47 protein-coding genes and 24 tRNA genes (2 of these 71 cut by a window edge) are annotated in these 57,671 nt (G+C 46.5%); 25 read left to right on the top strand and 46 right to left on the bottom strand.

The window, feature by feature from the left end; all coding sequences use genetic code 11:
• The 6 genes from mrdA to leuS form a co-directional block, all read right to left on the bottom strand.
• Positions 1-1,778 carry the 5' portion of a penicillin-binding protein 2 gene (gene mrdA, locus A3K86_RS07635; RefSeq protein WP_068330009.1) on the bottom strand. 163 nt of this gene lie to the left of the window's left edge, so the window shows 1,778 of its 1,941 coding nt (coding positions 1-1,778); its start codon is at positions 1,776-1,778; its stop codon lies beyond the left edge, outside the window.
• Positions 1,779-1,784: 6 nt separating this feature from the next.
• The gene (rlmH, locus tag A3K86_RS07630; protein ID WP_068330007.1) at positions 1,785-2,255 is read right to left on the bottom strand and encodes a 23S rRNA (pseudouridine(1915)-N(3))-methyltransferase RlmH; all 471 of its coding nucleotides are present in this window, start codon (positions 2,253-2,255) and stop codon (positions 1,785-1,787) included.
• A gap of 6 nt (positions 2,256-2,261) precedes the next feature.
• The gene (gene rsfS / locus A3K86_RS07625) at positions 2,262-2,579 is read right to left on the bottom strand and encodes a ribosome silencing factor (RefSeq protein WP_068330004.1); all 318 of its coding nucleotides are present in this window, start codon (positions 2,577-2,579) and stop codon (positions 2,262-2,264) included.
• 105 nt (positions 2,580-2,684) lie between these two features.
• On the bottom strand, positions 2,685-3,716 hold the full coding sequence (gene holA / locus A3K86_RS07620; RefSeq protein WP_068330001.1) for a DNA polymerase III subunit delta: 1,032 nt from the start codon (positions 3,714-3,716) through the stop codon (positions 2,685-2,687).
• A 2-nt stretch (positions 3,717-3,718) separates the two neighbouring features.
• A complete protein-coding gene (locus A3K86_RS07615; protein ID WP_162844325.1) occupies positions 3,719-4,327 on the bottom strand; it encodes an LPS-assembly lipoprotein LptE in 609 nt (202 codons plus the stop codon).
• Positions 4,328-4,534: 207 nt separating this feature from the next.
• Positions 4,535-7,108 carry a leucine--tRNA ligase gene (gene leuS, locus A3K86_RS07610; protein ID WP_068329995.1) on the bottom strand — a complete coding sequence of 858 codons (2,574 nt, stop codon included), beginning with the start codon at positions 7,106-7,108 and terminating at the stop codon, positions 4,535-4,537.
• A gap of 225 nt (positions 7,109-7,333) precedes the next feature.
• Between leuS and A3K86_RS07605 the strand changes: the two genes are divergently transcribed.
• Positions 7,334-7,816: a zinc ribbon-containing protein gene (locus A3K86_RS07605; RefSeq protein WP_068329992.1), complete on the top strand. Its 483-nt coding sequence runs from the start codon at positions 7,334-7,336 to the stop codon at positions 7,814-7,816.
• A gap of 69 nt (positions 7,817-7,885) precedes the next feature.
• Here the strand turns inward: A3K86_RS07605 and A3K86_RS07600 are convergent, their stop codons facing one another.
• From A3K86_RS07600 to miaB, 7 genes are all read right to left on the bottom strand, one after another.
• Complete coding sequence (locus A3K86_RS07600; protein WP_084406530.1) at positions 7,886-9,436, bottom strand: S8 family serine peptidase; 1,551 nt, start codon at positions 9,434-9,436, stop codon at positions 7,886-7,888.
• Between the two features lie 474 nt (positions 9,437-9,910).
• Positions 9,911-10,627, bottom strand: a complete 717-nt coding sequence (locus A3K86_RS07595; RefSeq protein WP_084406529.1) for a lipid-binding SYLF domain-containing protein — start codon at positions 10,625-10,627, stop codon at positions 9,911-9,913.
• Between the two features lie 189 nt (positions 10,628-10,816).
• Positions 10,817-12,367 carry an apolipoprotein N-acyltransferase gene (gene lnt, locus A3K86_RS07590; RefSeq protein WP_068330298.1) on the bottom strand — a complete coding sequence of 517 codons (1,551 nt, stop codon included), beginning with the start codon at positions 12,365-12,367 and terminating at the stop codon, positions 10,817-10,819.
• Positions 12,368-12,379: 12 nt separating this feature from the next.
• Positions 12,380-13,252 carry a CNNM family magnesium/cobalt transport protein CorC gene (gene corC / locus A3K86_RS07585; RefSeq protein ID WP_068329986.1) on the bottom strand — a complete coding sequence of 291 codons (873 nt, stop codon included), beginning with the start codon at positions 13,250-13,252 and terminating at the stop codon, positions 12,380-12,382.
• Positions 13,253-13,328: 76 nt separating this feature from the next.
• Positions 13,329-13,793: an rRNA maturation RNase YbeY gene (gene ybeY / locus A3K86_RS07580; RefSeq protein ID WP_068329982.1), complete on the bottom strand. Its 465-nt coding sequence runs from the start codon at positions 13,791-13,793 to the stop codon at positions 13,329-13,331.
• On the bottom strand, positions 13,793-14,887 hold the full coding sequence (locus A3K86_RS07575; RefSeq protein ID WP_068329979.1) for a PhoH family protein: 1,095 nt from the start codon (positions 14,885-14,887) through the stop codon (positions 13,793-13,795). The genes ybeY and A3K86_RS07575 overlap by 1 nt, the downstream gene beginning before the upstream one ends.
• Positions 14,888-14,978: 91 nt before the next feature.
• A complete protein-coding gene (gene miaB, locus A3K86_RS07570; protein WP_068329976.1) occupies positions 14,979-16,403 on the bottom strand; it encodes a tRNA (N6-isopentenyl adenosine(37)-C2)-methylthiotransferase MiaB in 1,425 nt (474 codons plus the stop codon).
• A 260-nt stretch (positions 16,404-16,663) separates the two neighbouring features.
• Between miaB and A3K86_RS07565 the strand changes: the two genes are divergently transcribed.
• Entirely contained in the window at positions 16,664-17,824 is a 1,161-nt protein-coding gene (locus A3K86_RS07565) for a 2-octaprenyl-3-methyl-6-methoxy-1,4-benzoquinol hydroxylase (RefSeq protein WP_068329973.1), read from the top strand.
• Positions 17,825-18,236: 412 nt separating this feature from the next.
• Here the strand turns inward: A3K86_RS07565 and A3K86_RS07560 are convergent.
• From A3K86_RS07560 to lolB, 23 genes are all read right to left on the bottom strand, one after another.
• Positions 18,237-18,321: transfer RNA gene (locus A3K86_RS07560), tRNA-Leu, on the bottom strand.
• Between the two features lie 48 nt (positions 18,322-18,369).
• Positions 18,370-18,444, bottom strand: a tRNA-Gln gene (locus A3K86_RS07555).
• Between the two features lie 62 nt (positions 18,445-18,506).
• Positions 18,507-18,591: transfer RNA gene (locus tag A3K86_RS07550), tRNA-Leu, on the bottom strand.
• A gap of 117 nt (positions 18,592-18,708) precedes the next feature.
• Positions 18,709-18,793, bottom strand: a tRNA-Leu gene (locus tag A3K86_RS07545).
• A 48-nt stretch (positions 18,794-18,841) separates the two neighbouring features.
• Positions 18,842-18,916 (bottom strand) — tRNA-Gln (locus A3K86_RS07540).
• Positions 18,917-18,978: 62 nt separating this feature from the next.
• Positions 18,979-19,063 (bottom strand) — tRNA-Leu (locus A3K86_RS07535).
• 55 nt (positions 19,064-19,118) lie between these two features.
• Positions 19,119-19,193: transfer RNA gene (locus A3K86_RS07530), tRNA-Gln, on the bottom strand.
• A 62-nt stretch (positions 19,194-19,255) separates the two neighbouring features.
• A tRNA-Leu gene (locus A3K86_RS07525) sits at positions 19,256-19,340 on the bottom strand.
• Between the two features lie 55 nt (positions 19,341-19,395).
• Positions 19,396-19,470: transfer RNA gene (locus A3K86_RS07520), tRNA-Gln, on the bottom strand.
• 45 nt (positions 19,471-19,515) lie between these two features.
• A tRNA-Leu gene (locus A3K86_RS07515) sits at positions 19,516-19,600 on the bottom strand.
• Positions 19,601-19,655: 55 nt separating this feature from the next.
• A tRNA-Gln gene (locus tag A3K86_RS07510) sits at positions 19,656-19,730 on the bottom strand.
• Positions 19,731-19,775: 45 nt separating this feature from the next.
• Positions 19,776-19,860: transfer RNA gene (locus A3K86_RS07505), tRNA-Leu, on the bottom strand.
• Positions 19,861-19,961: 101 nt separating this feature from the next.
• Positions 19,962-20,046: transfer RNA gene (locus tag A3K86_RS07500), tRNA-Leu, on the bottom strand.
• Between the two features lie 101 nt (positions 20,047-20,147).
• Positions 20,148-20,232, bottom strand: a tRNA-Leu gene (locus tag A3K86_RS07495).
• A gap of 30 nt (positions 20,233-20,262) precedes the next feature.
• A tRNA-Met gene (locus A3K86_RS07490) sits at positions 20,263-20,339 on the bottom strand.
• A 79-nt stretch (positions 20,340-20,418) separates the two neighbouring features.
• Positions 20,419-20,493 (bottom strand) — tRNA-Gln (locus tag A3K86_RS07485).
• 57 nt (positions 20,494-20,550) lie between these two features.
• Positions 20,551-20,635: transfer RNA gene (locus A3K86_RS07480), tRNA-Leu, on the bottom strand.
• A 30-nt stretch (positions 20,636-20,665) separates the two neighbouring features.
• Positions 20,666-20,742, bottom strand: a tRNA-Met gene (locus tag A3K86_RS07475).
• Positions 20,743-21,045: 303 nt separating this feature from the next.
• Positions 21,046-22,137, bottom strand: coding sequence for a redox-regulated ATPase YchF (gene ychF, locus A3K86_RS07470; protein ID WP_068329970.1), 1,092 nt, complete (start codon positions 22,135-22,137; stop codon positions 21,046-21,048).
• 95 nt (positions 22,138-22,232) lie between these two features.
• Entirely contained in the window at positions 22,233-22,823 is a 591-nt protein-coding gene (pth, locus tag A3K86_RS07465) for an aminoacyl-tRNA hydrolase (protein WP_068329967.1), read from the bottom strand.
• 159 nt (positions 22,824-22,982) lie between these two features.
• Complete coding sequence (locus tag A3K86_RS07460; RefSeq protein WP_068329964.1) at positions 22,983-23,930, bottom strand: ribose-phosphate pyrophosphokinase; 948 nt, start codon at positions 23,928-23,930, stop codon at positions 22,983-22,985.
• A gap of 33 nt (positions 23,931-23,963) precedes the next feature.
• Complete coding sequence (gene ispE / locus A3K86_RS07455) at positions 23,964-24,827, bottom strand: 4-(cytidine 5'-diphospho)-2-C-methyl-D-erythritol kinase (RefSeq protein WP_198160414.1); 864 nt, start codon at positions 24,825-24,827, stop codon at positions 23,964-23,966.
• A 15-nt stretch (positions 24,828-24,842) separates the two neighbouring features.
• Positions 24,843-25,466, bottom strand: a complete 624-nt coding sequence (gene lolB, locus A3K86_RS07450) for a lipoprotein insertase outer membrane protein LolB (RefSeq protein ID WP_198160408.1) — start codon at positions 25,464-25,466, stop codon at positions 24,843-24,845.
• A 281-nt stretch (positions 25,467-25,747) separates the two neighbouring features.
• Between lolB and hemA the strand changes: the two genes are divergently transcribed.
• The 7 genes from hemA (at position 25,748) to A3K86_RS07415 (ending at position 32,786) form a co-directional block, all read left to right on the top strand.
• Complete coding sequence (gene hemA, locus A3K86_RS07445; RefSeq protein WP_068329958.1) at positions 25,748-27,025, top strand: glutamyl-tRNA reductase; 1,278 nt, start codon at positions 25,748-25,750, stop codon at positions 27,023-27,025.
• Between the two features lie 115 nt (positions 27,026-27,140).
• Positions 27,141-28,229, top strand: coding sequence for a peptide chain release factor 1 (gene prfA / locus A3K86_RS07440; RefSeq protein WP_068329955.1), 1,089 nt, complete (start codon positions 27,141-27,143; stop codon positions 28,227-28,229).
• On the top strand, positions 28,229-29,077 hold the full coding sequence (prmC, locus tag A3K86_RS07435; RefSeq protein ID WP_068329954.1) for a peptide chain release factor N(5)-glutamine methyltransferase: 849 nt from the start codon (positions 28,229-28,231) through the stop codon (positions 29,075-29,077). The genes prfA and prmC overlap by 1 nt, the downstream gene beginning before the upstream one ends.
• A 9-nt stretch (positions 29,078-29,086) precedes the next feature.
• Positions 29,087-29,473, top strand: a complete 387-nt coding sequence (locus A3K86_RS07430; protein ID WP_068329951.1) for a SirB2 family protein — start codon at positions 29,087-29,089, stop codon at positions 29,471-29,473.
• Positions 29,474-29,508: 35 nt separating this feature from the next.
• Entirely contained in the window at positions 29,509-30,288 is a 780-nt protein-coding gene (locus tag A3K86_RS07425; protein ID WP_068329948.1) for a SirB1 family protein, read from the top strand.
• 12 nt (positions 30,289-30,300) lie between these two features.
• Entirely contained in the window at positions 30,301-31,155 is an 855-nt protein-coding gene (kdsA, locus tag A3K86_RS07420; RefSeq protein ID WP_198160406.1) for a 3-deoxy-8-phosphooctulonate synthase, read from the top strand.
• 377 nt (positions 31,156-31,532) lie between these two features.
• Entirely contained in the window at positions 31,533-32,786 is a 1,254-nt protein-coding gene (locus A3K86_RS07415; RefSeq protein WP_068329946.1) for an aromatic amino acid transport family protein, read from the top strand.
• Between the two features lie 80 nt (positions 32,787-32,866).
• Here A3K86_RS07415 and A3K86_RS07410 read toward each other — a convergent pair whose 3' ends face one another.
• Together A3K86_RS07410 and A3K86_RS07405 are read right to left on the bottom strand one after the other, a co-directional pair.
• Entirely contained in the window at positions 32,867-34,750 is a 1,884-nt protein-coding gene (locus A3K86_RS07410; RefSeq protein ID WP_068329943.1) for a methyl-accepting chemotaxis protein, read from the bottom strand.
• A gap of 391 nt (positions 34,751-35,141) precedes the next feature.
• Entirely contained in the window at positions 35,142-37,022 is a 1,881-nt protein-coding gene (locus A3K86_RS07405) for a methyl-accepting chemotaxis protein (protein ID WP_068329940.1), read from the bottom strand.
• Positions 37,023-37,239: 217 nt separating this feature from the next.
• Here A3K86_RS07405 and A3K86_RS07400 point away from each other — a divergent pair, with 217 nt between their 5' ends.
• From A3K86_RS07400 to A3K86_RS07380, 5 genes are all read left to right on the top strand, one after another.
• Positions 37,240-38,610 (top strand): Na+/H+ antiporter NhaC family protein, encoded by a 1,371-nt coding sequence (locus tag A3K86_RS07400; protein WP_068329936.1) that lies wholly within the window; start codon positions 37,240-37,242, stop codon positions 38,608-38,610.
• Between the two features lie 278 nt (positions 38,611-38,888).
• The gene (gene ushA / locus A3K86_RS07395) at positions 38,889-40,559 is read left to right on the top strand and encodes a bifunctional UDP-sugar hydrolase/5'-nucleotidase UshA (RefSeq protein WP_068329934.1); all 1,671 of its coding nucleotides are present in this window, start codon (positions 38,889-38,891) and stop codon (positions 40,557-40,559) included.
• A 127-nt stretch (positions 40,560-40,686) separates the two neighbouring features.
• A complete protein-coding gene (ybaK, locus tag A3K86_RS07390; RefSeq protein ID WP_068330286.1) occupies positions 40,687-41,163 on the top strand; it encodes a Cys-tRNA(Pro) deacylase in 477 nt (158 codons plus the stop codon).
• 47 nt (positions 41,164-41,210) lie between these two features.
• Positions 41,211-42,128: a LysR family transcriptional regulator gene (locus tag A3K86_RS07385; RefSeq protein ID WP_068329931.1), complete on the top strand. Its 918-nt coding sequence runs from the start codon at positions 41,211-41,213 to the stop codon at positions 42,126-42,128.
• 98 nt (positions 42,129-42,226) lie between these two features.
• The gene (locus tag A3K86_RS07380; protein ID WP_068329928.1) at positions 42,227-42,841 is read left to right on the top strand and encodes a LysE family translocator; all 615 of its coding nucleotides are present in this window, start codon (positions 42,227-42,229) and stop codon (positions 42,839-42,841) included.
• A gap of 68 nt (positions 42,842-42,909) precedes the next feature.
• On the opposite strand, the gene smrA is transcribed toward A3K86_RS07380, so the two are convergent.
• Together smrA and A3K86_RS07370 are read right to left on the bottom strand one after the other, a co-directional pair.
• Positions 42,910-43,491: a DNA endonuclease SmrA gene (smrA, locus tag A3K86_RS07375; RefSeq protein ID WP_068329924.1), complete on the bottom strand. Its 582-nt coding sequence runs from the start codon at positions 43,489-43,491 to the stop codon at positions 42,910-42,912.
• Positions 43,492-43,702: 211 nt separating this feature from the next.
• Positions 43,703-43,843 (bottom strand): DUF3149 domain-containing protein, encoded by a 141-nt coding sequence (locus A3K86_RS07370; protein ID WP_068329921.1) that lies wholly within the window; start codon positions 43,841-43,843, stop codon positions 43,703-43,705.
• A gap of 269 nt (positions 43,844-44,112) precedes the next feature.
• Between A3K86_RS07370 and A3K86_RS07365 the strand changes: the two genes are divergently transcribed.
• From A3K86_RS07365 to A3K86_RS07335, 7 genes are all read left to right on the top strand, one after another.
• A tRNA-Pro gene (locus tag A3K86_RS07365) sits at positions 44,113-44,189 on the top strand.
• 63 nt (positions 44,190-44,252) lie between these two features.
• A tRNA-Pro gene (locus A3K86_RS07360) sits at positions 44,253-44,329 on the top strand.
• A gap of 63 nt (positions 44,330-44,392) precedes the next feature.
• Positions 44,393-44,469 (top strand) — tRNA-Pro (locus tag A3K86_RS07355).
• Between the two features lie 63 nt (positions 44,470-44,532).
• Positions 44,533-44,609 (top strand) — tRNA-Pro (locus tag A3K86_RS07350).
• A 62-nt stretch (positions 44,610-44,671) separates the two neighbouring features.
• A tRNA-Pro gene (locus A3K86_RS07345) sits at positions 44,672-44,748 on the top strand.
• Positions 44,749-44,810: 62 nt separating this feature from the next.
• A tRNA-Pro gene (locus tag A3K86_RS07340) sits at positions 44,811-44,887 on the top strand.
• A gap of 1,307 nt (positions 44,888-46,194) precedes the next feature.
• Entirely contained in the window at positions 46,195-46,788 is a 594-nt protein-coding gene (locus tag A3K86_RS07335; protein WP_068329918.1) for a DUF1471 domain-containing protein, read from the top strand.
• Positions 46,789-46,876: 88 nt separating this feature from the next.
• Here the strand turns inward: A3K86_RS07335 and A3K86_RS07330 are convergent, their stop codons facing one another.
• From A3K86_RS07330 to A3K86_RS07320, 3 genes are all read right to left on the bottom strand, one after another.
• On the bottom strand, positions 46,877-47,416 hold the full coding sequence (locus A3K86_RS07330; RefSeq protein ID WP_068329915.1) for a lipocalin family protein: 540 nt from the start codon (positions 47,414-47,416) through the stop codon (positions 46,877-46,879).
• 58 nt (positions 47,417-47,474) lie between these two features.
• Entirely contained in the window at positions 47,475-48,365 is an 891-nt protein-coding gene (locus A3K86_RS07325) for a TraB/GumN family protein (RefSeq protein WP_068329912.1), read from the bottom strand.
• Positions 48,366-48,532: 167 nt separating this feature from the next.
• The gene (locus A3K86_RS07320; protein WP_068329909.1) at positions 48,533-51,481 is read right to left on the bottom strand and encodes a cation transporter; all 2,949 of its coding nucleotides are present in this window, start codon (positions 51,479-51,481) and stop codon (positions 48,533-48,535) included.
• 177 nt (positions 51,482-51,658) lie between these two features.
• On the opposite strand from A3K86_RS07320, the gene cueR reads away from it, so the two are divergent.
• On the top strand, positions 51,659-52,084 hold the full coding sequence (cueR, locus tag A3K86_RS07315; protein WP_068329906.1) for a Cu(I)-responsive transcriptional regulator: 426 nt from the start codon (positions 51,659-51,661) through the stop codon (positions 52,082-52,084).
• 44 nt (positions 52,085-52,128) lie between these two features.
• On the opposite strand, the gene A3K86_RS07310 is transcribed toward cueR, so the two are convergent.
• The gene (locus A3K86_RS07310) at positions 52,129-52,983 is read right to left on the bottom strand and encodes a co-chaperone YbbN (protein WP_068329903.1); all 855 of its coding nucleotides are present in this window, start codon (positions 52,981-52,983) and stop codon (positions 52,129-52,131) included.
• Between the two features lie 507 nt (positions 52,984-53,490).
• Positions 53,491-54,318 carry an SDR family oxidoreductase gene (locus tag A3K86_RS07305; RefSeq protein ID WP_068329902.1) on the bottom strand — a complete coding sequence of 276 codons (828 nt, stop codon included), beginning with the start codon at positions 54,316-54,318 and terminating at the stop codon, positions 53,491-53,493.
• A gap of 306 nt (positions 54,319-54,624) precedes the next feature.
• Here A3K86_RS07305 and A3K86_RS07300 point away from each other — a divergent pair, with 306 nt between their 5' ends.
• Positions 54,625-55,302 carry a hypothetical protein gene (locus tag A3K86_RS07300; RefSeq protein WP_068329899.1) on the top strand — a complete coding sequence of 226 codons (678 nt, stop codon included), beginning with the start codon at positions 54,625-54,627 and terminating at the stop codon, positions 55,300-55,302.
• Positions 55,303-55,362: 60 nt separating this feature from the next.
• Here A3K86_RS07300 and tesA read toward each other — a convergent pair whose 3' ends face one another.
• Positions 55,363-55,983, bottom strand: a complete 621-nt coding sequence (tesA, locus tag A3K86_RS07295; RefSeq protein ID WP_068329896.1) for a multifunctional acyl-CoA thioesterase I/protease I/lysophospholipase L1 — start codon at positions 55,981-55,983, stop codon at positions 55,363-55,365.
• On the opposite strand from tesA, the gene A3K86_RS07290 reads away from it, so the two are divergent.
• A complete protein-coding gene (locus tag A3K86_RS07290) occupies positions 55,982-56,656 on the top strand; it encodes an ABC transporter ATP-binding protein (RefSeq protein WP_068329894.1) in 675 nt (224 codons plus the stop codon). The two genes, tesA and A3K86_RS07290, sit on opposite strands and share 2 nt — an antisense overlap.
• Positions 56,653-57,671 carry the start of an ABC transporter permease gene (locus tag A3K86_RS07285; RefSeq protein ID WP_068329891.1) on the top strand. Its footprint extends 1,444 nt past the window's final position, so 1,019 of the gene's 2,463 nt are visible here — the first part of the coding sequence; it begins with the start codon at positions 56,653-56,655; its stop codon lies off the right edge, out of view. Before A3K86_RS07290 ends, A3K86_RS07285 begins: the two co-directional genes overlap by 4 nt.

Genomic DNA, 57,671 nt, shown 5'->3' with positions numbered 1-57,671 from the left:
AAAGCGGTAAAGAGGGCGTGGTCACGTAAGTGCTCAGCCAGCTCTTCAGCGTTGTATTTTTCATCTTCTGCCAAGCCAAACACCTGTGCTGAACCGGATTTACCCCCCGCTTTGTATTCTGCGCCATAGAAGGCACGACGAGCGGTACCTCGATGACCAAACAAAACGCGTTTCATGCCGTCACGGGCGATTTGCCAATCTTCAGGATCCACGCCAGTGATCGGTGGGTAGTCATCAAATTTAGCGGGCATTTCCACTTCATCGTTGATCACATCTTTTAGCAGATGAGGCGGATGAACCACGCCATTATTTACGATCACTGAGGTTGCTTTAGCGATCTGTAGCGGGGTGGCTGTCCAGTAACCTTGACCGATACCGACAGGGATGGTGTCACCTTGATACCAAGGCTGGCGGAAACGCGCTTGCTTCCACTCTCGGGTTGGCATATTGGCTTTACTTTCTTCGTGGATATCGATCCCTGTGTATTCACCAAAACCGAATTTGCTCATCCAGCTTGAAAGGCGATCGATCCCCATGTCGTATGCGACTTGATAGAAGTAAGTATCCACTGACTCTTCAATCGCTTTGTAGATATCAACCTTACCGTGGCCCCAGCGTTTCCAGTCGCGGAATGGACGGCTGTTGGAATTCGGAATTTTCCAGTAACCCGGGTCATTACGTGTGGTGCGTGGTGTAACAACGCCTTCGGTTAGTGCCGCCACTGCAATCATAGGTTTGACAGTCGATGCGGGTGGGTAAATACCTAGCGTGACACGGTTTACCAAAGGTCGATTGATATCATTGAGCAAGGCGCGATATTTTGGCCCTGAAATACCGTGAACAAATAGGTTCGGGTCGTAACTCGGGCTAGATACCATCGCTAAAATCGCCGAATCACGAGGATCCATGACCACGATAGAACCGCGCTTGTATTTCACGATCTCTTCGCCAGTTTCTGGGTCTTGGCTACGAGTGGTGAGCTGTTCTTTGACGAACAGTTGCAGTTCAATATCTAGGTTTAGCTTGATGTCTTTACCTGGAATTGGCGGCACGTATTTAAGGGTACGTATGATGCGACCACGGCTGTTGACTTCAACTTCTTGGTAGCCGGAAGTACCGTGCAGTAAGTCTTCGTAGTAGCGTTCAATACCCAGCTTGCCGATGTCGCGGGTTGCTTTGTAATTGGTGATTTTCTCATCGCGCTCAAGGCGTTCGATATCGCGGTCGTTAATTTTCGCCACATAGCCGAGGACGTGAGTCAGTGCTTCACCATAAGGATAGAAGCGCTTGAGGTATGCTTTTACTTCTACCCCTGGGAATTTGTGCTGGTTAACGGTAAACAGTGCGACCTGATGTTCGTTAAGCTGCTCTTTGATTGGGATCGATTTAAAACGTCGGGTATGGCGGCGTTCTTTTTCAAAGCGCGTAATGTCTTCGTTGGTGATCCCCATCAGATCTTTTAGGCGTGCAAAAGTGTCCTCGATATCAGGTACTTTTTCTTTGGTGATTTCTAATGCGTAGACCGGACGGTTTTCTGCAAGCAAGACCCCATTGCGGTCGTAGATCAGACCACGGTTAGGTGCGACAGGGACGATTTTGATCCGGTTATCGTTGGAACGAGTCTGGTAGTCATCATGCTCACTCACCTGAATATGGTACAGGTTAGTGATCAAGACGCCTACCAGCACGATAATGCCGATAAATGAGACAAGAGCACGGCGAAAAAAGAGCGCCGACTCAGCCCGATGGTCGCGGATCTGGGTACGCTTTCGTCTCATTGGCACTTATTCCCTGTGATATGGGTGGTTAGCAGTAATGCTCCACGCGCGGTATAAACTTTCAGCCATCACCACACGTACCAGTGGGTGAGGTAGGGTAAGCGGTGATAGTGACCAGCTTTGCTCAGCTGCGGCTTTACACGCAGGTGCTAACCCTTCAGGACCACCAATCAGAATAGACACGTCACGAGCATCCATTTTCCAGCTTTCTAGCTGTTCTGCCAATTGCTCGGTATCCCAGCGTTTACCCGGAATATCCAGTGTCACAATACGGTTGCCTTTTGGCACTGCCGCCAGCATGGCTTCGCCTTCTTTTTGCAAAATTCGGGCGATGTCCGCATTTTTACCGCGTTTTCCCGCTGGAATTTCAATTAATTCCAGCGGCATATCTTTAGGAAATCGACGGCTATATTCTTTATAGCCTTCCTCAATCCATTTTGGCATTTTTGTGCCAACAGCGATCAGTTGAAGCTTCATTAGTCGTTAGCCCCAAAGCTTCTCCAGTTGGTACAGGTTGCGCGAGTCTTCCTGCATGATGTGCAGCATTACGCTACCCATATCTACGATAACCCACTGACCGTCTTCTTCGCCGCTGATACCGAATGGAGGGAAGTCAATCAGCTTAGATTCTTTATTTACGTGATCTGCGATAGACGCAACGTGACGGTTAGATGTACCTGTACACAGAACCATGAACTCAGTGATGCTTGACTTGCCGCGAACGTCAATGGTTACGATGTCTTGGGCTTTAATGTCGTCAACTTTATCAACAATAAAATCGTGTAGTTCTTGAACCTGCAAAGGAATCCCCTCGTTTGGTAATGAATAAATGTCGTTGCGCGACAGGGCGATCCCTGTCACAAATTAGCGGCGCAGTATAACACGCACACTGCTAGGCCGCACAAGTTAAAACGGTGTTGGTTCAGTGTGGGTTGGGATACCACACATCTCAGCACACAACGCACTTAGCGCGGGCCAAGGGTTGGTGTCAAAATCGGTTTTGACTTGAATTTCGAGCTGAGTGAGCAAGCGCAGCAAACTTACTACGCGGTGATAAGGAATGCGGTGGAGTGCACCTATGTAGAGCTCACGGCGACTCTGCCATACTCGAAATTGCTCAAAAATCTGATTGAGCGGCGTGCCTTTTTTGCCCATCTCTTGCATTTTGTACAGCTGAGTGAGCTCACGCTGTAAGGTACGCAAAATGATAGTTGCTTCAACGCCTTCGCCTTCAAGTTGACGCAGTACGCGCTGACCACGTTTGGCTTGCCCTGCTAATACCGCATCTACCAGCTGGAACGGGGTGTAGTGGTTATGGCGACTGAGTGCGTCTTCTAACCGGACCAAGTTCAGCTGACCATCAGGGTAGAGCAAAGTCAGCTTTTGTAGGCTTTGCGCCAGTGCAAGAAGGTTACCTTCGTGCCATTGCGCCAGCATTTGTACCGATTCGTGATCAGCAGTTAGCCCTAATTGTTGGCAACGGCTTTGAATAAAGCGCGGTAGATGGCGAGGGTCGGGCGTATTACATGGTAAGTACAAGCCGTTGCTATCGAGCGCTTTAAACCATTTACTGCTCTCTTGCTTTTTGTTGATCCGAGGTCCTGTCATCAACAACAAGATATCACCATGTAAGTATTCACTTACTTCTTGCAGTGACTTGGCTTGGTTGGTGTTAAGACCAGATTCTGGGATCTCTAGCTCGATGATTTGGCGAGCGGCAAATAGGCTCATGGCATTGCAGCAGTCGAGCACCAAGTTCCAATCGAGTTGGTTATCTATGGTAAAGCTGTGGCGTTCATCAAAGCCCGCTTGTTGGGCGATATGCTTGATTTGGTCGCCGCACTCTTGCTTGATAAGAGGTTCGTTACCAAATAGCAGATATGTTTGATGCAGCCCTTTATCGAGCTGCATCTTGAGTTGTTCTGGGTAAACGCGCATGGTTAGTTGGTGCCTGATTGGGTCTCAGACGTTCCTGCGCTTCCCTGTTGAGCAGGTACTTCTTGAGTCGTTACCTGTTGTGAGGTGGTCGGCAAATCTTTGGCGTCGGTATCTTCCATTTCTGCCAGTTTAGCTTCGAGCTCTTGCTCATCTAGCTGTTCGATAGTTGCCGTTAGTCGTGCCATTTGACGTAGGATTTGACGAGATGCCTGTTGGCGCATTTCGTCTTTGATCATGTCACGCTCAACCGATTTTGCCAGTGCAGTTAACGGGTTATCTAGGAAGGTGCGGGTGACCTTGGTAGAGAACGTTTTGCTGGCTTTGTTCGGAATTGTGATGCTGTAGCGAACCGAGTAATTTAACTCGTACTCTGCCGCACGGCTGTTTTGATATAGCGAAAGGGTACGCTCACCCGATGATTCGCTGATCAAGTGCAGGTTAGGCACAGTGGCCGATGGCGGTACTGCTTCGATGCCGTGTAGCTTGAATTGGGATTTTACTAAACGGGTAAGTTGACCGTATTGGTCAAAGCTAGTCAGTGATAGCTTGGCAATTTCGTCCGGTAGCATGTAGGTGCCACGAAGGTGGAAACCACAAGCCGATACTGTCATCGATAAGATAACAACAGAAAGAAGTTTAAGTGCGCTTTTAATTGAAAAGAAAGCCTTCACCAAAATAGCTCCCAAGTAGAGTGAAAACCTACCGACTATAACGTTAAACGCTCCGGATTGGTACAGGGGAGCGGGATGTTATCGCGGTGAGATAAAAAATATCCCCGCCGAGGCAGGGATATTTAGAGGTTGGTAATGAACCTGTGCTTAGTTAGCAACGATGTTCAGAAGTTTACCTGGTACGTAAATCACTTTACGGATTGTTTTACCGTCGGTGAACTTAGTGACGTTTTCATCGTTTAGACCTAGTGCTTCAACGTCTTCTTTTGACGCGTCTGCAGCAACAGTCAGTTTCGCACGTAGCTTACCGTTAACTTGAACGATGATTAGCTTCTCGTCTTCAACCAGCGCTTTCTCGTCAGCTTGTGGCCATTGTGCGTTGTCGATGTCGCCTTCACCTAGTGCTTCCCACATTTCGTAGCTGATGTGAGGAGTCATTGGGTAAAGCATACGTACGATAGCTTTTAGTGCTTCGTCTAGTAGCGCACGGTCTTGAGCTGATTCTTGCGATGCTTTCGCAAGTTTGTTCATTAGCTCCATGATCGCAGCGATAGCGGTGTTGAATGTCTGACGACGACCGATATCATCGCTCACTTTCGCGATAGTTTTATGTACGTCGCGACGAAGTGCTTTTTGATCAGATGATAGTGCAGCTACATCAATCGCTTCTGCAGCGCCTTTGGTTGCGTGGTCATTAACCAGTTTCCAAACACGTTTTAGGAAGCGGTTCGCACCTTCAACGCCAGACTCTTGCCACTCAAGCGTCATGTCTGCTGGTGATGCAAACATCATGAACAGACGTACTGTGTCAGCACCGTACTTGTCTACCATCTCTTGTGGGTCGATACCGTTGTTTTTCGACTTAGACATTTTGATCATGCCTGAGTGCTCAACTGTACGGCCTTGTGAGTCGATAGCAGAAGTGATGCGACCTTTACCGTCACGCTCAACTTTCACGTCAGTTGGTGCGATCCACTCTTTTGTGCCTTTTTCGTTGGTGTGGCTGAATGCATCGGCCAGTACCATACCTTGACATAGAAGCTGCTTGAACGGCTCGTCAGAAGTCACGTAACCCGCATCGCGAAGCAGTTTGTGGAAGAAGCGAGAGTACAGTAGGTGCATACAAGCGTGCTCGATACCACCGATGTACTGGTCTACTGGTAGCCAGTAGTTTGCTTTTTCTGGGTCTAGAATGTCGTCAGCTTGTGGCGAACAGTAACGTGCGTAGTACCAAGACGATTCCATGAAGGTATCGAAGGTATCTGTTTCGCGAAGTGCAGGCTCACCGTTGAAGGTTGTTTTTGCCCACTCTTTGTCTGCTTTGATCGGGCTAGTTACGCCATCCATTACCACGTCTTCAGGTAGGATAACTGGTAGCTGATCAGCTGGTACTGGGTGAACTTCACCGTCTTCAGTCGTTACCATTGGGATTGGTGCACCCCAGTAACGTTGACGAGATACACCCCAGTCGCGTAGACGGAAGTTAACCGTCTTCTGACCTTTACCTTCTGCTTCTAGTTTCGCTGCGATTGCATCGAAAGCGGCTTGGAAATCAAGGCCGTCGAATTCACCTGAATCGAACAATACACCTTTTTCAGTGTAAGCCGCTTCAGAGATATCTAGCTCGCTGTCGTCAGCAGGCTTGATCACAGGGATGATGTCTAGACCGTACTTAGTCGCGAACTCGAAGTCACGTTGGTCGTGCGCTGGTACTGCCATTACCGCACCTGTGCCGTAATCCATCAGTACGAAGTTAGCAACAAATACTGGTACTTCACGACCGTTTAACGGATGAATCGCGGTAAGGCCAGTCGCCATACCTTTCTTCTCCATCGTCGCCAGTTCAGCTTCTGCTACTTTGGTGTTCTTACATTCTTCGATGAATGCTGCTAGCTCAGGGTTGTTCTGTGCTGCTTTCGCTGCCAGAGGGTGACCTGCTGCGATACCCACGTAAGTCACACCCATTAGGGTGTCAGGGCGGGTTGTGTAAACTTCAAGTTCTTCGTGATCTTTCACCGCGAACTTCAGTTCAACACCTTCAGAGCGGCCGATCCAGTTACGCTGCATGGTTTTCACCATTTCAGGCCAACCGTCTAGGTTGTCTAGATCGTCAAGTAGTTCTTGAGCGTATTCAGTGATTTTGATGAACCACTGAGGAATTTCTTTTTGCTCTACAGGGGTGTCACAACGCCAGCAGCAACCGTCTTCAACTTGCTCGTTAGCCAGTACGGTTTGGTCGTTTGGACACCAGTTTACTGAAGAGGTTTTCTTGTAAACCAAGCCTTTGTTGTAAAGCTTAGTGAAGAATTCTTGTTCCCAGCGGTAGTACTCTGGCGTACATGTTGCGAATTCACGATCCCAATCGTAACCCAAGCCTAGTGATTTAAGCTGGTTCTTCATGTACTCAATGTTTTCGTACGTCCATGGCGCAGGCGCAGTGTTGTTTTTAACCGCTGCGTTTTCTGCTGGTAGGCCGAACGCATCCCAACCGATAGGTTGCATGACGTTTTTGCCTTGTAGACGTTGGTAACGAGAAACAACATCACCGATGGTGTAGTTACGAACGTGACCCATGTGCAGTCGACCGCTTGGGTACGGGAACATGGAGAGACAGTAGAATTTTTCTTTATTTGGGTCTTCACTTACAACAAAGGTCTTGTTGTTGTCCCAGTGCTGTTGAACTTTCTGTTCAATGTCCTGTGGGCGATATTGTTCTTGCATCGATGACATCCAGGATTTTGTGAGTTGAGTACAAACACATTCAATATAATCGACATAGAATAACTAAAGGTAAAGGTGTCAACAATAGCAAAGCTTCAATCGAAGCCAGTAATTGTTGCTTTATTGCCGTATTAGCAGGGTTTTATATCAACCTGAGTGGTTTGTTGATCAGGCAGGTTAAGTTTTTGAAGAGCTGTGTTATCGATTCAAGGAGAGGAGGTACTTATGGCGAAGCAAAAAGCGGAATATGAGGCACTACTTGAAAAAGTCACGGATGCGCTTCAGCACAGCCCTGAAGAACTCCAACAGTGGGTGGAAACCACGGAGAAATACCGTCAGGCTGCCAGTGATATGACCAAAGATGAGTTGGCGTTGATCAGCGCTTACCTTAAACGGGATCTCAAAGAATTTGGGCAAAATGTGGAGGAAAGCCCAGAACCGTTTGCTGAGAGTCCGTTTTATCAGGTGGTATCTGAAACTATTTGGAGCGGATTGGCAGAAATCACCGATAAAACCCAGCTAGAGTGGCGAGAAGTGATGGGCGATTTTGAGCATCACGGGGTTTATCACGCCGGGGAAATCATCGGCTTAGGCAATTTGGTGTGTGAGCATTGCGGTCATCACCAAATGTATACCCATGTTAAAAAACTTGAACCTTGTGTGCGTTGTGGACACGAGCAATTTACCCGTCAGCCGTTATCCCCTTAATTTTATTTAATCTCAGATAAAAACAGCGGGCATCAAGCCCGCTGTTGCTTATCATCTTATTGGTCGATGTTACTTACATTGACCGAGTTTGCTCCATACACTCCAGTTGGTATGGTTGTCAGCTGGTGACTCGTTGCGTGTCCACCATTGTGCTTGGTAACCAACCCCGTTTTGTTGAACCTGATCACCGCTATGGTAAGTGCTACTTGCTGACCAAGTGGCAAATTGACTGCAATCAATGGTATCGGGTTGTGGGTTAACCCCTTGAACGCGTTTTAACACTGCCAAGGTGTCGGCAATACCAGTACCACAATCAGCCGTATTACAAGTACTGCCCGCAGGGAATGGGCGTGTAGTTTCTTTTAGGTATTGCTCAACTTGATCTGGCGTTAAGCTAGGATCGAGCGAGTACATCAATGCCGCAATACCAGCAACATGAGGAGCCGCCATACTGGTACCAATTGAGTAGCTGTAACCATTTTGCTCGGCTTGGCGTGCACCAGTATTGATAGTAGAAAGTACCCCACCTGAGCGACCACCGCCCGGCGCCGTAATATCAATCAGATCGCCATAGTTAGAATAAAATGCGCGGTTACCTTCTTTGTTGTTGGACGCAACAGAGATGACGCCTTGACAGTTACCCGGAGCGAAGTCGCGAACATTAAGGTTATCGTTACCAGCTGCCACAACCACGGTAGCCCCTTTAGCGCGTACGGCATCAACCGCAGTTTGGTAAGCGTAGCTACAAGCTCCTTGACCACCTAAGCTAAGGTTTAACACTTTTGCTGGGTACGGGTTATTTGGCACGCCAGGAACGGCTAAACCAGCAGCCCAGCGCATACCGTCGGTGATATCTGAGGTATAGCCCCCACAAGCGCCTAGTACACGAACAGGAACAACGCGGGTATTCCATGCCACACCTGTTACCCCTTGACCATTGTTACCTTCGGCAGCTACCGTGCCGGCAACGTGAGTACCGTGCCATGATGAGTTTCTGTCTTGTGGCGGGTAGTTCTGACCACATTGCCCTGCAACAAGCCAATCCCCTTCATCGGTTGCATCGCTATCACGACCGTCGTTATCACGAGCGCGCGCGGCTTGTTTAATGAAGTCGTAACCTGGAAGCAAATTGTTCATTAAATCAGGGTGATCGAAACGCACCCCAGTATCGATCACTGCCACGATCACTTCAGAGCCACCTGTGGTGATATCCCATGCTTGTGGCAAGTTAATTCCACTTTTTTGCTCAGAGTAGTGCCATTGCAGTTTATAGCCTGGATCATTTGGGATCGCTGTTGGCCACATAATGCGGTCAGGCTCTGCAAATTCGATATTCGGGTCTTGGCGAAGTTGTTCAACCACCTGTGTTAGATCTTGCTGATCTTTCACTTTAAGGATGTGGGTGTTGTTGGCACTTGGGCGGACGTATTGCACATCTGCTGAAAGATTTTGTGGCAGCACCGATTCAGCATGCGTTTGAACGGAGGCGGCATCTGTCATCATCGCAGCGCTATGACTACGGTACTTGATGATCACCTGATCGGTTGTTTGAGGAGGGGTCTGTGCGATGGCTGGAGCGCTTGCAACAAGCATAGCCAATAAAGTAGGTATGGTTCTCATTTTCTATCCTTGATTGTTGATGCCAAGCTTGGCGAACCTTTCACAATTTACGTGTTACCTAGCCAGTAAAAGTCTTCGTTTAACTTGGCTTTATTGTGGTGAGGAAATGACTTCCTCCTGAACAAGTGTTCTCTTTTTATTATTTTTTTCAGGATAAAAGACGGGAATAGGAATCAAATTCAAGAAAATAATATGCAGCTAGTGAAAGCGTAAATTTGCTCTGATATGCTCACGGGTTCACATGATGTAAATGGAGTTAATACTCTAGATGGGCATTTGGTGAGAAGGGTGTTTGACGATATTTTGTTCTATTGCGAAAATGCGTGATTTTGTCGATAGATGTATCAACTAGGCCATTAACTTCAGGAAAAATGGTAGGAAATGCAGGCGGTGTAGTTACCGCCTATCAATGAGAATTGCGAGCTTTTTCCCATTCAAAAAAATGAAAGTGAAGACGACAAATTTGCCTGTGTCTTATTCTTCAATTGGTGGGGCGATGATCACGGTTGGCTCATCGTCGTTGTTTCCGGGTTCGGCCGTCAGGTCTGTTACTGGCGCCCCTTGTTGTGAATCAGATGAGGTCGCAGGTTGATTTAAAGCTTTGACTTGTTCGGTCGTCGCGCTGAGGGGCTCAAAGTCGAATTTCTGCCCGGCTAGCGAGGCTTCAATCATCATTCCACCTTTGGCGTAAGTGAAAATAGCCATGCCATTAGTGTAATTGGCTTCAACAAAGGCTTTGCCAGAGCCGGCACCAACTCCCGCTGTCCCTGCGCGTGCTTGCGCACCTTCTGTTAATGCTACCGCTGAGGCTTGGGCATCTAGTTCAAAGCTGCCGCTGGTAAAGCGCTCATACGCGCGTTTGTCTTGGAAGAACATGATTTGGCTGTAAGCTTGTCCACCAAATTGGAGGCCAACCGAGACTTGGTAGAGTTTGGCGTAACCAGTAATTTGGCTACTTTTATACACTGTTCCTGTGCCATAGGCGCCACCTACCCAGAACCCACCTTTTCCGACTGAGGGAAAAATGACATAGCCGTATGCACTGGCAAAGAAAGGTTCGGTTTGAGCGGCTTGCTGAAAGTGCGCTAACGAAGCGCGCGTTTCGATGTCTTGATTAGCGTGGACATTGGCTGTGAGACACAGGAGCGCGAGTGCCGTGATAAGGGATAAGAGACGGTGAACAGTTTTCATATCTGGTGTCCTTTTACCGCGAGTTGCCATCCTAGTTCCCCCCTGATTATGTGATCAAAGAGAGGGCAATAGGCTTGGTATCATTGTAGTTGATATCCAAACCTCTCCAGTTTGGATATGTGCATGGTTTTCTATCTTATCAAGATGAAAAAAAAGACGAAGGGGTAATCTTCGTCTTTTAAGCTGTGATTAAGGTTGCTCTGGTTGGATCTCTCTAAAGCCACCGTTTTGGCGCCTGATCAATACCATCGACAGTGCCAGTGACCACAAGATGTAACCGTACAGTGGCCAACTTCCCAAACTGGTATAAGGGGTAAGACCATCGGTGGACGTTACTTTAGTGCGTAACACCTGAGTTTCAAATTGTGGGATTTGAGCGGTGATCTGTCCTTTGTAATCGACTACCGCAGTAACCCCAGTATTGGTGGCGCGTAGCAGCGGTTTACCAACTTCCAGCGAGCGCATTTGGGCGATCTCCATGTGCTGGAAAGGACCAATCGAGGTACCAAACCACGCATCATTTGATAAGGTCAGTAAGAAATCAGTGTTGATATCAACGTTCTGACGTACTTGTTCACTGAACGCTACCTCGTAGCATAGAGCAGGGGCAATTTGGTAACCATTGGCGTTTAAGTTTGGTTGAACGTAATCACCACGGCTAAACGATGACATTGGCAGATTGAAAAACGGCGCGATTGGGCGCAGCAAATCACCAAACGGAACAAATTCACCAAATGGTAGCAAGTGGTGCTTACTGTAGCGTGTCGCGGTGTTGTAATCGTATTGCTTAGCGTTATTGAGGCCAAGGGTCAGGATGTTATTGAAAAACTCACCGTTTTCTTTTTGATCGAGTACCCCAGTGATCACTGTGCTGTTATTTTCTCGCGCTACTTCATCCAGGTTTTGTAAAAACGAGGGTAAATGCGCTTCTAACGCCGGGATCGCCGCTTCCGGCCAGATGATCAAATCGGCATCCCAGTTTTCACGGGTGAGATCGATGTACTTCATTAAGGTTGGCCAGCGCTCGCTCGGTAGCCATTTTAGCTCTTGCGGTACATTACCTTGCACTAACGCGACATCAACAGTCTTCTCTGGATTGGGTTTGACCCATTCAATGCCATGAACAGCCAAGGTTAAGCCCAGTACGGTGGCAGGTACGAGTAATGGACGCCAGTTACGGTCTGAGATGGCAGCGACAATACCGGCACTGATCAGCACCATAGCTAAGGTGATCCCTTCAACCCCGAAAATTGGCGCAATATCGGCAAAGGGAGAATTTATCTGGCTGTAGCCGAGCCATAGCCACGGAAAACCCGTAAAGGCCCAACCACGGATCCAATCCAGTAATAACCAGAGTACAGGACCACTGAGCATCAGCTGGTGGAAAGGTCGGCCACGGTTAAAGCGGTTAAATAAGGCGCCAAACAGAGTGGGGTATAGCGCTAAATAGCTGATCAGCGAGCCCATTAAGAACAGGCTGGCGATTTTTGGCATCCCACCGAAGGTATCTATACTGACGTGTACCCAGCTGATCCCGGTACCAAATAAACCCAAGCCCCAGCTAAAGCCGATAAGGGCTGAGCGTTTGACACTTTGGTTTAACAGCAGAAAAAAGAAGGCAATCAGAGAGATAAAGGAAAGCGGCCAATAGCCGTATGGCGCAAAAGAAAGAGTCGCAAGCGCTCCCGCAAGGGCTGCCAAGAGAGGCCGCCCTAGGGAGATGAAAAACGCAGTATTCATCATAGATGTAAGTTAAGTCGTGGTTGTCGGCTGGTGCGCTTCGTGTGGAATGGTTACCTGAAGCTGGATCACGCGACGGTTATCCGCAGAGGTGACTTTGAAAGAGTAGCCATCAAGTTCAACCACTTCACCGCGAGATGGTAAGTGACCAAAGCTGGTCATAACAAGTCCACCAATGGTATCAACTTCATCGTCGTTGAAGCGGGTTTGGAACATGTCATTAAAGTCTTCAATTGTCGCGAGCGCTTTTACCGAATAGGTATGCTTGCTTAACTGACGGATATCTTGTTCTTCTTCGTCGTCGAATTCATCTTCGATTTCACCAACGATTTGTTCAAGAATATCTTCGATAGTGATCACACCCGAAACACCACCAAATTCATCTACGACGATCGCCATGTGGTAGCGCTCTTCGCGGAATTCTTTTAGCAGACGGTCGACACGCTTACTTTCTGGTACCACAACAGCTGGACGCAATACTTTGTCCATGTCGAAAGGTTCAGCATCAGGAAGTAGATAGCGTAAAAGATCTTTAGCGAGAAGAATGCCTTCTACGTGATCTTTATCGTCGCTAATAACTGGGTAGCGGGAGTGTTGAGCATCAACAATTAAATCAATCAGGTCTTCTAACTTCTGAGAACGTTCGATTGTGACCATTTGCGAGCGTGGGATCATTATGTCCCTGACACGCATTTCAGCGATTTCCATTACACCTTCGAGCATGTCGCGGGTGTCATGGTCGATCAAATCATTTTCTTCCGAATCGCGGAATACCTCGACCAACTCTTCACGGTTTTGTGGTTCACCTTGGAATAATTGGCCAATACGTTCAAAGAAGGACTTTCTACTCGGACCTTCCGAATTTTGCGAGTTATCTTCGTTCATCACTTTTCATATCAGTTAAGTGGCGAGTGCCACGGTAGCTATTCACCCGCAGGTGAATAGCGTTACGGATCACAAATTACAGTTTGTCGGCAGCGTATGGATCTTCGAACCCCATTTTTTGCATGAGTTCCGTTTCCAACGCTTCCATTTCTTCTGCTTCTTCGTCATCAATATGGTCATAACCTAGCAGATGAAGACTGCCATGTACAACCATATGTGCCCAGTGGGCATTTAGCGGTTTATTCTGCTCTTTGGCTTCTTTTTCTACTACCTGACGGCAGATAATTAAGTCGCCCAGTAGATCAATCTCCATGCCCGGAGGAGCTTCAAATGGGAAAGACAACACATTGGTGGATTTGTCTTTACCACGGTACTCGTGGTTCAGGGCGTGGCTTTCTTGTTCGTCTACTAAGCGGATGGTGACTTCAGCATCCGCTTGGAAAGGCGTGACAGCCGCATCAAGCCATTGTTGGAAGTCAGTTTCAGCGGGTAAGCCGTCTTGACTATCAGTGGCATGTTGCAAGTCGAGGTAAATCGCCATTAGTTACTCTTTTCTGGTTCTACTTGAGACGCAGCTGCTACGGTAGCGGCTGCAATTTTTTCCGCTTGTTCATCACGGCGACGCTGCTCAGCCAACTTACGTTGCTTCTGATCAGCGGTTTCCCATACTTCGTAGGCTTGTACGATACGGGCAACCACAGGATGGCGAACAACATCGTCAGCTTGGAAGAAGTTAAAGCTGATCTCATCAACATCAGACAATACTTCAATCGCATGACGAAGACCTGAACGAGCACCACGTGGTAAGTCGATTTGAGTCACATCACCGGTAATGACCGCGCGTGAGTTAAAGCCGATACGGGTAAGGAACATTTTCATTTGTTCCACTGTGGTGTTCTGGCTTTCATCAAGAATGATGAAGGCGTCATTCAGTGTACGACCACGCATATAAGCCAGTGGCGCCACTTCAATCACGTTACGCTCAATGAGCTTTTCTACGCGCTCAAAGCCCAGCATTTCAAACAAGGCATCGTAGAGCGGACGTAGGTAAGGGTCGACTTTCTGGCTAAGATCACCCGGTAGGAAACCCAGTTTTTCACCCGCTTCAACCGCAGGGCGAGTTAGCAAAATACGACGCACTTCTTGGCGCTCAAGCGCATCAACCGCTGCCGCAACCGCAAGATAGGTTTTACCTGTACCTGCCGGGCCAACACCGAAAGTAATGTCATGCGTCACCATGTTGGCAATGTATTGCGCTTGGTTTGGTGTGCGTGGCTTGATCACCCCTTTTTTGGTTTTGATGTGAATTTCTTTACCGTAAGGGATTGAAGACTCAGTGTTTTGCTCGAGAGCCCCAGATTCTTTGATCGCTAAGTGGATTTGATCAGGCTCGATATCAGGAATGGTGTTACGAATCGGTGCCGTATCTACGTAGAGATGTTTTAAAATATCGGCGGCAGCATTGGCAGTATGTGGTTGACCAACAACAGAAAAGCTATTGCTGCGGTGGTTAATTTCAACACCCAAGCGGCGTTCTAATTGTTTGATATTATCGTCGAAAGGGCCACAAAGGCTGGAAAGGCGCTGGTTATTGGCTGGTTCCAGATTAAATTCAACAGTAATAATTTTGCTCAAGGTTTGCCTCTCATTAGAGCCGCCCACAGCAACGGGCGGCTATCGTATCAGGGCATTGGTCTAAACACTGGCGTTTAGACTAGCGCTTATACTATGGAGTATATACGCCAACACCCAATTCATCTTCTTTACGTGTTTTTTCCATCACCTCAGCTGGTGACATTGCAACACGTAGATTCATTTCGGCTTCGGTACGTACTAGATCACCACGTAGTGAGTTCGTGAATACATCTGTGATTTTCACATCAACAAATTGACCGATAAGGTCCGCTGAACCTTCAAAGTTCACCACGCGGTTGTTTTCAGTACGGCCACGTAGTTCCATGATGTTCTTCTTAGAAGGACCTTCAACCAGAATACGTTGTTCAGTACCCAGCATTTGGCGTGAGTAACGCATAGCTTGAGTATTGATCTGTTGCTGTAGTTCGTACAAGCGTTCTTTCTTCACTTCTTCAGTAAGATCACAAGGATAGTCTGCCGCAGGCGTACCTGGACGTGCTGAGAAGATGAAGCTAAAGCTCATATCGAAATCAACGTCTTTGATAAGCTTCATGGTGTCTTGGAAGTCTTGATCAGACTCACCAGGGAACGCCACGATGAAATCAGAGCTGATAGTGATATCAGGACGTGCTTTACGAAGCTTACGGATCTTCGACTTGTACTCAATCGCAGTGTGAGGACGTTTCATGTTCGCCAGAATGCGGTCTGAACCACTTTGTACTGGCAAGTGTAGGAAGCTCACCACTTCAGGGGTGTCTGTGTACACTTCAACGATGTCGTCAGTGAACTCGATTGGGTGGCTGGTGGTGTAACGAATACGGTCAATACCGTCGATAGCTGCGACTAGACGTAGTAGTTCAGCAAACGTTGCGATTTCACCATCGTGCGTGTCACCACGGTATGCGTTAACGTTTTGACCAAGTAGGTTAACTTCACGTACACCTTGCTCTGCAAGCTGAGCGACTTCAAATAGTACGTCATCAAGTGGACGGCTAACTTCTTCACCACGGGTGTAAGGTACTACACAGTAAGTACAGTACTTAGAACAGCCTTCCATGATAGATACGAACGCTGTTGGACCTTCAGCACGAGGCTCAGGTAGGCGGTCAAATTTCTCAATCTCAGGGAAAGAAATATCCATTACTGGCATGTGCTCTGAGCTTGATTGTTTGATCATTTCTGGCAAACGGTGCAGGGTTTGTGGGCCAAAAATAACATCAACGTAAGGTGCACGTTGGCGAATAGAATCACCTTCTTGTGTCGCTACACAGCCACCAACACCGATCACCAGTTCCGGCTTCTTCTCTTTTAGCGTTTTCCAACGACCAAGTTGGTGGAAAACTTTTTCTTGTGCCTTTTCACGGATCGAACAGGTGTTTAGTAGCAACACATCTGCTTCTTCTGGGATTTCCGTTAGCTCGAAGCCATTGGCGGCATTGAGAAGATCGGCCATTTTAGATGAATCGTATTCGTTCATCTGGCAGCCCCAGGTTTTAATAAGCAGTTTCTTAGCCATGTCTAACTCTTCGCTGGTAGTGTTCAATTATTGCATTCAACATTGCTTCGGATGGCGGTTTCACTAATTTTCGTGGTTGTTACCGCCAGCAAGCCGCGTATTGTACTGCTTTATCTGGTGTCTGACTAGATCCTCGCCACCCCGAATAAATTGTGGTTTTTAGCGAGCTAGACTGAAGAAGGGCTTTTCTGGTGGGTATTAACTCGCTTTATCCAAAGCACAAGGTAAAATAATCAACAGCCAAACAATGAGATAAGTGTATGGAACAGTTTGATGTAGTGATTGCCGGTGGTGGCATGGTAGGTGCCGCAACGGCGGTAGGTATGGCACAGCACGGTTTACGCGTGGCGGTATTAGAAGGCCAGCAGCCTCAGCCGTACAGTGCAGAGCAACCGATGGATTTAAGAGTATCAGCCATTTCGCCAAACTCGGTGGCGCTATTAAGCCGTCTCGGTGCATGGGATAGTATTCAAGCCATGCGAGTATGCCCGTTTAAGCGTTTAGAAACCTGGGATCACCCTGAGTGTCGTACTCGCTTTAATGCTGATGAAATGCAGCTCGACCGCTTAGGCTTTATTGTTGAAAATCGTCTTATTCAATTAGGGCTGTGGCAGCAATTTGAAGACTACCCGCAACTTACTTTAATGTGTCCTAATCGCATGACTCATTATCAGCAAGATGCCCAAGGCGTGCTGGTGACTTTAGATGATGGTCGTCAGTTACAAGCAAAGCTATTGGTTGGCGCAGACGGTGCTAATTCGCAAGTAAGACAGCAAGCCGGGATTGGTATTACTGCGTGGGATTACCGTCAGCACTGTATGTTGATCAATATCGAGACTCAAGCGCCTCAGCAAGATATCACTTGGCAGTGGTTTACTCCGCATGGCCCTCGCTCATTTCTGCCATTAGCGGGTCATCAAGCGTCACTGGTTTGGTACGACAGCCCACAACGCATTAAACAGTTGTCGGCGATGACAGCAGAGCAGCTCTCTCATGCCATTCAACAACATTTTCCTGCTGAAGTTGGCGAATTTAGCGTATTAAATTGGGGCAGTTTCCCTTTAACACGTCGTCACGCACAAAGTTATTACAGCGACAATGTCGTCTTGCTTGGTGATGCAGCACATACCATTAACCCATTAGCGGGCCAGGGTGTGAATCTTGGTTTTAAAGATGTGGATGTATTACTGCATGAAGTTGAGAAAGCGGGTAAAGCATGGGCAGAGCCGCGTGTATTGATCCAATATGAGCGTCGTCGTCGCCCAGACAATATGTTGATGCAAAGTGGAATGGACTTCTTCTACACCACTTTCAGTAATGATCTGCTACCGCTTAAATTAGCACGCAACATTGGTTTGAAAGTGGCAGAGCATGCCGGGCCAATCAAGAAGCAAGTGTTGAAGTATGCGATGGGAATGTAGCTAGGAATCGTAGGATTCCCTAGAAAAATGAACAAACTTGAGATTGAAAAGCGAGCTGGGTAGGCTCGCTTTTTTTGTATTTGAATAAACTAACTGGAATAAGCTACTGATCTTTAATCGTTATTCTCAGGTTTCAGGTCTTTGGTGATAGGAGTCTTGCTTGTCTTGGTCGCAAGCTATTTTAGAAGATTAGATCAGAGGGGATGTGACAGATAAAGAAAAAGCCGAATGTCACGAACAACATTCGGCTTAACAACCAGAGAGATACGATTTATTGAGGTTGTAAAAAGAGTGAAAGCTCACTCTAAGCTGTTCGCATTCGATATCTGGTTTTTCAATGAGTTATTGATAAAGATATCGATATTTTGCAACCGACATAAGAAAACCCACCAAAAGGTGGGTTTCTAAATAATGGTGCGGAAGGAGAGACTTGAACTCTCACACCTTGCGGCGCCAGAACCTAAATCTGGTGCGTCTACCAATTCCGCCACTTCCGCATACTTAAAGGTAATTCAGCGAACTGAACACACCATTAAGTTAAATGGTGGCAGGGCTACCTGGATTCGAACCAGGGAATGGCGGCATCAAAAGCCGCTGCCTTACCGCTTGGCGATAGCCCTACAGCGTAACTCTTACGAGTACGAATTTCTCGGCGAGGAGAAAATAATAAGTAAAGAGAGAATGGTGCGGAAGGAGAGACTTGAACTCTCACACCTCGCGGCGCCAGAACCTAAATCTGGTGCGTCTACCAATTCCGCCACTTCCGCATTTTATATCACTAGTTGCCTAGCAAATTGTCTCTTACTTATTGTCACATAATCAGCAATTGGTGAGCATGATTATGATCTTTACTTCAATCTCTAATTAAAGAGAAGAAAGAATAATGGTGCGGAAGGAGAGACTTGAACTCTCACACCTTGCGGCGCCAGAACCTAAATCTGGTGCGTCTACCAATTCCGCCACTTCCGCATACTTAAAGGTAATTCAGCGAACTGAACACACCATTAAGTTAAATGGTGGCAGGGCTACCTGGATTCGAACCAGGGAATGGCGGCATCAAAAGCCGCTGCCTTACCGCTTGGCGATAGCCCTACAGCGTAGCTCTTACGAGTACGAATTTCTCGGCGAGGAGAAAATAATAAGTAAAGAGAGAATGGTGCGGAAGGAGAGACTTGAACTCTCACACCTCGCGGCGCCAGAACCTAAATCTGGTGCGTCTACCAATTCCGCCACTTCCGCAAACTCAGCGATGATCATACAACTTATGTTGTTGCTCATCATTAAGTATAAATGATGGCAGGGCTACCTGGATTCGAACCAGGGAATGGCGGCATCAAAAGCCGCTGCCTTACCGCTTGGCGATAGCCCTACAGCGTAGCTCTTACGAGTACGAATTTCTCGGCGAGGAGAAAATAATAAGTAAAGAGAGAATGGTGCGGAAGGAGAGACTTGAACTCTCACACCTTGCGGCGCCAGAACCTAAATCTGGTGCGTCTACCAATTCCGCCACTTCCGCAAACTCAGCGATGATCATACAACTTATGTTGTTGCTCATCATTAAGTATAAATGATGGCAGGGCTACCTGGATTCGAACCAGGGAATGGCGGCATCAAAAGCCGCTGCCTTACCGCTTGGCGATAGCCCTACAGCGTAACTCTTACGAGTACGAATTTGATAAGTTAGTAGAGAATGGTGCGGAAGGAGAGACTTGAACTCTCACACCTTGCGGCGCCAGAACCTAAATCTGGTGCGTCTACCAATTCCGCCACTTCCGCAAACTCAGCGATGATCATACAACTTATGTTGTTGCTCATCATTAAGTATAAATGATGGCAGGGCTACCAGGATTCGAACCAGGGAATGGCGGCATCAAAAGCCGCTGCCTTACCGCTTGGCGATAGCCCTACAGCGTAACTCTTACGAGTACGAATTTGATAAGTTAGTAGAGAATGGTGCGGAAGGAGAGACTTGAACTCTCACACCTCGCGGCGCCAGAACCTAAATCTGGTGCGTCTACCAATTCCGCCACTTCCGCATTTTATATCACTAGTTGCCTAGCAAGTTGTCTCTAACTTATCGTTGCATAACTCATAAGTGATAAAACGAATTATGACTTTGTCTCTCATCAAGACAGAATGGTGCGGAAGGAGAGACTTGAACTCTCACACCTCGCGGCGCCAGAACCTAAATCTGGTGCGTCTACCAATTCCGCCACTTCCGCATTTTATATCACTAGTTGCCTAGCAAGTTGTCTCTAACTTATCGTTGCATAACTCATAATTGGTAAAACGAGTTATGACTTTATCTTTCATAAAGAAAGAATGGTGCGGAAGGAGAGACTTGAACTCTCACACCTTGCGGCGCCAGAACCTAAATCTGGTGCGTCTACCAATTCCGCCACTTCCGCATATATGCATTTCTCGAGGTAAACGAGAAATGGTGGCTACGACGGGATTCGAACCTGTGACCCCATCATTATGAGTGATGTGCTCTAACCAACTGAGCTACGTAGCCAACTTGTTATTTATTAGACTGCTTGGTTTGCAGTATTGATCATGCCGTTACTTCGAAAAGATAACCACACAATAAATGGTGGCAGGGCTACCTGGATTCGAACCAGGGAATGGCGGCATCAAAAGCCGCTGCCTTACCGCTTGGCGATAGCCCTACAGTGTTGCAACGCAACGTACCTTTCACAAGGTCTTTCTTAACGCTGAGTTAAGAATGGTGCGGAAGGAGAGACTTGAACTCTCACACCTTGCGGCGCCAGAACCTAAATCTGGTGCGTCTACCAATTCCGCCACTTCCGCATCAATGCATTTCTCGAGGTAAACGAGAAATGGTGGCTACGACGGGATTCGAACCTGTGACCCCATCATTATGAGTGATGTGCTCTAACCAACTGAGCTACGTAGCCAACTTGTTGTTCCTAATTCGCTGTCAGCATGTTGCTGTCGTCTCGGGAACGGGGCGCATTATGCGTATCTCAGCGAAAAGCGTCAACAGTTTTTTTAAATATCTCGTCAAAATCGTTTTGTTCGATGGATATTTGGACGAAATGCGTGATAGCCACACGAACCGCTGTAATTTTGCCAGCTAAATCCTTGCTTTGTCAGCTTTATCTATAAAGAAGTCTTCAGAACGCAGATAAAAAATAAGCCAGCAATTATGCTGGCTTATCGAAATTCACTGTATTTCAGCTGGTTTTGGCAACCTAGCTTTATACGTTGAAGCGGAAGTGAACTACATCACCATCTTTAACGATGTAATCTTTACCTTCTAGACGCCACTTACCTGCTTCTTTTGCACCGCTTTCACCTTTGAATTCGATGAATGCGTCGTAACCTACAACTTCAGCACGGATGAAACCTTTTTCAAAGTCAGTGTGGATCTTACCCGCAGCTTGTGGAGCTGTTGCGCCAACAGGGATAGTCCATGCACGTACTTCTTTCACGCCAGCGGTGAAGTAAGTTTGCAGGTTAAGTAGTTCGTAGCCCGAGCGGATCACACGGTTTAGACCTGGTTCTTCGATACCCATGTCAGCTAGGAACTCTTCACGGTCAGCATCATCAAGTTCTGCAATTTCAGACTCAATTGCTGCACAAACAGGAACAACAACTGCGTTTTCTTTTGCAGCATGCTCACGAACCATGTCTAGGAATTCGTTATCTTCGAAACCGTCTTCGCTTACGTTAGCGATGTACATGGTTGGTTTAAGTGTTAGGAAGTTTAGGTAGCTGATTGCTGCCGCTTCTTCTTTCGCTAGCTCAACTGAACGTACCATACCACCTTCAGTCAGCGTTGGAAGTAGCTTTTCTAGTACCGCGATTTCAAATTTCGCGTCTTTGTCGCCACCTTTTGCACGCTTAGCTTGACGCTGAATTGCACGCTCACAAGTATCAAGGTCAGCTAGAGCAAGCTCTAGGTTGATAACTTCGATATCGTCTAGTGGGTTGATCTTACCTGCAACGTGAACGATGTTCTCGTTCTCAAAACAACGAACAACGTGACCAATTGCGTCAGTTTCACGGATGTTAGCTAGGAACTTGTTACCTAGACCTTCACCTTTAGATGCACCCGCAACTAGACCTGCGATATCTACGAATTCCATGGTAGTAGGTAGAATACGCTCTGGATTTACGATTTCAGCCAGTGCATCCAGACGTAGATCTGGCACAGGTACGACACCAGTGTTTGGCTCGATAGTACAGAACGGGAAGTTCGCTGCTTCGATACCCGCTTTAGTCAAGGCGTTGAATAGGGTTGACTTACCTACGTTTGGTAGGCCAACGATGCCGCATTTAAAACCCATGGTATTAAACCCTTTTGGTGATTACTCAGTGTTGCAGTTGGTAGTTTGACTACCAGAGCAACGAAAATTACTAATAAACGTAAAGCAGAGGGCAATTACTCTGCTTTGAAAGAATGTAGACGGTTTTGCGCTTTATTGAGACCATCTTTTAGCAAGATGTCCATGCAGCGCACTGCTTCATCCACAGCCGCATCAATACATTCTTGCTCTTTGGCTGGCGCTTTACCTAAAACAAAGCCTGCGACTTTGTTTTTATCGCCTGGGTGACCGATCCCGACACGTAAACGGTAGAAATCTTTGTTGTTGCCCATCTTACTAATAATGTCGCGCAGACCATTATGACCACCGTGTCCGCCACCCTTTTTAAATTTCGCTACACCGGGTGGAAGATCAAGTTCGTCATGCGCCACGAGAATTTCTTCCGGTTTGATTTGGTAGAAATTCGCCAGTGCTGCCACTGATTTACCTGACAGGTTCATAAAAGTAGTTGGGATCAACAAGCGAAGATCGTGACCGTTAGCCATGATCCGACCGGTTAGGCCGAAGTATTTTGATTCTTCTCGTAAGCTGATGTTATGTGCTCGCGCTAATTCTTCGACGACCCATGCGCCGGCATTATGGCGAGTTTTCGCATACTCAGGACCTGGATTTGCCAGACCCACTAAAAGACGAATGTTGTTACTCACGCTTGATTTCTCTCGTCCTAGGCTGAAAACGCGCGCTATGTTATACCAATCTCACGAAAATTGATACGGATCGCGCGGATTGCCGCGAGGCGATTAATGCCCAAAAGCAAAACGCCCCGCATAAGCGAGGCGTTTAATTCTCTCTGCTTAGCTTGTCGATTAGTGCTCGAACATCGCTGAGATTGATTCTTCGTTGCTAATGCGACGAATAGCTTCCGCTAACATGCCTGAAAGTGTCAGCACAGATACGCGACCTGTATCTTTAATTTCCTGCGTTAGTGGAATTGAGTCAGTTACGATAACTTCGTCGATCACTGATTCGCGAATGTTCTGAGGAGCAGAACCTGAGAATACTGGGTGAGTTGCGTAAGCAAATACACGTTTCGCACCACGCTCTTTTAGCGCTTCAGCTGCTTTACATAGCGTACCGCCAGTATCGATCATGTCATCAACGATGATGCAGTCACGGCCTTCAACGTCACCGATCAGGTGCATTACCTGAGAAACGTTAGCGCGTGGACGACGTTTGTCGATGATTGCGATGTCAGTATCGTCTAGTAGCTTAGCAATAGCACGTGCACGTACAACGCCACCGATATCCGGAGAAACAACCACTGGATCTTCCAGTTTCTTCGCTAGGATATCTTCTAGTAGCACTGGGCTACCGAATACGTTGTCTACAGGTACATCGAAGAAGCCTTGGATTTGCTCGGCGTGTAGGTCAACAGTAAGAACGCGGTCAACACCCACGTTAGAAAGGAAATCTGCAACTACTTTAGCAGTAATTGGCACACGAGCAGAACGGACGCGGCGGTCTTGACGAGCATAACCGAAGTAAGGAATTACAGCGGTAATACGACCTGCAGAAGCACGGCGAAGTGCATCGATCATCACCACTAACTCCATTAGGTTGTCGTTAGTTGGTGCACAAGTTGATTGAATAATGAATACGTCGCTACCACGAACATTTTCATTAATCTGAACACATACTTCACCATCAGAAAAACGGTTAACTGTCGCATCTCCAAGAGAGATGTATAGACGGTCAGCAATGCGTTGGGCTAGTTCTGGTGTAGCGTTACCAGCAAACAGCTTCATATCAGGCACGGTGGAAACCTCAGGGTTGCGTCCAAGTTGTAGTTACTGATCTTCCGAAGAATGAGTGCTCAAGGCTGTCAATAAGGGAGATGTGTTGACACCTTTTGCGACAAATCCGTGGAACCAGTCAGGTAATTTTTTCAGTGTTGCAATGGCGTCGCGTTGAGTGCTAAATTCAGAAAACACACATGCGCCAGTGCCGGTCAATCTTGACGGCGCATATTCTAACAGCCACGAAAGCGCCTTATCAACCTCAGGGTGCAGTCTTCTGACGATTTTTTCGCAATCGTTTTCGTAACACCCTGATAACAGGGTCTCCAACGGACGTTTTTCCGTATCACGCGTAAGCTCTGGATGGGTGAAAATATCGACAGTAGCGATGCTAACTTCTGGTTTTACCACTAAATACCATTTTTCCTCAGGAGTGGCGGGTTGGAGCTTTTCACCCACGCCTTCAGCAAAAGCACTCACCCCACGAACGAACACTGGTACATCCGCTCCTAACGCCAAACCAATGTCGGCTAATTGGTCGGTGCTGAGTTGGGTTTGCCACAGGTAATTTAGTGCAACCAGTGTCGTAGCTGCGTCCGATGAACCACCGCCTAATCCGCCACCCATTGGTAAAATTTTGTCCAAATGAATGTCAGCGCCTGCTGAAATACCAGCGGCTTTGCGAAGTGCATCCGCGGCGCGGTAGATTAAATTATCTTCTAATGCCACACCTTCAATAGCTGGAGTGATAGAAATGGCATCACTGTTATTGGCGGTGATGGTTAAGGTGTCACAGCGATCAATAAACTGAAATAAAGTTTGTAAATCGTGGTAGCCGTTGTCACGGCGGCCTGTGATGTAAAGAAAGAGGTTTAGCTTTGCTGGTGCTGGCCATTGCGTCGTTTTAGTAATGATCGGACGGGTCATAACTTACTTTGTTGTCCAAGAGTGAATGATCAGGGTAATGCGTTGTTGGTCTTGGCTAAGAATCATCTTCTTAGGCAAGGCTGGGTAATGGCTATGGTCGTAGCTCTGGTATTCCATTTCCCATGTTTGGTTACCTATCGTCTTTGCAAGGTAACTCACGGTATTTTGCTCGTTAAGCTGAAAGGTGTCGGCGGCAGTGGGTAAGCCGATCAGCCAATCGCGCATTTGTTCGATTGGGAGCGCAATGCCAGTTAAGCCTTTGACTAGGCTCGCGGCATCTTTACTGCTATGGCGTTTGCCTTGGTTATCGATCAAAGTGGCACCTTGCGCAGAAGCTTCTAACTTTAACAAGGTACTTCCCAAGAAGTTGGTCAGTAAGAGTTGGTCTTTTTCTGGGGTGGTTTGCCACAGTAAGTTAGCTCCAAAGCGTAGTTCCGGGCTTTTATATCCCAGCTTGCCTTTGGCTTGATATTGCTTGAGTTGATTGAGCGAATATTGGTGGGTTTGCCAGTCGGTTTGAGTTACAGGCGCTTGTTGCGCACAGCCTGCAAGTAATGCCACCAAAAAAGAGGCGCTAAGAAGGCGTTGGCTACGCAGTCGTGAGCCAAAAACAGAGAGATTCATCATTGAGTTCTCAAACAGAGGTTTGAGCAAACAATAGCGATAATTGATGGATAAGCCAAATAAAAACCGCGGTGGCGTAGAATTTTATCCCTTTGATGAGTACAGGATATTGGTAGCAGGAAAGGGCGATAGAGTGGTGGAATACTGGACAATATCGGCTATCAAAGGCAACAAATGTGCATCGATTGATGAATGAATCGGTCTGTTACCTTTTATTACGGAGGGGCATCAAGTAAAATCCCGCCCTAGATCTTTTCATTCGGCGAAGTTGGTACACCGTCTCCATGACCTTGCTTGCATTAGGCATCAATCACAATACAGCGACTGTCGACCTACGTGAAAAAGTGGCTTTTTCACCAGAGAAACTGACAGCAGCGCTACATGAGCTTGGCGATCACCCAGAAGTGACGAGTGGAGTTATCATCTCAACTTGTAACCGGACCGAGCTCTACTGCGATGTGACTCAGGCTGGACCTGGGATCCTGATTGATTGGTTGAGCCAATTCCATCAGCTATCGGCTGATGAGATCATGCCAAGTCTGTATTTCCACGAAGAACAAGCGGCCGTGCGTCATTTGATGCGCGTGGCGTGTGGTCTTGACTCACTGGTACTTGGTGAGCCGCAGATTTTGGGCCAAGTTAAACAGTCTTACTCTGACGCTGCAGAGCACCAAGCGGTGCATGGCATGTTAGAAAAGCTGTTCCATAAAACGTTCACGGTTGCGAAACGTGTGCGTACTGAAACCGATATCGGCGGTAACGCGGTGTCGGTGGCGTTTGCTGCCTGTACTTTGGCAAAACAGATCTTTGAATCTATGTCAGAGGCAACCGTGCTTTTAGTGGGTGCGGGTGAAACCATCGAGTTGGTAGCGCGTCACTTGGTTGAGCAAGGATGTAATAACCTGATTGTTGCTAACCGTACTAAAGAGCGTGCGGAAGGCTTATCGAAAGAGTTCGGTGCCGAAGTGATTGGCTTGCCGGATATTCCCGATCATCTCCACCGTGCTGACATTGTGATTAGCTCAACGGCGAGCCCGTTGCCAATCATAGGTAAAGGTATGGTGGAAAAGGCGATAAAAACGCGTCGTCACCAGCCAATGCTATTGGTTGATATTGCGGTCCCACGCGATATCGAAGCTGAAGTGGGTGATATCAACGATGTGTATCTTTACACCGTTGATGATTTGCAAACTATCGTTAATCGTAACCGTGAACAACGCAAAGTGGCTGCAATTCAAGCCGAAGCCATTGTGAGCGAAGAAAGTGCTGCTTTCATGAGTTGGCTACGCTCGCTTGAAGCGGTTGATAGTATTCGCCAGTACCGTTGCCATGCCGATGAGATCAAACATGATTTGGTGAATCGTAGTTTACAGCTATTGGCAAACGGGACCTCTCCAGAAAAAGTCTTGGTTGAGCTAAGTAATAAGCTGACCAATAAATTGATCCACGCACCAACACGTGCCATGCAGCAGGCGGCGCATCAAGGGGAGCCAGAGAAACTGGCGGTGATCCGTGAAAGTTTAGGTTTGGACTCGCTGAAAACAAACCACAGTCAAAAGTAGCGCCAATAGCTGTCTCATCTTTATTGGTATGCGTCTTATTTCGAGGCGGTAAGTAGCTCAAGATCCAAGTGGGATTGCTTATCGCTATAAACAGAACATTGATTTGTAGTGAATTATGAAACCGTCCATTTTAATTAAATTAGAAACCTTGGTTGAGCGTTACGAAGAAGTCCAGCACCTGTTGGGCGATCCTGATGTGATTGGCGATCAGAACAAGTTCCGTGCGCTATCGCGTGAATACTCTCAGCTAGAAGAAATCACTAAGTGTTTCCAAGCTTACCAGCAAGCCAAAGAAGATCTGGAAGCGGCGGAAGAAATGGCGAAAGAAGACGATCCTGAAATGCGTGAAATGGCGCAAGAGGAAGTAAAAGAAGCCAAAGCTAACATCGAGCGCTTAGAAGACGAACTACAGGTGCTACTACTGCCTAAAGATCCAAACGATGAGCGTAACTGTTTCGTTGAGATCCGTGCCGGTGCTGGTGGTGATGAAGCGGGTATCTTTGCGGGTGACCTATTCCGTATGTACAGTAAATACGCAGAAAGCCGCGGCTGGCGTATCGAAGTCATGAGCGCTAACGACTCTGAACATGGCGGTTATAAAGAAATGATCGCGAAAGTGAATGGTGAGGGTGCTTACGGTATCTTGAAGTTTGAGTCAGGCGGTCACCGTGTACAACGTGTTCCTGCGACTGAATCGCAAGGCCGTGTTCATACATCAGCTTGTACTGTCGCTGTTATGCCTGAGATCCCAGAAGCGGATCTGCCAGAAATTAAAGCCGCAGACCTGAAAATCGATACTTTCCGTGCATCGGGCGCGGGTGGTCAGCACGTTAACACCACGGATTCTGCAATCCGTATTACGCACTTGCCAACAGGTACAGTGGTTGAGTGTCAAGACGAGCGTTCTCAGCACAAAAACAAAGCAAAAGCGATGGCTGTTCTTGCTGCTCGTATTGTTCAAGCAGAAGAAGAGCGCCGTCATGAAGCGGAAGCGAGCACTCGTCGTAACCTACTAGGTTCGGGTGACCGTTCAGACCGTATCCGTACATACAACTACCCACAGGGTCGTGTATCTGATCACCGTATCAACCTGACTATCTACCGTCTGAACGAAGTAATGGAAGGTGATATGGACGGTCTGATCCAGCCTGTACTGCAAGAGCACCAAGCGGATCAGCTAGCGGCGATGGCAGAGCAACAATAATGACCTTGTCGATTGACGCCCTGTTAAAGCAGACCACGGCGCAATTTACCGACGCGGGCTCTGATAGCCCGCATATCGACGCTGCCGTGCTGCTGTGTCATGTGCTGGATAAACCACGTAGTTATTTACTGACGTGGCCGGAAAAAACGCTGACCGCAGAACAACAAACGCAATTTGATGCTGTTGTGGCGCGTCGTATTGACGGTGAGCCAGTGGCGTACATTGTCGGTGAGCGTGAATTTTGGTCGCTGCCGTTAAAAGTGGCACCACATACTTTGATCCCGCGTCCAGATACTGAGCGTTTGGTTGAGTTAGCATTGGATAAAATACCGACACAAGCTTGTAAGGTATTAGATCTTGGGACTGGCACTGGTGCGATTGCGTTAGCGTTAGCTTCCGAGCGCCCTGATGCGCAGGTAACAGGCATCGATCTTCGTCCTGAAACTGCGCAACTAGCAACGGAAAACGGCCAACGTTTGGCTATTACCAATGCGCGTTTTATGGCCGGTAGCTGGTACAGCCCACTGGGTGCAGATGATAAGTTTGCGGTGATTGCCAGTAACCCTCCTTATATTGATGATGCCGATCCGCATTTGTCACAAGGCGATGTGCGTTTTGAGCCAAAAACCGCTTTGGTGGCACCAGAAAACGGTTTGGCTGATATTCGTATTATCAGTGAGCAAGGGCGTTTACACCTTGAGCAAGGCGGCTGGCTGCTAATGGAGCACGGCTTTGAGCAAGGCGCACCCGTGCGTCAAATTTTACAAGAACTGGGGTATACCCGAGTCTCAACAGCGCAGGATTACGCCGGGTTAGACCGTGTAACTCTGGGTTGTTGGCAAGGATAGAAAAGCGTTATGGAATACTATTTTCAACTGAAACATATTCACTTTTTGTTTATTGCGCTAAGTGTGCTGCTGTTTACAGTACGTTACTGCCTGATGATGGCAAACTCAGCGTTACTCGAAAAGAAATTCCTCAAGGTGGCACCACACGCTGTTGATACTTTCATGTTGCTATCAGGTGTGGCGTTAATTTTTGTCACTGGTTTTATGCCATTTACCGAAGCGGGTAGTTGGCTAACGCAAAAACTGAGTTGCGTGCTGGCGTATTATGCGTTGGCATTTTTCACCTTGAAATACGGTCGCAATAAAGTATTTAAATCGTTCGCATTTTTTGGCGCGCTAGGCTGGATTGTTGCCGCAGCCAATATTGCAGTAACGAAAACATCGTTCCTGGGGTGAGTTAAGTGAACTTTAGTCATGAAGAATTGGAGCAAATGCCACTGGTTGAAGGGGCATTAGCCATGACGGCGTTAACGGATCCGGCATTTCCGCGCGGGTGGGTGCAAATCCAGCTCGAGCGTATGGCCAAAGAAGCCGAGCATGCCTTGATGGATGAAGTGAATCCGCATGTGCGTCTCGATGGCTTGATCCGTCTGTTCTACCGAGAGTGGGGCTTTCAAGGCGATCAACAGCAGTACTTTTCATCAGATAATATCTACCTTGATAAAGTATTGGATCGCAAGCGTGGTATTCCTGTCAGTCTTGGGGCGATTTTTCTTTATTTGGCTAACCACCTTGAACTTCCAGTATCCAGTGTGGGCTTCCCGACTCAGTTTATTCTTAAGGTGGACTGGTACGATGGTGAAGAAGTGCAATACATCAACCCCTTTGACGGTGAGTTTCTGAGTGAACGTACCTTGGTAGGCTGGCTGAAAGGGGCAAAAGGTCCTTTTGCCCAGCTATCGACTAAGGATCTGGCTGTCGCGACCAATAGCGACATTTTAAAGCGTTGGTTAACGGTAATGAAAAGTGCTCTATTGCGTGAAGAGCAGTACACCGATGCGCTACGTTGTAGCGATGTCGCTTTACAGTTTCAGCCCGACGACCCGCATGAAATCCGCGATCGTGGTTACATTTACCAGAAACTCGACTGTAGCCATGTTGCTGCCTCTGACTACAGTTACTTTATAGAACAATGCCCTGAAGACCCTGCAGCTGAGTTACTCAAGTTGCAAGTAGCAGCCCTCAATGAAGAGCCGCTGACCCTTCACTAAAATAGAGAAAAGATGATGGAACAGAAAGTAGTTCGTATTGGTGATATCGAAGTTGCAAACGACAAGCCGTTTGTATTGTTTGGTGGTATGAACGTATTGGAATCACGCGATCTAGCGATGGCGATCTGTGAAAAGTACGTTGAAGTAACCGACAAGCTAGGCATCCCGTATGTCTTTAAAGCGTCTTTTGATAAGGCGAACCGTTCATCTGTTCACTCATACCGTGGTCCTGGTATGGAAGAAGGTTTAAAGATCTTCCAAGAGCTGAAAGATACTTTCGGTGTGAAAATCATTACGGATATCCACGAACAATACCAAGCACAGCCAGTGGCTGACGTGGTAGATGTGATCCAGCTTCCTGCTTTCTTGGCGCGTCAAACTGACCTTGTTGAGACAATGGCGAAAACGGGCGCAGTGATCAACGTGAAGAAACCTCAGTTTATGAGCCCAGGTCAAGTGGGTAACATTACTGAGAAGTTTGCTGAGTGTGGTAACGAAAACATCATTCTTTGTGAGCGTGGTGTACTACATGGTTACGATAATCTAGTGGTTGATATGCTTGGTTTTGATGTAATGAAGAAAGCATCGAAAGGTAGCCCAATCATCTTTGACGTAACGCACGCACTACAATGCCGTGATCCACAAGGCGCTGCTTCAGGCGGTCGTCGTGAGCAAACTGTTGACCTTGCTCGCTCAGGTATTGCGACAGGTATCGGTGGTCTATTCATGGAAGCGCATCCAACGCCAGATCAAGCGCGTTGTGATGGTCCTTCAGCGTTCCCACTAGATAAACTTGAGCCGTTCCTAAGCCAAATCAAACAACTAGATGATTTGATCAAAGGTTTTGAGCCAATCGACATTAAATAAGTTGTTTATAGCTAAAGGCGATTGATAAGCCTTTTAGATATATCTGCGAATAAAAAGCCCCAGTAAACTTAGTTTGCTGGGGCTTCTTGTTGATATCCGTTTTTCGATATCCCAAGGATATATCTGTAGCAAGTTATTGCTTTGCGGTCAGTATATAGACCAATAATAAAAAAATGCAAAATTAAAAAATTTAGTGAATTGCACTGACTGATGGCGTTGTTGCCAGATAATTAAATTATTCATCGCTTTTATCGTGGCTTTTGTAACTATATATTTCACCTTTTCAGAGCGTGATCTTTGCCGTTCCCTTTGTGAGAATTTAATGCTAAGCCGATATACTCCTGCCAGATGTAAATTTGGTAGAAGCAGGTAGAGACGTGTCAATCACTCAAGATATACCTTTAAGCAATGAAGGCGAGACGCTGTCTTCATGGAACAAACACGATACGCGCTGGATGTTAAGCCTGTTTGGAACAGCCGTGGGCGCGGGAATTTTATTTTTACCAATCAATATCGGTGCTGGTGGTTTTTGGCCATTAGTGGTGATGGCGTTGCTTGCCGGACCGATGACATTTATTGCTCACCGTGGCTTGGCGCGCTTTGTGCTGTCATCAGCCAATGACAAAGCAGATTTCACTGATGTGGTGGAAGAGCATTTTGGTCGTAGCGCGGGTGTGCTGATCTCAGTGCTGTACTTCTTATCAATTTTCCCAATTTTATTGATTTACGGTGTAGGTCTAACCAACACGGTAGATAGCTTTATGGTGAATCAACTGGGCATGGTGCCTCCACCTCGGATCCTATTGTCGGGTATCTTGGTGATTGGCATGGTCGCGATTATGTTGGCGGGCGAGAAGGTTATGCTGAAAACCTTCGAGGTGATCGTATACCCTCTGGCTGCGATCTTGTTTGGCTTGTCGTTATACCTGATGCCGCACTGGCAATTACCGCAATGGGATGTGGTACCTGAGTTCGGTGAGTTATCACTAACACTATGGCTAGCGGTTCCTGTTACTGTGTTTGCGTTTAGCCACGCAGCAGCTATTTCGAGCTTTGCGCAAGCGCAGCGTCGTCATTACGGCCAACAAGCAAGTGGTAAGAGCGAGCGTATTTTAAAGCGCACTTCTATCATGTTGATTAGCTTTGTGCTGCTGTTCGTGTTTTCTTGTGTACTCAGCTTATCACCGGAGCAACTTGCTGAGGCGAAAGCGCAAAACGTATCAGTCTTGTCGTACTTGGCGAATATTCACGATAACCCGTTTATTGTGCTGCTTGGTCCTTTTATTGCCTTTATTGCGATTACCTCATCGTTCCTTGGTCACTTCTTAGGGGCGCGTGAAAGCTTTAACGGTTTGGTGAGTAAGCACACTAAGCTATCGGAAAAAAGCACCGACAAACTTGGTATCGTGCTGATGATCATCTGTATTTGGTTTGCAGCGGTAATGAATCCAAGCATTTTGGGAATGATGGAAGCGCTATCTGGCCCTGTGATTGCGATGATCCTGTTTGTGATGCCTGTGATTGCGATTTACAAGGTTCCTGCGATGAAGCAATACCGTGGCAAAGTGAGTAACTACTTTGTGCTGGTGGTGGGTTTGTTGGCGGTATCAGCCATTCTATTTAACTTCTAACGCCAGAGCGGTTAGCGAGTGTAAAAAAGGGTGTTGCCATGATGGCAACACCCTTTTTGTTTAAGTGAAAAGCTTTGTGCTTATAGCTTAAACTGACTAATTTCTTGCTGTAGCTGATGCGATAGCTGAGACAGTTCCGCTGCTTGTTTTGCAGCTTCACCGGCTTCTAGTGCTAGCTCAGTTGAAACGTCACGAATACCTTGGGTATTGCGAGTGATCTCTTCGGTCACCGAAGATTGCTCTTCCGCTGCTGAAGCGATTTGCGTCGCCATGTCGTTGATATTGGTGATCGCATTGTTAATTTGCGTCAGGCTGCTAGAAGCGGCATTGGCATCTTCCACACTGGTATCAGCAAGGTGACGGCTGTCGCCCATGATACTTACTGCACGACCTGTGGTGTGCTGTAAGTTCTCAATCATTTGCTGAATTTCTTGCGTTGATGCATGCGTACGCTGGCTTAGAACACGGACTTCATCGGCAACTACGGCAAAACCACGACCTTGCTCACCAGCACGCGCTGCCTCGATGGCTGCGTTCAGTGCGAGTAGGTTGGTTTGTTCTGCGATGTTTTGGATCGTTGATAGAATCGTGTTGATGCTTTGCGCATGGGTATTGAGATCGCCAATCACACCAGTCGCAGTCTCAACTTCTTGCGCTAGGCTTGAAATCGAAGTCTGGCTCTGTGCCACCTGAGTTGAGCCGTGCTCGGCTACTTCAACGGTTTCACCAGCAGTGCGTGCTGTATTATCGGCATTACCAGCGATTTCTTGGGTTGCTGCAGCCATTTCATTGATAGCCGTTGCAACCATATTGATTTCATCTTGCTGATGCTGAATACGGGTACTGCGCTCTTCTGCTTGAGAAGCGGTAAGGTGGGCTTGTTGGCTTAAGTTATCTGATACTTTGCTCAGATTACTCACTAAGCCATGCATGTTGCCAACAAAGCGGTTGAAGTTATGGGCAAGCATACCCACTTCGTCATCGCTGCGTGGTTCTAGGCGCTGAGTTAAATCACCTTCGCCCGATGCAATTTCTGCTAGTGCATCAGAGACACGTAGTAGATCGCGGAATAAGAAGCTCACCAGCCATGCAACTATACCCACCACAAGAATGGTGATCACAATAGAGGTTAGGAAGAGCTGTGTCATGAGGTCGCGCATACCTGCTTCTTCAGTATCGCGATCCATTTCAATACCCAAAATCCACTCTGTACCAGGGATCTGAGCAAAGTAAACCAGCTTGTCTTTACCTTTGATGGTCACATCTTCAATCGTTTTGCCACGGATCATGTCATCAATCGAACTGATTGAAAACGCGCTACTGTAGCGGTTGATTGGCTGAAGGATCAGAGACTCATCAGGGTGAGCCAAGAAGGTACCGTCTTGTTTATTGATCAACATTGCGTAGGCATTTTTACCTGCGTCTAAGTTGATCACATCCGCGATCAGTTGATCGATCAGTACATCAGCACCAACAACACCTTGTAGTTGACCATTGTTACGAACAGGTTCGGCAATGGTAACTAGTAGCGCGTTAGTGATGGCATCTCGATAGGCGGAAGTAATAATTTGTTTGCCAGCATTTTGCGCTTCCTGATACCACGGACGGGTACGAGGATCGTAGTCAGCTCGGTTACGTTCAGGGTGTGAACGGAACATTTCGCCTTTTGGGGTTCCGAAGAAAATATCATCGAATCCACCAGCAAAACGGGCTTGTTGTAGGTAAGGAACTAGATCGGCTTGGTCGGTAAAACGGTTAAATGCGCTGGCGATATCGCTACGAATTTCAATCCAGTCACTGATGCCATCAGTTGCTGAAGTTGAAAGACTTTGTACGCGAGAGTACACACCGTTGCGAAGTTGGTTATCTAGCTGATTTGCTGCTAGCCAAGTCAATACTGTTGCCATAACAACAACGGCTGACAGGCTGGCACCAATGAGCTTTTGTTTTAATGTTAGTTTCATAATTTACTTCAATGTAAAGATTAGGAACCGAAGGGAGCTAAAGATTCTATAAACATATTTTTTAATATGCACGGTTATTTAAACTTTTTATTAATATTTTCCATTATAAAAATCAAACGTTGTTTTTAATGACGCATAAACGTTTAAAGCCGTCAAAATATAATCTTATTTGGTATTAAAGCAGTAAGATAGGAAGTGTAATTGGCTGAGAAGTATTCTGCTTTGTGAATGCCTATGTATAAGCATTATAGGTGTGATGCATGGTTATATCTATTAAATATCCAGATAGGTAGACACGGTGTTAATAAATAAATCTTTTGCAACATTATAAAAGGGCTACCTGTCGTAGCCCTTTATATAAGCAATTTGTCTCTTATTTATAAAATAAGACTTATAATTTAAAGCGGTTAATTTCTTGCTGTAATTGATGCGATAGCTGAGACAGTTCAGCGGCTTGTTGTGCTGCTTCTCCTGCTTCTTGAGCAAGTTCATCAGACACATCACGAATACCTTGGGTATTACGAGTAATTTCTTCGGTTACTGATGATTGTTCTTCTGCCGCCGAAGCGATTTGGGTCGCCATATCACTAATATTCGTTACTGCGTTGTTGATTTGCGCCAAGCTAGCAGAAGCGGCATTGGCATCGTCAACCGAGGTTTCAGCTAAGTGGCGGCTGTTTTCCATAATGCCAACTGCGCGACCTGTGGTTTGCTGTAAGGTCTCGATCATTTGCTGAATTTCTTGGGTCGAAGCGTGAGTGCGCTGGCTAAGTACGCGAACTTCATCGGCAACCACGGCAAAACCACGACCTTGTTCGCCAGCACGAGCCGCTTCAATCGCTGCATTCAGGGCTAGCAGGTTTGTTTGCTCAGCAATGCCTTGAATGGTGGAAAGAATGGTATTGATGCTTTGGGCGTGAGTATTAAGCTCACCGATAACACCTGTTGCCGTTTCTACTTCACCGGCAAGGCTAGAAATCGAGTGTTGGCTTTGGGTTACTTGTTGCGCACCATGATCGGCTGCGCTCACGGTTTCTGCTGAGGTTTGGGCGGTGTTGTCAGCGTTACCAGCAATTTCTTGTGTTGCAGCGGCCATTTCATTGATGGCAGTCGCCACCATATTAATTTCATCTTGTTGATGTTGAATACGGTTGCTGCGCTCTTCAGCTTGTTCTGCTGTGGTGTTAGCTTGGATGTTTAGTGAGTCAGAGACTTCGCGTAGACGCATCACCATTTGGTGCATGTTGCCAACAAAGCGGTTGAAGTTCAGTGCCAGTTGACCAATTTCATCATTACTATGTGGCTCAAGACGTTGGGTAAGATCGCCTTCGCCGGATGCGATGTCTTCGAGTGCTCCCGCTATTTTGACGAGATCTTTAAATAAGAAATTAATAATTAGCGAGGTTGCGACAACGGCAATGATAGTTCCGAGGACACTCGCTAAGATTAAATTTTTAAGTAATTGATTATGGCTTGCTTCTTCGGTCGCACGATCCATTTGAACTGCGAAAATCCAATTACTGTTGTCTATTTCACCAAAATAAATCAGCTTTTCTTGACCTCTATCTTCATAAATTTGAATGCTGTGTTCATTCATTGCACTGTGAATTTGATTAATGGTTAATTCAGGTGCAAGTTTGGTGAGTGACTGTAAAACCAATTGCGTGTTTGTATAAGCTAAAATACGTCCTTCATTGGTTAAAAGCATTGCGTTGGAGTTAGTACCTACGTCATAGCTGGTGATGGTGTTTTGTAGTGCGCTTAACGCAACATCCGCACCAAGTACCCCTATCACTTGGCCATTTTGTATTACGGGCGCAGAAAAGGTCAGCATGGTTTGGTTGTTGTTGGTTCCTTTATAAGGTTCAGAGGTCACTACCTTTTGGCTGCTTAATGCTTCTTTAAACCAAGAGCGTGTTGTGGCATTAAATCCAGCCAACGGGGTGGTGTTGCCTGATAGATATAGATTGCCTGTCATATCTGCGAAGAAAATATCGCTAAAGCCGCCAATTTCTTTGGCGTTAAGCATGACTGTTTGGAGGTTGTTGGTATCAATAGATTTGGCTGTCGATTGAATAATTAATTCTTGGTTCGCCAACCAGTTATTAATCGCGTTCGTTGCCACATTGGTTACACTTGTAGCCCGAGAGTAGATACCGCTACGGCTCTGAGAAAAAAGTTCACCAGCTGCTAGCCAGGTTAATGTGCTGGTAATGATGACAATCGTAGCGAGAACACTTGCCAGTATCTTTTGTTTCATGGTGATGGACATAAAAGCTGCTCTATTTGTTCTTATTGGATGATTTATGTGGGATGCCGTATTGTATATCCATCAAGGATACTATTCATTAAATTTATTAATAATCAAATTGAATATGTGCGGTAAGTATTTTTAGTGGATTTTGGATGTTTAGACGTCTAGATGTTGACTCAAACATAGTGACCAATTAGTCTAAGCCAAATTCTAAAATAAGATGTCTGTAGTCATCATGTCGAACACAACACAAACCAAACACTCAGACGGTGCCTCACCCGCACCTTCAGCGCTTGCGCTACTCCCATTAGGGATTTTCTTAACACTATTTATTGGCGTTGGTAGCTATTTAACAGCTCAAGGCGTTGATTTCGCTTTCTACCAACTGCCGGCACCTGTAGCAGCGTTACCTGCTGTAGTAGTGGCGATTTTGCTCAGTAAAGAAAAGCTGAATAAAGCGATTGAGCAATTTATCCAAGGGGTTGGTCATGGCGATATTATCGCTATGTGTATGATCTACTTATTAGCGGGCGCTTTTGCTGCTGTAGCAAAAGCAACTGGTGGGGTAGATGCCACGGTTAACCTTGGTTTATCCATGTTGCCATCAAGCCTGATTTTACCGGGCATCTTTGTGATTTCGGCCTTTATTGCTACTGCGATGGGGACCTCGATGGGTACGATCGCAGCCGTTGCACCTGTTGCATTGGGTATTGCTCAAGCAGCAGGTATGGATGTCGCGCTTACCGCTGGTGTGGTGCTTAGTGGTGCGATGTTTGGTGATAACTTATCTATTATCTCTGATACCACCATTGCTTCTACTCGCTCTCAGGGTTGTCACATGCGTGATAAATTCCGTGAGAATATCGGTATTGCCCTACCAGCAGCCATTGCTGCTATTTTAGTTTTCGCGTTTAGCAGCACGGCAACTGACGTACCAGCAACCGGTGATGTTGAGTGGTTAAAAGTGCTGCCTTACATCACGATCCTGGTGCTTGCGGTATCTGGTGTGAACGTATTTGTGGTGCTGAGTTTAGGTATTCTACTTGCTGGCGGTATTGGCTTATTTGCAACTGCGGATTACAGCCTGTCGAACTATGCCAAAGATATCTACGCTGGCTTTGGTAACATGCAAGAGATCTTCTTATTGTCGATGCTGATCGGTGGTATGGGTGAATTGATGCGTCGCCAAGGTGGTCTGGCGTACTTGACGCAACAGATCAGCCGTATTATTTCGGTATTCAGTCGTGGTCATAATAAGGCGCAAAATCTGCGCGCAAGCGAGCTGGGTATTGCAAGCTTAGTAAGTTTGACTAACTGCTGCACCGCAAACAACACAGTAGCGATTATCGTCTCCGGTGGCGTGGCTCGTGAACTGGCGGAAAGTAATGGTGTAACCCCACGTCGCGCTGCAAGTTTACTCGATATCTTTTCGTGTGTGATCCAAGGTGTACTGCCATACGGTGCGCAAGGCTTGTTATTAGGTTCGGTGTTTGGTTTGTCGCCGCTGGAAGTTGTGAGTCACTCTTACTACTGTTTCTTCCTAGCGATTGCTGCGGTTGCGGCTGTGTTTGTGAAGCACGCGGCTCGCGAGCCAGTCAAAGCTTGATCAGATTGATGCGGGTTGTTTAATAAATAGTTTGCATAGATGACGCCAAAATCGTTAAAGCCCTACCTCGGTAGGGCTTTTTTGTGCTTGCTTGCAATAAATCAAACAATTAACTGCATAAGAGGGTGATCAATCCGACAGATTGATGAAATGAATCAGCCATGTATCAGTAATTATTTTAAACTAACGCCGATTTCTACTTCTATGAATTGTCTTGTTAAAGTCAATAATGGGTAGTGGCATAAAGGAATAACAATAACTGATTTAAGGTGATATCCATGAAGCAATTATTTGCTAAGACGGCGTTAAGTGCTGCATTACTTGCTGCGTTAAGCGGCTGTGCTAGCCAAGCTGATGTAACTGCTCCTCAGTGGGAAGCAGATAAAGCATATAAAATTACCATTCTTCATACTAATGATAACCACGGTCGTTTTTGGCATAACAAATACGGTGAATATGGTATGGCGGCACGTAAGACGTTGCTAGACCAAATCCGTGCTGAAGTTGAAGCTGAAGGTGGTACAACGTTGCTTCTGTCTGGTGGTGATATCAACACCGGTGTACCTGAGTCAGATCTGCAAGATGCAGAACCCGATTTCAAAGGCATGAACATGCTTGGTTACGATGCAATGGCATTGGGTAACCACGAGTTTGATAACCCTCTTGAAGTACTACGTAAGCAAGAAGGTTGGGCTGATTTCCCATTCTTGTCTGCCAACATCTACGATAAAGAGACTGGCAAACGTTTATTCCAGCCTTACCAAATCTTTGAGCAGCAAGGCATTAAGATTGCTGTTATCGGTCTAACGACTGAAGATACAGCGAAGATCGGTAACCCTGAATACATCGGCGATGTTGATTTCCGTGATCCAAAAGCGGAAGCGAAAAAATTGATCGCTGAGCTAGAAAAAACAGAAAAACCTGACGTGATCATCGCGGCAACGCACATGGGTCACTACGAAAACGGTAATCGTGGTGTGAACGCACCGGGTGATGTGGCACTAGCACGTTACTTAAATGAAGGCGATCTAGATATGATCGTGGGTGGTCACTCGCAAGAACCTGTGTGCATGGAAGGTCCAAACATGTACAACAAGAACTTCAAGCCGGGTGATGAGTGTAAGCCTGATAACCAAAACGGTACTTGGATTGTTCAAGCACACGAATGGGGTAAATACGTCGGTCGTGCTGACTTTGAATTCAAGAACGGCGAATTGCGCATGGTGAGCTACGACCTTGTGCCTGTTAACTTGAAGAAGAAAGTGAAACTGGCTGACGGTTCGAAGAAACGCGTATTCATTCAAAACGAAATTCCTAAGAATGAAGAAGTGATGACCTTCCTAACGCCTTACCAAGAAAAAGGTCAAGAGCAGTTAAATGTGAAGATCGCTGAATCTAACGGTAAGTTGGAAGGTGATCGTAACGTGGTTCGCTTCAAGCAAACTAACCTAGGTCGTTTAATTGCCGCTTCTCACATGCAACGTGCGAAAGCTGACTTTGCGGTAATGAACTCAGGTGGTGTACGTGACTCTATCGCGGCAGGCGACATTACTTACAAAGACGTACTGACTGTTCAGCCATTCGGTAATATCGTGACTTACACCGACATGACTGGTGCTGAAGTGATGGATTACTTAAACGTTGTTGCAACTAAACCAATCGACTCTGGTGCATACGCGCAGTTCTACGGTATTTCTATGACAGTTGCGAACGGTAAAGTAAGCAACGTGGTACTTAACGGTAAGAAACTTGATCCTAAAGAAACATACCGCTTTACTGTACCAAGCTTCAACGCTGCGGGTGGTGACGGCTATCCTAAGATTTCTGAGCACCCAGGATACGTAAACACTGGTTTCGTAGATGCTGAAGTTCTTAAAGAGTTCCTAGAGAAAAACAGCCCTGTGGATGTGAACAAGTTCGCACCAAAAGGTGAGATCACTTACCTTTAAACCCTGATATTTTTTCGTTAATGAATGGCTCCTATTAAGGAGCCATTTTTTTATTTGATGAAAAGCGTATGATGTTTGGATGCCAGCATCAACCTGGCGTAATACCAATAAAAAGAGAGATATTATTATGACGCCGGCGATTAAATTGGCTAAAAAACAAGGCATTAATTATGACGTGCACCAGTATCAGCACGATCCGGCTAATACAAATTTTGGTTTAGAAGCGGCAGAGGCGTTAGGACAAAACCCAGAGCAAGTGTTCAAAACTTTGTTGTTTAGCCTCAATGGCGACCCGAAGAAATTGGCTGTGGCAGTAGTGCCAGTGGCTGGGATGTTGGATCTAAAAGCAGCGGCAAAAGCGGCTGGCGGTAAGAAAGCGGATATGGCTGATCCTGCTATTGCAGAGAAAACCACGGGTTATATTGTGGGGGGAATTAGCCCGCTGGGGCAAAAGAAACGTTTACCGACCTTCATTGATGCTTCTGCGCAAAGTTATGACACGATTTGTGTTAGCGCGGGACGTCGTGGTCTAGAAATTGAATTAGCACCACAAGACTTGGCGAAGTTAACCCAAGGTAACTTTGCTCCAATTGCTAAAGTGTAAGCGCGAAGACTTAGTTGAGATAGCAATTGCTTGGTGAGAAACGCTAGATGAAAAACATCAACCTAAACCTACTGGTGACGTTACAAGTCTTGCTTGAAGAGTGTCACGTTAGCCGCACAGCGACCAAGTTACATCTGACACAGTCAGCGGTTAGCCGTCAGTTGACGCAATTGCGTGACATCTTTGGTGATCCCTTGTTAGTTCGCGATGGTAATCAGCTACTGAAAACCCCCAAGGCGGAACAGTTAAAGGTGCGGGTTGATGCCATGCTCAGTGATTGCCAAAGTATTCTGCAACTCGATACTTTTGATCCACAGACATGGCACGACAGGGTGGTGTTGTCATCGTCAGATTATGTGGCGCAGTATATTTTGCCCGATGTGGTTGAATCTCTGCGTCATCATGCCCCTCACGTTTCGGTGGAATATCAACTTTGGCAGCAAGACTTTTATCATCAGTTAGGGCAACGGGATATCCAGTTATTCTCTTCGATGTTGCCAAGCCTGCCAGAAGGTATTTGCGGTGAATCGATAGGCGCTGATTATCCGGTATGTGTCATGAGTCAGGCACACCCATTGGCGCAACAAACAGAAATCTCACTTGATGACTTTCTTGCTTATAGCCATATCTCAGTTTCAGGTGGCGGTGATAAAGACAGTTTTATTGATCGTTATTTAGCGTCTCAGGGGCTTGAGCGTGATGTGAAGTTCCGAGTGCCATTCTTTACCGCGGCATTCAATACCTTGTGTCGCAGCGATATGTTGATGGTGGTACCGGAACATATCGCCCATAACATGAAACCGACTTATCCCCTTCATTTTCTGCCATTACCCATACCCGTTGAACAGCATAAATACTGGTTGATGTGGCACCCCAAATATCACAGCGACCTCTCACACCAGTGGCTGCGTCAGCATGTGTTGCGGATTATGCGTGATTCAATGTACTCGATGGATATGAGTTGAAATCATAACCTTGATGATTTCTTTTGATTTCAATTAATAGTGTAGCCTTGATATTGTCAGTGACAGTTTGATAAATAACAGTTGCACGGAGTTAGCGAATGACGCTAAGTATTTGGTTTTCCCTATTTCTTATTTCGGCCTTAGGTGCAATGTCACCGGGTCCTAGCCTTGCTGTCGTTGCCAAGCATAGTCTCGCCAGTGGACGTATACATGGAATGATCACGTCATGGTCACACTCTTTGGGAGTGGGGATTCATGCTTTACTTGGTATTTTAGGACTTGCGGTTGTTTTAAAACAGTCACCTACGCTTTTTACTGCAATTAGCTATGCTGGTGCTGGATATTTAGCTTACCTTGGTGTGAATGCGCTGCGTTCAAAAGGGGGAATTGCAGCTAAGTTAAAAGCAGGTGAGTCTACAACCATGGTTGAAGCGGCACGTGATGGTTTAATGATCTCATTGTTAAACCCTAAATTAGCTTTGTATTTTATTGCTTTGTTTAGTCAATTTGTCGCTCTGAGTGCAGAGTTAAGTAGCCGTGTGATTATTGTTGCAACTCCCATCATTGTCGATGGCTTGTGGTATACCCTGATTGCGATTATTTTGTCGCGTCCAAAGGTCTTAGAAAAGCTACGTGCCAAAGCACATTGGATTGATCGTGTCTCAGGTGTTGTATTGATCTTACTGGCTATGCGAGTTGTCTACATGGCGTAGCGGAATACGAGATTGAAACGAGATGAAAATAAAAAAGGAGCGATGAGCTCCTTTTTTAATGTTTGCGGCTAGCCTTTTTTGCTGAGGTGACGTTCTCGGTTTTCGAGTTTCTTCTCAGGTGATTTCTTTAGCATCACATATAACGCACCGTTACCACCGTGCTGGCGCAGTGCCGAGTGGTAACACATTACTTCACTGATTTGTTCTAACCATGTTGAGAGATAACTTTTCATCATCGCTGGTGGGTTAGAGCGCTCACCTTTACCGTGCACAATAATCACGGTGCGGATATCCATTCGGTGACACTGACGAAGAAAATGAAGCACTTCATCTCGTGCTTGCTTCAGTGTTTTACGGTGAAGATCAAGACGCGCTTGGATTTCGTATTTTCCTAAGCGTAGCTTGCGGAATACGCCTTCTTGAACACCATCACGTTTGAATTCCAGCATATCGTCAGGCTTGCACATTTTGGCGTAGTCTAGCGACAGGTATTCAGGATCACCTTCAGTGAGTGTTTGCGCAGCCAGACGACGGGCAAGTTGCGCCTCGGTCGTTTGGTGTTTAGTGGTGGTTTCGACTTTATCTTGTTTGATGGGCGCAACGTCGGCCATCATCTCTTTAAAGAGATCGAGTTCATCGTTATCTGACATGATGGTATCGCTTAAGAAACGGATATTGTCAGTATAATACGTCAATTTCGGGGGAAATTTGATCTTTGCAAGCGTGATTGCGGGACAATTAATCACTGTCTCGATCTTAGTCGGGTGAGTCGGTTGGTATTGAAAAGAGACCAGGGCCAAAGCACTGTGAGCGGTCGTGCTAACAGCATAGACCCTGGGTAGCAAGTTTTGCTAATAGGCTCTAGTGAGGAGACGGTGCAGAGAGTACTTTGTAAATTAAGAACCCTCCGAAAAATAGCATTAACCCCAAAGCACCAAAGATCACCAGCATTGACGATAAGCCAACTGCATTACCGAACAAAAGTTCAAGCCAAAAGTCCATATGTCCTCTCTAATGCCTTGTGGGATGATGGCGATAAGTTAACCGATGCTAATGATTTGTTATGATGATCTGGATCAATGGTGTTAAACCTGTTTCCTTTTTGTACGGCGCTTTGTGTGTCAGATCACTTAACATGCGGTAATATAAGCAAAATGTGTGTTTGGTAAGCAACTGAATATTTGATACAAAAAAAATCCCTCGAACCACTTGCGTAAATTAAACAGGCGAGTATTATAAGCGACCTCAACGGCGAACACGTTGAATCATGTCGGTGAATAGCGCAGCTTGGTAGCGCATCTGGTTTGGGACCAGAGGGTCGGGGGTTCGAATCCCTCTTCACCGACCACTATTACTTCTGTTGGATGCAAGTCGGGCAGAATAAATCTGGTAAGATTTAAAATATACGACTCGGTGAATAGCGCAGCTTGGTAGCGCATCTGGTTTGGGACCAGAGGGTCGGGGGTTCGAATCCCTCTTCACCGACCACTATTACTTCTGTTGGATGCAAGTCGGGCAGAATAAATCTGGTAAGATTTAAAATATACGACTCGGTGAATAGCGCAGCTTGGTAGCGCATCTGGTTTGGGACCAGAGGGTCGGGGGTTCGAATCCCTCTTCACCGACCACTATTACTTCTGTTGGATGCAAGTCGGGCAGAATAAATCTGGTAAGATTTAAAATATACGACTCGGTGAATAGCGCAGCTTGGTAGCGCATCTGGTTTGGGACCAGAGGGTCGGGGGTTCGAATCCCTCTTCACCGACCACATTATTTCTGTTGGATCTAAGTCGAGCAGAATGAATCTGGTAAGATTTAAAATATACGACTCGGTGAATAGCGCAGCTTGGTAGCGCATCTGGTTTGGGACCAGAGGGTCGGGGGTTCGAATCCCTCTTCACCGACCACATTATTTCTGTTGGATCTAAGTCGAGCAGAATGAATCTGGTAAGATTTAAAATATACGACTCGGTGAATAGCGCAGCTTGGTAGCGCATCTGGTTTGGGACCAGAGGGTCGGGGGTTCGAATCCCTCTTCACCGACCACCTTTAAAGCCTCGTCGAAAGACGAGGCTTTTTTCGTTCAGGTGATAAAACATTATTAGGTGAATAGCGTAGCTGGGTAGCGTATCTCAGCTCCTAGGAATCGCGGACCAGAGGGTCGGGGGTTCCCAGATATTCAAAAGCCAGCTCTTCACCGACCACCTTTAAAGCCTCGTCGAAAAGACGGGGCTTTTTTCGTTCAGGCGATAAAACATTATAAGGTGAATAGCGTAGCTGGGTAGTGTATCTCAGCTCCTAGGAATCGCGGACCAGAGGGTCGGGGGTTCCCAGATATTCAAAAGCCAGCTCTTCACCGACCACCTTTAAAGCCTCGTCGAAAAGACGAGGCTTTTTTCGTTCAGGCGATAAAACATTATAAGGTGAATAGCGTAGCTGGGTAGCGTATCTCAGCTCCTAGGAATCGCGGACCAGAGGGTCGGGGGTTCCCAGATATTCAAAAGCCAGCTCTTCACCGACCACCTTTAAAGCCTCGTCGAAAAGACGAGGCTTTTTTCGTTCAGGCGATAAAACATTATAAGGTGAATAGCGTAGCTGGGTAGCGTATCTCAGCTCCTAGGAATCGCGGACCAGAGGGTCGGGGGTTCCCAGATATTCAAAAGCCAGCTCTTCACCGACCACCTTTAAAGCCTCGTCGAAAAGACGAGGCTTTTTTCGTTCAGGCGATAAAACATTATAAGGTGAATAGCGTAGCTGGGTAGCGTATCTCAGCTCCTAGGAATCGCGGACCAGAGGGTCGGGGGTTCCCAGATATTCAAAAGCCAGCTCTTCACCGACCACCTTTAAAGCCTCGTCGAAAAGACGAGGCTTTTTTCGTTCAGGCGATAAAACATTATAAGGTGAATAGCGTAGCTGGGTAGCGTATCTCAGCTCTTAGGAATCGCGGACCAGAGGGTCGGGGGTTCCCAGATATTCAAAAGCCAGCTCTTCACCGACCACCTTTAAAGCCTCGTCGAAAAGACGAGGCTTTTTTCGTTCAGGCGATAAAACATTATAAGGTGAATAGCGTAGCTGGGTAGCGTATCTCAGCTCTTAGGAATCGCGGACCAGAGGGTCGGGGGTTCCCAGATATTCAAAAGCCAGCTCTTCACCGACCACCTTTAAAGCCTCGTCGAAAGACGGGGCTTTTTTCGTTCAGGCCCCTGCCGCCATATACAGTATCCTCTTATTAGGCTCTTGTTTTGTCTGTATTTTGTTCAAAAGAACGATAAATAGCGGTGAATTAACGCGTTTATTAGACTTGATGCGTAGTAGTGCTAAAATTGCGCATCAAAAATTTATAAGTGTATGTCATGAAAGCGCTAATTCTATTCTCTTGTATCCTTCTAACTTTAACTGGCTGTGCAACGAAAAAGATCCGAGTTGAGCCAGGTGCTCAAACTATTGCGAACATTTCAGAAACCTCAGCACGTCTATTGGGTTGTAAGTTACTAAAAGCTCATACCATTAAAGATGCTCACCCTAACAATGTGGATCGTGAGCTGAAAAATGTGACGTTCCAAAGTGGTGGTAGTCACTACAGCATTGTTGAAGTACTGGAAACCCGTAAGCGCCGTCCATCAAGCGTAGTTGCTGCGATTTACCAATGTTCAGCGAATACTCCTCAAGATACTAACAATGCTGAGTCAGTTAAGCTTCTACCGGGTGCGCACCAAGTAAAAGCGATCACTTTCGCTGAAATTGAAAATTCGGCTTGTAAGGTGTTGGGCTCTCAGTTTATTAAAGAAACGACGCCTGAAAACCTAGAAGTGAACCTTGCGAATGAAGCGTACATGATGTCGGGTAACCGTTACCAAATCACCAAGATTGTTGCAACAGAGCACGGTGCACCAACTTCAGTTTACGCTGATATTTACCGTTGTAAGCACAAGACTGCGCACTTCTAATCGATTTTTCTTTGCCCCCCCTAAATTACAAAGCCCCAGTGATTGTCACTGGGGCTTTTTGTATTAGGGTTAGGTGGTTAGCAGGTATTTAATTCGATGTTTCATTCGAGATTGGGTCGTGCTGAACAACAATTAACTCATCAGTATTAAAGCCTTTTTCTTTGGCGATCTGTTTAAACTCCTCAAGCAATGCCGCATCGACATTTGGCTTTCGCGATAACAGCCATAGATAATCTTCGTTATAACCAGACACAAACGCGTAGTCGTAATTTTCACCTAAGCCGAATACAACATACGACGAATAGAAGGGGCCCCAGAAGGAGACTTTTAAGTGGCCAATATTAGGCTCCGTAACAAAGTAGGCTTTTCCTAGTGCTTCTTGCCACTGGACGTTGTCTTGTGAATACCCTCGGTTGATAACGTTGATCCCGCCATCGTCACGCAATTCATAGGTCGCAGTGACATTGGATAGTCCTGATTCAAAAGAATGGTCAAGGCGAGCAATTTCGTACCAAGTACCGGTGAATTGGTTGATATCAAACGGCGTAACGGGTGTTACTTTACTGGGAACCGAGGTGCAGCCCATAGAAAGTAATAGGGTGAATAAAGAAAATAGTGCCTGTTTCATGTCCTTATATCCTTATTATTGTTCCTTGGACGCATTGTGGTTCTAATTCACTGATGAATTACCACTCACACTGAGATTGCCCTTCTTTGGTCAGTAAGCGCACACTGAAGCCTTTTTTAGTTAATAGTTGCGGTAGCCCTTTCTCGCCAAATAAGTGAAAAGCACCAACGACAACCATGTAATTACCCGCAGGGTAACGTTTTGGATCACTTAGCTGGTTAGCCCAATCCTGATTACGGTTATCAATCAAGATGGCATCGGTTTCCGGTGAGTAACTACTGTCGGCAAATAACTCCTCTAGCTTGGCTTTATCGCCTGTTTGCCAAGTGGCGAGTAGGCAATCGAGTTGGTCATCCATGCTCTCCCAGCCATGCAAGGTTGCAAGTAGCATGTCTAACCCGTTACTAGGTAGGCTTTTCATCATATCTATTTGCTTCGCGACGCTTTCTAATTGGTAGATTGGCATAGATTGATTAGCGGCACGCTCAAGCAAGATATAGTCAACGCCCAAATCTGCTTGTAAGCCAAGGTTATACGCTAATGCTAGCTGGATACTCATCACGCTGTACCAAGGTGGCACATAGGAAAGATCATTGGGAGAGAGCTTAAGTTGCTTAGCAACTTTGTTGAGAGTTTCGCTGTCTTCTTTACTTAGCAGGCTATGGGTTAGTGGTGGATTAAAAGTGAACGAAGGCATTTTAGTGTCAAGAATATTTGCTTCGACGATCAAACCATCCGCTTCCTGCCAATGATTGAGAAAGATCTGCGGTAGCGGGTACATATCTTGGTTGCCGACATGTACAGAACCAAGAATCGTGAATTGTCGCTGTCCATCAGTGGCGTGCCAAACTAAAGGCTCAGCCCATGATGGTATAGCGTTAAGGACGGCGAGTAAGGGAAGGAGAAATAGGCACTTACTCTTAAGATGACGAACAACAGATTTCAGCATAATGCTCCCACGAACTAATACACTGTGAACAAAGGTTTACCTTAGGTATATCACAGCTCCGTCAGCATGAACAATTTTGCGATTGAATGTAAGTTAAATGAAACAAGGGCTGATCTGAGATCAGCCCTGATGATTCTTTATTATCGATAATATTCGTTAATCATTCTCTAACGACGTGGCTTGAATAGTCTTAGTCGGTTTGCGTTACTCACCACAGTGATAGACGACAGCGCCATTGCAGCCCCTGCAACCACTGGGCTTAATAGTGTTCCCGTAAATGGGAATAACACGCCTGCGGCGATAGGAATACCCAGCGAGTTATAGACAAAGGCACCAAACAAGTTTTGTTTCATGTTTTTCAAGGTGGCATGAGAAAGCTGTAAAGCATCTGCCACGCCATGAATTGAATGGCGCATTAGCGTAAATTGCGCACTTTCGATGGCGACATCACTACCGCCTCCCATGGCTAAACCGACTTCGGCTTGTGCCAGTGCAGGAGCATCGTTGATTCCGTCACCCACCATAGCAATACGATGTCCGTGTTGTTGTAATTTGGCAACGAGATCGGCTTTACCATCGGGTAGGACACCAGCAATCACTTCATCAATATTCGCTTGGTTAGCGATGGCACGAGCGGTCAGTTCGGTATCACCTGTTAGCATCACCACGTTCAATCCCATTTTTTTCAAACGTGCGATGGCTTCGGCTGAGTCTTCTCGTAGTGGGTCGCTGATCGCGAACAAGCCTGCGAGTGTTTGGTTTACCGCGCAGTAGACAACGGTGGCACCCGTTTGAGCGAGGCGCGCATTGTCAGCTTGGGCTTGTTCCGTTGCAATACCGTATTGCGACAGTAGCAAGGCATTACCCAGCAAGACTTCATTATTGTCGATATGACCACGAATCCCTTTCCCCGGAATCGCCTTAAATGATGTTTGTTGGTGAAGAGGGACATCTGCCAATTTGGCTGCATCGACAAAGGCTTTCGCCAATGGATGCTCTGATTGTTGTTCAAGGCTTGCGGCCATCGTGAGCAGCTGTGATGTACTGAAATCTCCATAGGTCAGAGTTTCTGTGACTTTAGGTTTACCTTCGGTAATGGTGCCTGTTTTATCAAGTACTACCGTATCTACCTTGGCTGCTACTTGCATGGCTTCAGCGTCACGGATCAATACTCCGTATTCAGCTGCGCGACCAACCCCAACGGTGACAGACATTGGCGTTGCTAGCCCAAGGGCGCAAGGGCAGGCAATGATCAGCACAGTGGTAGCCGTTACTAACATATACATGGCTGATGGCTCAGGACCAAAGATGTACCAGAGTATTGCCGTTACTACCGCTATAAGCATGACAACAGGGACAAATACGGCTGAGATGGAGTCAGCAAGGCGTGCAAGTGCAGGTTTACTGCTTTGTGCTTGACGAACCAGTTGGATAATTCGCGCCAGCATGGTGTTGTTCCCAATTTGCTCAGCGCGGAAGATCAGGCTGCCGTTTTGGTTGATAGTACCAGCATGGACGGTATCACTTTGGGCTTTACTGACCGCTAAGGGTTCACCTGTGAGCATCGACTCATCAATGTAAGATTCCCCTTGTTCGACAATACCATCGACTGGCACCTTGGCGCCTGGGCGCAAACGTACCTGCATACCTTTTTCGACTTGCTCTAATGGCACTTCGATTTCTTCGCCATTGTGAATGATCACTGCGGTTTGTGGTTGCAGATCTAGTAAGCGCTCAATAGCTTGTGAGGTACGGCTGCGAGCCTTAGCTTCAATGGCGTGACCTAAGGTGATCAAACCAATGATCATGGCTGATGCTTCATAGTACACATGTCGCGCTTGGCCTGGGAACCAATCAGGAAACAGCACCACAATTGTGGAATAAAGCCATGCCGCCCCTGTGCCTAAAGCCACTAATGTATCCATGGTGGCGCGGCGATGGCGAAGCGATTTATACGCGTTGACGAAGAAGTGACGACCGCTGGTGACAAGTAGGGTCAGGGTGAGAAGACCAACAACTCCCCATGCGACTTGGCTGGTGGCTGAGTCGATCATCATGCTGCCACCAAACACGCCCCATGCCATTAATGGCACACCTAGCGCTAAGGCAATCAAGGCATTACGAATATGGGTTTGATAACTCGCTTGCTGATCTTCTTGTTGGCGCGCGCGACGTGTTTGCTCATCTTGGCTTAACTCGGCGCCATAACCAGCGGCATCGACAGCTTGGCTAATCGCTTCGGCTGATGCAGAACCGCTGACTAAAGCGGTACGCTCGGCAAGGTTTACTTTGACATGCTCAACCCCTGCGACCGATTGAATCGCCTGTTCGACTGATGCGACACAGCTGGCACATGTCATGCCTGATAACATAAATTGCAAGTGGTTAGCTTGTGCCTCAAGTTCTGAGCCTGTGCTTGCCTCTGTTACAGAGTGCTCGGTTAACGCAATGTCTTCCGAGGGTAATACACGCTCGTGACTGTTTGCTGTCTGTGGTGATGGTGCGTTAGCGTCATTATCATCGGGCATTACTGTTTCAGATAAGCTGGCTTTAAAACCGAGTGCTTCAATCAAGGCGATCACTTGCTCAGAGGCCAGTTCGGTGGTGATTTGGGCGGAAGTTTTGGTCACCGTAAATTCACTGATCGCTACGTCTTCACTTAAGGCCTTTTCAACTTTGGCAACGCATTTACCACAGTTTAAACCGGATAGTGCAAGGTCGATGAGTTGCGGCACTTTTGGCTCTGCAATGGCATAGCCTAATGCTTCAATCTCTTGACCAATTTCTTGTGCCGATAGTAAACCAGATACCGTAATTTCTGATTTAGAGACAGTGACTTGATTGACTCTTGGGTTTGCTTCAAAAGCGGTTTGTACTTTGGCAACGCAGCGACCGCAAGAAAGACCCGTTAATGGTAGCGTATGTTGTTGACCAACCCCGTAGCCTAAGCTTTCAATGGTCATGAAAAGCTCGGCAAGTGGTGCCTGACTGCGAATTTGAGCGCGCTCAGTATTAACCTCGGCATGCGTTTCAGCCAAAGTTTCAAGGGCCGTTTTGATTTTATTGGCGCAATTCATACAACGTACGCGTTGGAGCGGTAATGTATATTCAGCCATGATGAAACCTTCTTTTTTCGATTTTATTTGGTTCACGTAGGTTTAATTCTGACGTGTAAATTAGGTTCTCTATTACGAGTTGAGACAAAGAATAAACCTTCCATCAACTGGAAGGTCAACAAGAAATATGTCATCCTCAAAATAGTGTGATACCTATCGTATGTAAGCGGTGTGATTATGAATATCAGTGAAATTGCTAAGCAAACCGATTTAACGACCAAGACGATTCGTTTTTATGAAGACAAAGGCATTATCAGTGCGCCACAACGTGCGAGTAATGGCTATCGGCGTTATAACCAAACGCATGTTGCAGAGTTGAATTTGATCCGTCGTTCACGAATGGTGGGGTTCAATTTAGAAGAGTGTAAAGCGCTGCTTGCTTTGTCGCGTGATCCTGAGCGCAAGAGTGCTGACGTGAAAGAAAAGGCGCAGGAAAAGCTGGCTGAGATCGATCATAAAATCGCAGAGCTTCAACATATGAAACTGACTCTCGAAACACTCACAGAGCAGTGCCCGGGGAATGAAGGCTCGGCGTGTCCTATTATCGAGGGCTTACAGGGAGATAGCTTTCAGTCATCATGTTGTAAAAAAAGCCATGCTTAAAGCATGGCTTGATTGAAATTCGCTTACTGAGGTACGGATTGGAATTAGTACAGCAGTGAGTAAAGTTGACGGCGGTATTGGCCTGCAATCGGGTTGCCTTGACCTAGCGCGGCTAGAATATCCATCATGGTTTTCTTTGCATTGCCGTCAGCGAAATTCATGTCTTTACGTAGCAGAGTGATCAGTAGTTCAAGTGACTCCTCTTGGCGGTTCACTTGGCTGTATTGCACTGCTAGCTCGTAAGCAACTTGCGTATTGTCTGGTTCGGCTGCGAGCTTTTCTTCAAGTAGGCGGATCTCAGGTGATTCACTTGCTTGTTTGTGTAGCTCAAGTTTTGCCATCAAGCCTTTGTATTTAGCATCTTGATCTTGCATTGGTACGGTTGCTAGCAGGGTTTCCGCTTCGTCAAACTGATTGGTTTCGACCAAACATTCCGCCAACGCCAGTGTCACAATCGATTGTTGTGGGAATTTAGGAGCCAGTTCACGTAACAGAGGGAGTGCTTGGTTGTAGTCTTGGCTATCAACAAAGTTAAGTGCTTGCTTTAAGGCTATTTCATCTTGGCTTGGCAGATGTTTTGCCAGCATTTCGCGAAGGCTTTCTTCTGTTTGTGGTCCTGCTGAGCCATCGGCTGGTTGACCATTCTTAAATAGCGCTACAGTTGGTAGACCGCGCACGCCAAATTGTTGGGCAACCATAGGTTGTGCTTCACAGTTTAAGGTTGCGAGAGCGACCATGCCAGGGTAATCCGCGGCGATTTTGTTTAGCAGGTTATTTACCTCGGCAGTTTCCGGCATAGATGGGGCCCAGAAGCTAATTACCACAGGTGTTTGCATTGATTGTTCAATAACTTGCTGTAAATTTTGCTCGTTAATTTCGATAGCTGCGTTTTGGTACATGCCATTCATTCCATAAACTGTTTGTACCTACTATATGGGGATAAGCGTTCAGATATCAAGGTATTGAATGGTAGAGAGTGATCGCGCGGTGAAATGTGAAGCCCAAAAGTAAAAAGGAGAGCTAAGCTCTCCTTTTTAACCATTAAACGTCAGTAGCAGGGCGAGTGTGACACACGCACAAAGCAGGTTGAGCTGTCGTAGAGACATGGTGTTCCTCGGGATGGTTATCGTTTTTGTTTTTTATTCTTTTGTTGTGTCGGCTGGGTATGTCCAACAGTGACTAATTTACGATCACTCTGTGACAGTAATATTACGATATTGCTGATTTTTGATGAAAACGGACTATATCCCAAGGGGCGGGGTGTTTTTCTGATTTAACACAAAGGATTGCGAGTCAATATGGTCATTTAGCTGTGTTTTTTGTGTGAGAGAGTAAGAATTACAACAAAAGAGAAGATCATTCGAAACTCAGTGAATGATCTTCTTAGTTATCAGGTGGCTACTGGGTTAATCGCTCTTGTTGAGAATACGATCTAATAACGTGGACGGTAAGATCCGGCGCAAGAAGCCAAAGATATAAGTTGGTTGAGTGACGAAATAGCGGGCTTTAGGCTTATCGCTTTCAATTATCTGCAATAGTGGACGTAAAACCGCTTCAGTCGTGAGGGTAAATTTGCTAGATGGCGAAGATTTACCCAACCTTTCCAATGTGTTCTGATAATTTTCAGCATGACGCGATTGCTGCAAATCGATGTGCTTTTCAAACATATTTTTTGCATTTTCACGGAAATGACTTTCAATCGGCCCTGGCTCTATCAAGCAAATTTTAATCGGGGTGTTCATTAACTCAAGGCGAAGGGTATCGGTGTAACCTTCTAATGCAAACTTACTGGCGTTGTAAGCGCCACGGTATTTCATTGCTACTAGGCCTAGTACCGAGCTGTTTTGCACGATTTTACCGCGCCCTTGTTGCAGCATGACAGGGATCACTGCCTTGGTGAGTTCATGCCAACCGAATAAGTTAGTTTCAAATTGATCACGTAATGCTTGGGTTGGTAAATCTTCAAGGGCACCCGGCTGACCATAAGCCCCATTGTTAAACAATACATCGAGTGTCCCACCTGTAATGGTGAATACTTCTTCAAGTGCATTGTGAATTGAGTCAGTGTCGGTGAGATCGAGCTGAACACAGTGCAGCCCTTTTGCTCTGAGTTGCTCGACATCTTGTTGTTGTCGACAACTGGCAATGACCTGGAAGCCTTGTTGATGAAGAGCAAGGGCACAGTCATGGCCAATGCCAGTGCTACAGCCGGTGATGAAGATTGAAGTGGTCATTAGCGTCCTGCGTATTTATATGAATTGTTTTAAGGATCAAGCAAAAGAAGATAAAAGGCTAGTGCCTAGATAACAAGAGAAAAGACTTTTTAGTGATTAAGCTAGGGTGCTCTGTACTGAGGTGAATTTGGTTAGGTGAAAGTATCGCTATAGGTGATATGTAAAGGATTTACATAAAATATCTGTCCTTGATTATGAGGATTATAAGACATATGTTGCATATTTAATGTTGAATTAAAAGTTTGATTGTTTAATGTGAAATTAATTCATATCATATGGTCATCATTCAACGTAGAGCTAAAGCTTATGAAAAAGTCAATTTTGTTGTCATTGTTTGTTGCAGTTGGTTTGGTTGGTTGTGGTAATAGTTCAGATGATACTAAGCCAGATCCTAAAGTTGAAAAGAGCGCCTTATATGTAAATGTTCATTACGAACAAGCAAAAAATTTGACTCAAAATAGTGCTTTATTAAAAGGGTATGATTTTGGTGTTTTAACCCACATTAACGGCAATGAGTTTTATCAGACTTTGATACCTTTTGGGGATAATTTGGAATTATCTAAAAAGGGCTTTAATAACAAAGTTACTGTTGATGAGGAGAAAGGAATTAACCTTGATCCTGATGTTATTCACCCTGTGACAATTGAAAGCGAAAACCGCAAAGGTAGCTTATTGATTAATGTACCTGATGACGCGATGAACTTTGAGCTTCGTAAACTTGAAACTGTTTGGGAGTCAGGAACCAAATTCGTTGATGGAAGTAATGAATTAGAAATTGAAGGAGGGATTATTCGTTCAGGTAAGTATATATTTCCTCTAACTCACGTTTCAGGAACCTTCTATAAGTTCGACGGCGAGCATGTTACTGGCGAACATTACTTGTTAACTATGTACCGTGACAATGGAAAACTGTACTTGAATCGTGCGATGTACAGTAAAGATGGCAAGTTAATTCAACCACTTGATCCATTAGTGGCCAAATAACCGTCAAGGGCTAGCATCTGCTAGCCCTTTTCATTTTAATCCTCTAGCTATTACAACGCCTTACTTATCTTCCAACACCTTACCTATCTCTTCAGCCATGAACTCGGCTATCCAAGGTTGGGCTTCGGCTTTTGGGTGCAAGCCATCATTCATCATCCACTCTTGCTTCAAAATGACCTCTTCAAGAAAGAAAGGCAGTAAAGGGGAGTCATACTCTTTACTCAGTTGCGGATAAAGTGCGCTAAACAATTGGCTGTAACGTTTACCATAATTAGGTGGTACGCGAATTTGCATCAGCATAGCTTGAGCGTTGTTCGCTTGAATATCTTCAATCATGGTGGCGAGATTTTGTCGTATGGTTTTAGGTGGGAAACCACGTAATCCGTCATTGGCACCTAACTCAATAAGCACGTAATCAGGTTGATGTTGCTGCAATAATTTCGGTAGTCTGGCTAAACCGTTTCCTGTTGTATCGCCAGAAATGCTGGCGTTAACAACATCAAGGTCATGGCCTTGCTGGCGCAGGATAGGCTCTAGCAGTATGGGCCAACTTTGCTCGGCACGCATGTTGTAGCCTGCACTCAGGCTGTCACCGAGAACTAATAAGGTGCCACAGTAGCCACTTAGTGGAACCAGTGGCAGGGCAAGCACAAAAACTAAAATAGAAAGGAATCGTTTCATGTCTACATCCGTGATTAAAGCTGTATCCGTATCTAAGCATGTGGCGACGGCATCGGCGTCTATTGCTATTTTGCAGGATGTTTCGCTAGAGGTCGAGCAAGGAGAAAGCATTGCTTTAGTTGGAGTGTCGGGAGCCGGCAAATCCACTTTGATGACCTTGCTTGCTGGTTTAGATACCCCATCATCAGGAAAAATCGAATTATTAGGTCAGTCGCTAACTCAATTAGACGATGAAGCACGCGCAGCATTGCGCAGTGAAGCCATCGGTTTTGTTTTCCAAAGTTTCTTACTTATTCCATCGTTAACCGCACTTGAAAATGTCATGTTGCCTTGCTTGATTCGTGGCGAGCCAACTGATGTCGTACGTGCGACTGAGTTACTGGCGCAGGTTGGGCTGGCTGGGCGGGAAACGCATTTGCCTACTCAATTATCTGGTGGTGAACAGCAGCGTGTGGCTTTAGCACGTGCCTTCATGAGTAAACCTAAAATCTTATTTGCTGATGAGCCAACCGGTAATTTGGATCAGCACACCGCGAGTAACGTGATTGATCTGCTTTTTGCGCTTAATCGCGACCACGGCACGACATTAGTCTTGGTAACGCACGATCCTCAGTTAGCTGAGCGTTGCGATCGTGTTTTACGCATTGAAGCTGGAATGGTGGCAGCAGCATGAGTGAACTAAGTGAAATGTCGGTGGTACCTGCTAAGCGCTCTCCTCATATGTTATTGCGGTGGAGCTTGCGCGAGTTATGGCAAGGGCAGTTGTGGCCTGTAGCTGTGGCGTTAACTTTGATTATCGCCTGTGTGTTTGCGCTTTCTGCTTTAGTGATGCGGGTTGAGAAGATCATGACGGATCAGGGACGATCTGTGCTCACCGCTGATTTGGTATTGCGATCGGGCAATCCGATCAGCTCAGACGTTCTAACTACTGCAAAAACGCAAGGCCTAACGGTGTCGCAGCAAGTGCGCTTTGGCACGATGGCGTTTAGCGATAGCAATATGCAGTTAGTCAGCGTAAAGGCCGTTGCCAGTGATTTCCCATTACGCGGTAGTTTGGCGCTCAAAGGGAAGAATACCCTTGCCGCTCATGTGAAGCCGGGGGAGCTATGGTTGGCTGAACGCCTGTTTTCATTATTAGACGTGAAAATCGGTGATGCTGTGATGATTGGGGATGCGGAGCTGAATGTTTCAGGTGTGATTGCGCAAGACCCAGAGCTTTCGTTTAACCCATTCAACCAAATGCCCGCGGTGCTTATTCACGCTGATGATGTTGAACGCACAGGGGCGGTGCAGCTTGGTGGGCGTGTGAGCTATCGCGCGTACTTCATGGGCGCTGATAACGCGCTAGAGCAATTGCAATCCCAAATTGAATTAGTGCCGGGACAGCGCTGGTTGAGTGAATCGACTCAGGGGCGAACGGGAGATGTGATTGATCGGGCTAGGCAGTACTTATCGCTAACGCTGATTCTGGTGATCCTGATGGCTAGTGCCACTTTGGCGCTAACTTGTCAGCATTATACGTCCAGCCGTCGCTCAACAGTGGCGATGATGAAAAGCCTTGGCGCCCAGAAGCGTTGGCTATGGCGTTGGTTGCTTGGTCAGCTGAGCTTGTTATTTGTGATTGCTGCAATTAGTGGTGTGTTGTTAGGGAGTTTATTGGAGTGGCTACTGCGCTTGCCGCTCGGTGA

The sequence above is a fragment of the Photobacterium jeanii genome, from assembly GCF_001650345.1.
Taxonomy (GTDB): domain Bacteria; phylum Pseudomonadota; class Gammaproteobacteria; order Enterobacterales; family Vibrionaceae; genus Photobacterium; species Photobacterium jeanii.
This window is presented reverse-complemented; position numbering and strand designations above follow the sequence as displayed.

Excerpts from the sequence above, each read along its gene's own strand:
- rlmH (WP_068330007.1), bottom strand. The coding sequence starts at position 2,255 with ATGAAGCTTCAACTGATCGCTGTTGGCACAAAAATGCCAAAATGGATT.
- holA (WP_068330001.1), bottom strand. The coding sequence starts at position 3,716 with ATGCGCGTTTACCCAGAACAACTCAAGATGCAGCTCGATAAAGGGCTG.
- A3K86_RS07615 (WP_162844325.1), bottom strand. The coding sequence starts at position 4,327 with ATGACAGTATCGGCTTGTGGTTTCCACCTTCGTGGCACCTACATGCTA.
- leuS (WP_068329995.1), bottom strand. The coding sequence starts at position 7,108 with ATGCAAGAACAATATCGCCCACAGGACATTGAACAGAAAGTTCAACAG.
- A3K86_RS07605 (WP_068329992.1), top strand. The coding sequence starts at position 7,334 with ATGGCGAAGCAAAAAGCGGAATATGAGGCACTACTTGAAAAAGTCACG.
- A3K86_RS07600 (WP_084406530.1), bottom strand. The coding sequence starts at position 9,436 with ATGAGAACCATACCTACTTTATTGGCTATGCTTGTTGCAAGCGCTCCA.
- A3K86_RS07595 (WP_084406529.1), bottom strand. The coding sequence starts at position 10,627 with ATGAAAACTGTTCACCGTCTCTTATCCCTTATCACGGCACTCGCGCTC.
- lnt (WP_068330298.1), bottom strand. The coding sequence starts at position 12,367 with ATGAATACTGCGTTTTTCATCTCCCTAGGGCGGCCTCTCTTGGCAGCC.
- corC (WP_068329986.1), bottom strand. The coding sequence starts at position 13,252 with ATGAACGAAGATAACTCGCAAAATTCGGAAGGTCCGAGTAGAAAGTCC.
- ybeY (WP_068329982.1), bottom strand. The coding sequence starts at position 13,793 with ATGGCGATTTACCTCGACTTGCAACATGCCACTGATAGTCAAGACGGC.
- miaB (WP_068329976.1), bottom strand. The coding sequence starts at position 16,403 with ATGGCTAAGAAACTGCTTATTAAAACCTGGGGCTGCCAGATGAACGAA.
- A3K86_RS07565 (WP_068329973.1), top strand. The coding sequence starts at position 16,664 with ATGGAACAGTTTGATGTAGTGATTGCCGGTGGTGGCATGGTAGGTGCC.
- ychF (WP_068329970.1), bottom strand. The coding sequence starts at position 22,137 with ATGGGTTTTAAATGCGGCATCGTTGGCCTACCAAACGTAGGTAAGTCA.
- lolB (WP_198160408.1), bottom strand. The coding sequence starts at position 25,466 with ATGATGAATCTCTCTGTTTTTGGCTCACGACTGCGTAGCCAACGCCTT.
- hemA (WP_068329958.1), top strand. The coding sequence starts at position 25,748 with ATGACCTTGCTTGCATTAGGCATCAATCACAATACAGCGACTGTCGAC.
- prfA (WP_068329955.1), top strand. The coding sequence starts at position 27,141 with ATGAAACCGTCCATTTTAATTAAATTAGAAACCTTGGTTGAGCGTTAC.
- prmC (WP_068329954.1), top strand. The coding sequence starts at position 28,229 with ATGACCTTGTCGATTGACGCCCTGTTAAAGCAGACCACGGCGCAATTT.
- A3K86_RS07430 (WP_068329951.1), top strand. The coding sequence starts at position 29,087 with ATGGAATACTATTTTCAACTGAAACATATTCACTTTTTGTTTATTGCG.
- A3K86_RS07425 (WP_068329948.1), top strand. The coding sequence starts at position 29,509 with ATGCCACTGGTTGAAGGGGCATTAGCCATGACGGCGTTAACGGATCCG.
- kdsA (WP_198160406.1), top strand. The coding sequence starts at position 30,301 with ATGATGGAACAGAAAGTAGTTCGTATTGGTGATATCGAAGTTGCAAAC.
- A3K86_RS07410 (WP_068329943.1), bottom strand. The coding sequence starts at position 34,750 with ATGAAACTAACATTAAAACAAAAGCTCATTGGTGCCAGCCTGTCAGCC.
- A3K86_RS07405 (WP_068329940.1), bottom strand. The coding sequence starts at position 37,022 with ATGTCCATCACCATGAAACAAAAGATACTGGCAAGTGTTCTCGCTACG.
- A3K86_RS07400 (WP_068329936.1), top strand. The coding sequence starts at position 37,240 with ATGTCGAACACAACACAAACCAAACACTCAGACGGTGCCTCACCCGCA.
- ushA (WP_068329934.1), top strand. The coding sequence starts at position 38,889 with ATGAAGCAATTATTTGCTAAGACGGCGTTAAGTGCTGCATTACTTGCT.
- ybaK (WP_068330286.1), top strand. The coding sequence starts at position 40,687 with ATGACGCCGGCGATTAAATTGGCTAAAAAACAAGGCATTAATTATGAC.
- A3K86_RS07385 (WP_068329931.1), top strand. The coding sequence starts at position 41,211 with ATGAAAAACATCAACCTAAACCTACTGGTGACGTTACAAGTCTTGCTT.
- A3K86_RS07380 (WP_068329928.1), top strand. The coding sequence starts at position 42,227 with ATGACGCTAAGTATTTGGTTTTCCCTATTTCTTATTTCGGCCTTAGGT.
- smrA (WP_068329924.1), bottom strand. The coding sequence starts at position 43,491 with ATGTCAGATAACGATGAACTCGATCTCTTTAAAGAGATGATGGCCGAC.
- A3K86_RS07370 (WP_068329921.1), bottom strand. The coding sequence starts at position 43,843 with ATGGACTTTTGGCTTGAACTTTTGTTCGGTAATGCAGTTGGCTTATCG.
- A3K86_RS07335 (WP_068329918.1), top strand. The coding sequence starts at position 46,195 with ATGAAAGCGCTAATTCTATTCTCTTGTATCCTTCTAACTTTAACTGGC.
- A3K86_RS07330 (WP_068329915.1), bottom strand. The coding sequence starts at position 47,416 with ATGAAACAGGCACTATTTTCTTTATTCACCCTATTACTTTCTATGGGC.
- A3K86_RS07325 (WP_068329912.1), bottom strand. The coding sequence starts at position 48,365 with ATGCTGAAATCTGTTGTTCGTCATCTTAAGAGTAAGTGCCTATTTCTC.
- A3K86_RS07320 (WP_068329909.1), bottom strand. The coding sequence starts at position 51,481 with ATGGCTGAATATACATTACCGCTCCAACGCGTACGTTGTATGAATTGC.
- cueR (WP_068329906.1), top strand. The coding sequence starts at position 51,659 with ATGAATATCAGTGAAATTGCTAAGCAAACCGATTTAACGACCAAGACG.
- A3K86_RS07310 (WP_068329903.1), bottom strand. The coding sequence starts at position 52,983 with ATGTACCAAAACGCAGCTATCGAAATTAACGAGCAAAATTTACAGCAA.
- A3K86_RS07305 (WP_068329902.1), bottom strand. The coding sequence starts at position 54,318 with ATGACCACTTCAATCTTCATCACCGGCTGTAGCACTGGCATTGGCCAT.
- A3K86_RS07300 (WP_068329899.1), top strand. The coding sequence starts at position 54,625 with ATGAAAAAGTCAATTTTGTTGTCATTGTTTGTTGCAGTTGGTTTGGTT.
- A3K86_RS07290 (WP_068329894.1), top strand. The coding sequence starts at position 55,982 with ATGTCTACATCCGTGATTAAAGCTGTATCCGTATCTAAGCATGTGGCG.
- tesA (WP_068329896.1), bottom strand. The coding sequence starts at position 55,983 with ATGAAACGATTCCTTTCTATTTTAGTTTTTGTGCTTGCCCTGCCACTG.